At 64.3% G+C, this 57,671-nt stretch carries 41 protein-coding genes and 1 pseudogene (1 of these 42 running past the window's edge); 23 read left to right on the top strand and 19 right to left on the bottom strand.

Translation table 11 applies throughout. The annotated features are described in order from the left end of the window. From GA615_RS24395 to GA615_RS24365, 7 genes are all read right to left on the bottom strand, one after another. Nucleotides 1-1,601 carry the 5' portion of a trypsin-like serine protease gene (locus GA615_RS24395; RefSeq protein WP_161602531.1) on the bottom strand. 2,722 nt of this gene lie to the left of the window's left edge, so 1,601 of the gene's 4,323 nt are visible here — the first part of the coding sequence; it begins with the start codon at nt 1,599-1,601; the stop codon falls past the left edge of the window. Between the two features lie 1,223 nt (nt 1,602-2,824). After that, nucleotides 2,825-4,321 (bottom strand): sulfatase, encoded by a 1,497-nt coding sequence (locus GA615_RS24390; protein WP_152053953.1) that lies wholly within the window; start codon nt 4,319-4,321, stop codon nt 2,825-2,827. 67 nt (nt 4,322-4,388) lie between these two features. Continuing rightward, the gene (locus GA615_RS24385; protein WP_152053952.1) at nt 4,389-6,977 is read right to left on the bottom strand and encodes an alkaline phosphatase D family protein; all 2,589 of its coding nucleotides are present in this window, start codon (nt 6,975-6,977) and stop codon (nt 4,389-4,391) included. A 162-nt stretch (nt 6,978-7,139) separates the two neighbouring features. Further along, the gene (locus GA615_RS24380; RefSeq protein ID WP_152053951.1) at nt 7,140-7,988 is read right to left on the bottom strand and encodes a hypothetical protein; all 849 of its coding nucleotides are present in this window, start codon (nt 7,986-7,988) and stop codon (nt 7,140-7,142) included. A 9-nt stretch (nt 7,989-7,997) separates the two neighbouring features. Continuing rightward, complete coding sequence (locus GA615_RS24375) at nt 7,998-8,981, bottom strand: NAD(P)/FAD-dependent oxidoreductase (RefSeq protein WP_152053950.1); 984 nt, start codon at nt 8,979-8,981, stop codon at nt 7,998-8,000. 17 nt (nt 8,982-8,998) lie between these two features. Continuing rightward, on the bottom strand, nt 8,999-10,243 hold the full coding sequence (locus GA615_RS24370) for an FAD-binding domain-containing protein (RefSeq protein ID WP_152053949.1): 1,245 nt from the start codon (nt 10,241-10,243) through the stop codon (nt 8,999-9,001). A 110-nt stretch (nt 10,244-10,353) separates the two neighbouring features. Next, entirely contained in the window at nt 10,354-10,701 is a 348-nt protein-coding gene (locus GA615_RS24365) for a helix-turn-helix transcriptional regulator (protein WP_152053948.1), read from the bottom strand. Between the two features lie 190 nt (nt 10,702-10,891). Here GA615_RS24365 and GA615_RS24360 point away from each other — a divergent pair, with 190 nt between their 5' ends. The 11 genes from GA615_RS24360 (at nt 10,892) to GA615_RS24310 (ending at nt 26,341) form a co-directional block, all read left to right on the top strand. Then, a complete protein-coding gene (locus tag GA615_RS24360; RefSeq protein ID WP_161602530.1) occupies nt 10,892-12,385 on the top strand; it encodes a proton-conducting transporter transmembrane domain-containing protein in 1,494 nt (497 codons plus the stop codon). Continuing rightward, complete coding sequence (locus GA615_RS24355) at nt 12,378-14,810, top strand: YbcC family protein (RefSeq protein WP_161602529.1); 2,433 nt, start codon at nt 12,378-12,380, stop codon at nt 14,808-14,810. Before GA615_RS24360 ends, GA615_RS24355 begins: the two co-directional genes overlap by 8 nt. 319 nt (nt 14,811-15,129) lie before the next feature. Continuing rightward, the gene (gene nifJ / locus GA615_RS24350) at nt 15,130-18,705 is read left to right on the top strand and encodes a pyruvate:ferredoxin (flavodoxin) oxidoreductase (protein WP_152053945.1); all 3,576 of its coding nucleotides are present in this window, start codon (nt 15,130-15,132) and stop codon (nt 18,703-18,705) included. Continuing rightward, a complete protein-coding gene (locus tag GA615_RS24345; RefSeq protein ID WP_152053944.1) occupies nt 18,702-19,715 on the top strand; it encodes a dihydroorotate dehydrogenase-like protein in 1,014 nt (337 codons plus the stop codon). The genes nifJ and GA615_RS24345 overlap by 4 nt, the downstream gene beginning before the upstream one ends. An 84-nt stretch (nt 19,716-19,799) precedes the next feature. Next, nucleotides 19,800-20,330 carry a bidirectional hydrogenase complex protein HoxE gene (gene hoxE / locus GA615_RS24340; protein WP_152053943.1) on the top strand — a complete coding sequence of 177 codons (531 nt, stop codon included), beginning with the start codon at nt 19,800-19,802 and terminating at the stop codon, nt 20,328-20,330. After that, complete coding sequence (nuoF, locus tag GA615_RS24335) at nt 20,320-21,981, top strand: NADH-quinone oxidoreductase subunit NuoF (RefSeq protein WP_152053942.1); 1,662 nt, start codon at nt 20,320-20,322, stop codon at nt 21,979-21,981. The genes hoxE and nuoF overlap by 11 nt, the downstream gene beginning before the upstream one ends. 4 nt (nt 21,982-21,985) lie before the next feature. Beyond that, nucleotides 21,986-22,696 (top strand): bidirectional hydrogenase complex protein HoxU, encoded by a 711-nt coding sequence (gene hoxU / locus GA615_RS24330; RefSeq protein WP_152053941.1) that lies wholly within the window; start codon nt 21,986-21,988, stop codon nt 22,694-22,696. Then, entirely contained in the window at nt 22,684-23,292 is a 609-nt protein-coding gene (locus GA615_RS24325; protein WP_152053940.1) for an NADH-quinone oxidoreductase subunit B family protein, read from the top strand. Before hoxU ends, GA615_RS24325 begins: the two co-directional genes overlap by 13 nt. Before the next feature lie 18 nt (nt 23,293-23,310). Next, on the top strand, nt 23,311-24,735 hold the full coding sequence (locus GA615_RS24320) for a Ni/Fe hydrogenase subunit alpha (RefSeq protein ID WP_152053939.1): 1,425 nt from the start codon (nt 23,311-23,313) through the stop codon (nt 24,733-24,735). After that, nucleotides 24,735-25,313 carry a hydrogenase maturation protease gene (locus tag GA615_RS24315; protein ID WP_152053938.1) on the top strand — a complete coding sequence of 193 codons (579 nt, stop codon included), beginning with the start codon at nt 24,735-24,737 and terminating at the stop codon, nt 25,311-25,313. Before GA615_RS24320 ends, GA615_RS24315 begins: the two co-directional genes overlap by 1 nt. Further along, complete coding sequence (locus GA615_RS24310) at nt 25,310-26,341, top strand: LIC_10091 family protein (protein ID WP_152053937.1); 1,032 nt, start codon at nt 25,310-25,312, stop codon at nt 26,339-26,341. Before GA615_RS24315 ends, GA615_RS24310 begins: the two co-directional genes overlap by 4 nt. Here GA615_RS24310 and GA615_RS24305 read toward each other — a convergent pair. The 3 genes from GA615_RS24305 to GA615_RS24295 form a co-directional block, all read right to left on the bottom strand. After that, nucleotides 26,325-26,903 (bottom strand): D-glycero-alpha-D-manno-heptose-1,7-bisphosphate 7-phosphatase, encoded by a 579-nt coding sequence (locus GA615_RS24305; RefSeq protein ID WP_152053936.1) that lies wholly within the window; start codon nt 26,901-26,903, stop codon nt 26,325-26,327. The two genes, GA615_RS24310 and GA615_RS24305, sit on opposite strands and share 17 nt — an antisense overlap. A gap of 63 nt (nt 26,904-26,966) precedes the next feature. Further along, nucleotides 26,967-28,058, bottom strand: coding sequence for a dihydrodipicolinate synthase family protein (locus tag GA615_RS24300; RefSeq protein ID WP_152053935.1), 1,092 nt, complete (start codon nt 28,056-28,058; stop codon nt 26,967-26,969). Nucleotides 28,059-28,166: 108 nt separating this feature from the next. Continuing rightward, nucleotides 28,167-29,216 (bottom strand): NAD-dependent epimerase/dehydratase family protein, encoded by a 1,050-nt coding sequence (locus tag GA615_RS24295; RefSeq protein ID WP_235905663.1) that lies wholly within the window; start codon nt 29,214-29,216, stop codon nt 28,167-28,169. A 457-nt stretch (nt 29,217-29,673) separates the two neighbouring features. On the opposite strand from GA615_RS24295, the gene GA615_RS24290 reads away from it, so the two are divergent. Both GA615_RS24290 and GA615_RS24285 read left to right on the top strand, forming a co-directional pair. Then, nucleotides 29,674-30,510 carry a thymidylate synthase gene (locus tag GA615_RS24290; RefSeq protein ID WP_152053934.1) on the top strand — a complete coding sequence of 279 codons (837 nt, stop codon included), beginning with the start codon at nt 29,674-29,676 and terminating at the stop codon, nt 30,508-30,510. Continuing rightward, a complete protein-coding gene (locus tag GA615_RS24285) occupies nt 30,507-31,019 on the top strand; it encodes a dihydrofolate reductase (RefSeq protein WP_152053933.1) in 513 nt (170 codons plus the stop codon). The genes GA615_RS24290 and GA615_RS24285 overlap by 4 nt, the downstream gene beginning before the upstream one ends. Before the next feature lie 31 nt (nt 31,020-31,050). On the opposite strand, the gene GA615_RS24280 is transcribed toward GA615_RS24285, so the two are convergent. Together GA615_RS24280 and GA615_RS24275 are read right to left on the bottom strand one after the other, a co-directional pair. Beyond that, entirely contained in the window at nt 31,051-32,682 is a 1,632-nt protein-coding gene (locus GA615_RS24280) for a hypothetical protein (RefSeq protein ID WP_152053932.1), read from the bottom strand. 137 nt (nt 32,683-32,819) lie between these two features. Continuing rightward, nucleotides 32,820-34,847 carry an ATP-dependent helicase gene (locus tag GA615_RS24275; RefSeq protein WP_152053931.1) on the bottom strand — a complete coding sequence of 676 codons (2,028 nt, stop codon included), beginning with the start codon at nt 34,845-34,847 and terminating at the stop codon, nt 32,820-32,822. Between the two features lie 306 nt (nt 34,848-35,153). On the opposite strand from GA615_RS24275, the gene GA615_RS24270 reads away from it, so the two are divergent. From GA615_RS24270 to GA615_RS24255, 4 genes are all read left to right on the top strand, one after another. Next, nucleotides 35,154-35,921 (top strand): creatininase family protein, encoded by a 768-nt coding sequence (locus GA615_RS24270; protein ID WP_152053930.1) that lies wholly within the window; start codon nt 35,154-35,156, stop codon nt 35,919-35,921. A gap of 264 nt (nt 35,922-36,185) precedes the next feature. Then, complete coding sequence (locus tag GA615_RS24265) at nt 36,186-37,127, top strand: copper-binding protein (RefSeq protein WP_152053929.1); 942 nt, start codon at nt 36,186-36,188, stop codon at nt 37,125-37,127. 651 nt (nt 37,128-37,778) lie between these two features. Further along, the gene (locus tag GA615_RS24260; RefSeq protein WP_152053928.1) at nt 37,779-38,129 is read left to right on the top strand and encodes an ArsR/SmtB family transcription factor; all 351 of its coding nucleotides are present in this window, start codon (nt 37,779-37,781) and stop codon (nt 38,127-38,129) included. Nucleotides 38,130-38,349: 220 nt separating this feature from the next. Beyond that, the gene (locus GA615_RS24255) at nt 38,350-39,693 is read left to right on the top strand and encodes an FHA domain-containing protein (RefSeq protein WP_161602528.1); all 1,344 of its coding nucleotides are present in this window, start codon (nt 38,350-38,352) and stop codon (nt 39,691-39,693) included. Nucleotides 39,694-39,837: 144 nt separating this feature from the next. Here GA615_RS24255 and GA615_RS24250 read toward each other — a convergent pair whose 3' ends face one another. Together GA615_RS24250 and GA615_RS24245 are read right to left on the bottom strand one after the other, a co-directional pair. Beyond that, nucleotides 39,838-41,283 carry a c-type cytochrome domain-containing protein gene (locus GA615_RS24250; protein ID WP_152053926.1) on the bottom strand — a complete coding sequence of 482 codons (1,446 nt, stop codon included), beginning with the start codon at nt 41,281-41,283 and terminating at the stop codon, nt 39,838-39,840. Nucleotides 41,284-41,357: 74 nt separating this feature from the next. Then, the gene (locus tag GA615_RS24245; protein ID WP_152053925.1) at nt 41,358-43,715 is read right to left on the bottom strand and encodes a hypothetical protein; all 2,358 of its coding nucleotides are present in this window, start codon (nt 43,713-43,715) and stop codon (nt 41,358-41,360) included. 446 nt (nt 43,716-44,161) lie between these two features. On the opposite strand from GA615_RS24245, the gene GA615_RS24240 reads away from it, so the two are divergent. The 6 genes from GA615_RS24240 (at nt 44,162) to GA615_RS24215 (ending at nt 51,129) form a co-directional block, all read left to right on the top strand. Further along, nucleotides 44,162-45,346: a hypothetical protein gene (locus GA615_RS24240; protein WP_152053924.1), complete on the top strand. Its 1,185-nt coding sequence runs from the start codon at nt 44,162-44,164 to the stop codon at nt 45,344-45,346. A 133-nt stretch (nt 45,347-45,479) separates the two neighbouring features. Then, nucleotides 45,480-46,556: an ABC transporter ATP-binding protein gene (locus GA615_RS24235; RefSeq protein WP_152053923.1), complete on the top strand. Its 1,077-nt coding sequence runs from the start codon at nt 45,480-45,482 to the stop codon at nt 46,554-46,556. Continuing rightward, nucleotides 46,553-47,965, top strand: coding sequence for an ABC transporter permease (locus tag GA615_RS24230; protein ID WP_152053922.1), 1,413 nt, complete (start codon nt 46,553-46,555; stop codon nt 47,963-47,965). The genes GA615_RS24235 and GA615_RS24230 overlap by 4 nt, the downstream gene beginning before the upstream one ends. A 340-nt stretch (nt 47,966-48,305) precedes the next feature. Then, nucleotides 48,306-49,043 carry a hypothetical protein gene (locus tag GA615_RS24225; RefSeq protein ID WP_152053921.1) on the top strand — a complete coding sequence of 246 codons (738 nt, stop codon included), beginning with the start codon at nt 48,306-48,308 and terminating at the stop codon, nt 49,041-49,043. 142 nt (nt 49,044-49,185) lie between these two features. Further along, on the top strand, nt 49,186-49,533 hold the full coding sequence (locus GA615_RS24220) for a hypothetical protein (protein WP_152053920.1): 348 nt from the start codon (nt 49,186-49,188) through the stop codon (nt 49,531-49,533). Between the two features lie 261 nt (nt 49,534-49,794). Continuing rightward, nucleotides 49,795-51,129 (top strand): acyltransferase family protein, encoded by a 1,335-nt coding sequence (locus GA615_RS24215; RefSeq protein ID WP_235905661.1) that lies wholly within the window; start codon nt 49,795-49,797, stop codon nt 51,127-51,129. A gap of 23 nt (nt 51,130-51,152) precedes the next feature. Here GA615_RS24215 and GA615_RS24210 read toward each other — a convergent pair whose 3' ends face one another. The 5 genes and pseudogenes from GA615_RS24210 to GA615_RS27645 all read right to left on the bottom strand — a co-directional run. Continuing rightward, on the bottom strand, nt 51,153-53,540 hold the full coding sequence (locus GA615_RS24210) for an FdhF/YdeP family oxidoreductase (protein WP_152053919.1): 2,388 nt from the start codon (nt 53,538-53,540) through the stop codon (nt 51,153-51,155). 45 nt (nt 53,541-53,585) lie between these two features. Beyond that, the gene (locus GA615_RS24205) at nt 53,586-54,494 is read right to left on the bottom strand and encodes a formate dehydrogenase accessory sulfurtransferase FdhD (RefSeq protein WP_152053918.1); all 909 of its coding nucleotides are present in this window, start codon (nt 54,492-54,494) and stop codon (nt 53,586-53,588) included. A 148-nt stretch (nt 54,495-54,642) separates the two neighbouring features. Further along, nucleotides 54,643-55,812, bottom strand: a complete 1,170-nt coding sequence (locus GA615_RS24200; protein WP_152053917.1) for a zinc-dependent alcohol dehydrogenase — start codon at nt 55,810-55,812, stop codon at nt 54,643-54,645. A gap of 214 nt (nt 55,813-56,026) precedes the next feature. Beyond that, nucleotides 56,027-56,809: an SRPBCC family protein gene (locus GA615_RS24195; protein ID WP_152053916.1), complete on the bottom strand. Its 783-nt coding sequence runs from the start codon at nt 56,807-56,809 to the stop codon at nt 56,027-56,029. A 229-nt stretch (nt 56,810-57,038) separates the two neighbouring features. Next, nucleotides 57,039-57,671 (bottom strand): annotated as a pseudogene (locus GA615_RS27645) (hypothetical protein); the annotation flags it as partial.

The raw sequence follows: 57,671 nt of genomic DNA, 5'->3' as shown, positions 1-57,671 counted from the left end.
GTCACCGATTCAAACGCCACGCCCCCGTCATGCGTGCCCGTGACGATGTTCCGGTCGGGACCCGCTTGTGCGACGGTCAACACAGTTCGATCGGTCGTCTTCAGCGTGTAAGAGGCCACGTTGCTGATCAGCAGCGGCTCAAGGTCCTCAAACGTGATCGTGCTGACAATCGATCCAGTGTCGACATCGATCTCACCATCGCCCGTGTTGGAGCCAGGGCGATAAACCAGGTCATCGTCGCGACCGCTCCGCCGGATTCGAAGCTCGTCATTGCCGCGGCGGCCATCAACGAATACCGGCAAATCGAAGTCGCCCTCGATGATGAAGGTGTCATCGTCATTGGAACCGATCAGCCGAAGCTCAGTCACCTCGGCAAGGTCGACCGAACCCAGAGATCGACCGTTCACAAAAATCGTGATGTCATCATCCGTATTATCGACAACCACGCTAATGAGGTCGGGCACACCGTCCTGGCCGTCGTCCTGGTCGTCCATGTCCAGGGTCAACGGGCCGGCCTGCGTCAGGATCGGGTCAATGAAGCTTGTCGTGAATTGCGGCGCATACGCCCAAAAATCAGAGGAGTCGAAGTCAGCTCCGCCTCGCCCGTACGACGCGATGCCGATGATCGACCGGCCCACCAGCAACGGGCCTCCCGAGTCACCCTGCCCCAGCGCCGCCTCGGACGTATCAAAGCCAGCAGGCGGCATCTGGAACAACGCGCCGATGATGCCGTTCTGGAACATCGATCCGCCGTCACCGCCATTGAGATCATCCGTTGATTCAAGCTGATTATAACCGACGCGTTTAATGCCCGAGGTGCCGGTCTGCTGCCCCTCGGTGCCCGTGCCCGTATTGCCATAACCGATGATCTGCGAGCCACGGAAGATGTACTCGAAGGTGTCACCCACGTTCGGCACGTTGGGGAAGGCCGAATTGACGGTGATCACCTGGGTCGTGTCGTCAAGGTTGCTGACCGTCCGGGCAAGACCCGCGTTGGGCCCGTCAAGGAAGCGAATGAGGATGTCGTTTGTGTTCCGGACATCGTTGGCGGTGATCATTCCACTGCTGTCGACGAACGAGCTTGCCGTGGGATCGGCCCCCACGGTGCCATCTTTGGGATCGGCAATCGAGAATCGCTCGGCACCCACGGGCGCATAATTCGGCAGAATCATCACGGCGACGTCGAAGCCATCGGAAATGTTGTCGCCGCCTCCCCACATGGGATGAACAATCACGTTCGCTTGCGGAACGTTCATCCGAATGACGCGATCACCCGGCATGTTGAAGGTAACGGAGTAGTTCGTGCTATCAGCCACCCCGTCGCCGTCGTCATCGACACAATGCGCAGCCGTTAAGATGTGGCGGCCCGTCGGCAGCAGCGATCCCGTGCAACCCCCCAGATTGGCAATCCCGTCGAACCCCGACCCGGGCAGGACCTGCGGTGGCACACCGATCGCGCCGATGACCGGCGTCACTCTGTCTTCAAGCCGCTCCAAGCTTGTGAAGAACCGCCTTTTCCGCCCCTCCTCTGCCAGATGTCGGCGAGCCGACCCGCGCAGACCTGCTCGTCGCACTTGTTCTCCGCCTCGATGACCGCTCATTGGTGAGTTCTCCACTGGAGAGTTGGAATGAATCCCGCAGGTCTCCACTACCGCACCACGGGCTCGATCGTCACCCATGGCGAGATGATGTACGGGCTCAGAAAGATCGAAAACTCATGAAAGTTTCGAATGTAAATTTGTCTGCTCTTCTAGCATTCAAGATTACGCATACGCTAACACCGAAAGAGCTCTGAGCATCAGTAGAGGTCAGAGCCAAGTCCAAACTATCTCAATTTGACAAGAAAGGCAAAATGGTAACTCTAAGAAATTTAAATTGCTTGGGCCGTGTGAAGACTTTTTGCCGATTAAGCAAACTTCGTTGCTGAGCCCGGCCTCAGCCCCCTCCGATCGCAACCCCGACGGGTTCGAGCACGGAATCAGAGTCACACACGGAATCAGGGTCATCCTGAATATTGACATTTGTCATAGGACGAGGCCGGCCTGGCCTCTTATTCGCCTGGCTTGCATTCAAGACATTGCGTTTTCTCGGTCCTCGAACACAATCAGCCGGCCGTGCGATCGGATTCTTTGACCCTTCTGGAGTTTTTGTGACTACCCCTCGCAATTTCCTCGATCCTATGAGCGTGGGGCATTCATCACGCTCGCCCGATTGCCGGGCGAGCATTCCCCGAATCGTTTTCTCGTTCCGTCGCGCCAGCGAGGCTCTTTGACAATCCGCACCGCATCCGCCACCGTCAGGCGACGACGTTTTTTTTCGAAGACCTCAACGCCTCGGGCCGCAGAAAACCTCGCGGGACATCTGACCCACGATGCTACTCCGTCCCGCGCGAAACGAACCCAGTTGGGTTCACTCCGCCCGCGCGAAACGAACCCATCGCCGCTCCCGTTGGTCTCGAAACGAGCCTCTTGCCCGCTCGCCATCGGCGGCGAAACGAACCCGATTGGTTCGGGCTCCCCTCCGTACGAAACGAACCCATCGCACCTGGAGACCCGGCACGAAACAAATCCCCTGAATCAGCCCAACCTTGATCCACCAAATGACTTCCAGCCCACTCCCAAAGCGCACCAAACCGCGCACCGAGGCGCACCGGAAGGCGCACCGAGCCCGCAACCAAGGCGCACCGGCCCGTCTCGAACGCCTCGCCGGAAGGCGCACCGAGAGGCGCACCAACAGGCGCACCGAGAGGCGCACCCGGCAGCGCACCCGAGCTATCGGCATCGGGTGCGAGCCACCGGGACGAGCCGAGCAGAGTGGACCAGAATCAGGGGTTGGTCAGGTTCGGCATCCAGAGGGTCCCCTGGACTTCGGGGATCTCGCCCGAGGGGGGATAGGTCGAGCGGACCGACTCGCGGAGCAAGCGGGAAAGCTCGGTGATCGTTTCGACGTGATTCGGGCAGTCGGCCAGGTTGGTCTGTTCGAGGGGGTCGGCCTCGTGGTCGTAGAGTTCGAGCCCGCGGTTCCCGTCGTCCCATTCGGTGTAGCGCCAGCGGGGGGTTCGAATCGAGTAGCCGAAGAACCTCCCCTGCCCGCCTCCTCCCCGGGTCACCTGGCTAAGCGACCAGCCGCGGCCGGGGGCTTCCGGATCACGGAGCAAGGGAACGAGGCTCTGCCCCTGAAGGTTCTCCGGCGCCTCGACTCCGCACAGCTCGGCCAGGGTCGGGTACAGATCGATCAGACCCACCGGAGCAGGAGCGACCGTCCCCCCTTTCGAAACGCCCGGCGCCGCGATGATCATCGGCACCCGGGCACTCTCCTCGAACAGGCTCATCTTCTGCCAGAGGCCATGCTCGCCCAGGTGATAGCCGTGGTCACTGGTCATGACGACGATCGTGTTCTCGGCCAGGCCGAGCCGATCGAGCGCATCAAGCACCCGGCCGACCTGAGCATCCATGAAGCTGATGCTGGCGTAGTACGCCTGAATCGCCTCGCGGCGCAGCTCGTCGGTCAGCTTGTCCTGCTCGCGCTTGGCGCTCATCAGGCCGGCGGGAGGGATGTCCTGCTGGTCCTCCTCAACCCCTTCCACCAGGGAGATTTGCTCACGCGGATACTGTTTGAAATAATCTTCCGGCGCGACGTACGGCGTATGAGGCCGATAGAAGCCGACGGCCAGGAAGAACGGCCGATCGGCCTGCCGGGCGCAGCGTTCGAGGACCCACTCGGCATCGCTGGCCATGATGCCGTCGGTGTGGTACTCGTCGCTCTTGGGAGAGGCATACCAGCTCAACGTGCCGCCGAACTGGCCAGGGGTGAGGGTAAAGATCTTCGGCTCTTCCTCCAGCCGATCGACCCCGGCCGGGTTCAGTTCCAACTCCCATGAGCCGGGGTCGTCGTGCCCGTTCGTGCCGATCGACCGAGGCACCCCGTAGTGATACAGCTTGCCGATCCGGGCGGCGAAGTAACCATCGAGCCGGAACGCCTGCGGCAAGCTGACGTGAGACGGGATCGACTGACGGAAGATCTGAGCATTACTCAAGATCCCCGTACTGTTCGGATATAGACCCGTGAGCATCGAGTTGCGGCTCGGCCCGCAAAGGGGGAACTGGCAATAGGCCCGGTCGAACCGAACCCCTCGCGCCGCGAGGCGATCGATATTGGGGGTTTTCATCTGGGGATGACCATACGTGTTCAACGCATTGTTCAGGTCATCGGAGATGAGAAACAGGACGTTCGGCCGGTCGGCCGCATCGGCCGAGGAGAACGGAGCCAGGGCGACCACCCCGACCAGCACGACGAACCGCGACGCGATCCCAGAAGTCATGACTCATCCTTTCCGCAATGGGTGTCCGATGCGACCGTCTCGAATCCGATCCCGGAGCCGGAACCGATCAGAGCGTGATCTCGATCGTGGCGTCGTTCCCCTTTCGGGCGGCCAGGCCGCGTCGTTCGACCGATCGGCCCGACTCGGGATCAAGAACGCGAATCGTGTACAACCCTTCGGTAAAGGTGAAGGGCCGCCAGCGGGAACCTGCAAGCCGAAGGCCATAGATCGGCTCATTCGTCGATTCGTCGATCACCTGGACGACCGGCCGATCGACGCCCCGAACGACGACCTCGGGCAACTCGGCCCGAGCCGCTCGGGCGCCGCCGTTGTCAAGCTGAGACACCGTGACCGGCCAGCCGGGGAACTGGGTGCCCGGCTCGGTCGGGTCGGCCAAGAGGGGCCAGCATTCGACCGTGATCGTCCGGTCGGCTTTGTGGAACCGGACGACACCGAAGCCGGCCGACTTGTCCGTCTCGGCCTCAAGCACACCGACGCCGGGCCTTCGCTCTGGCTTCGGATTGGCGCAGGCCAGGACGGTCAAGGGATGGTCGAAGCTGTCCCGGAAGTCGCCCAGCTCCTCGGGAGCCCCGCTGGGCCGGTTCTCCCCCGGAGACTCGGGCCAGAACCACCGAGGGTACAGGTTGTTCACCGCCGGGCTGGCGAAGGCGACCCCGGCGTCTCGGTGCGCGTCGATCCCGTAATGGACAACGGCCGGCAGGTGCTGGTCGCCGGCCAGGTGGAAGGCGAAGGCGCGTCGCAAGGCCCGGACGGCCTCGTCGCGGGGGGTCTGCGGCCAGCCATTAGTGTCGTAGTCGGCGATGAGCCGGTTGTCGGGCTGACCGTGGTGGGTGGCCATCGCCGTGAAGATGGTCTGCGAGAAGACGGCCTTCATGTCGACCCCTCGCCAGTCGTCGGCCCACTCCTGGAGGAAGCGAAGCTGCGGATCGCCCAGCAATTCCAGGCCGGGCCGGTCGGCGGTTTCCGGGTCGAAGTCGGGATCGACCACGTGGTCGGCGCGGCCGCTGGTGGTGGGGGGCACCTTGCCGTCGGGGCCGCTCTTGTACTGGCGATCGGCGAGGATGGCGAAGCCAATGCCGCCGTAGATCAGGGGGCCGTAATAGCCGGTGATCCCCTGAAGGCCCGGCTCGGCGGGAGAGTCGGGGTGGTGAGCCGTCTCGATCGCGTGGACGACGTTGACGAACTCGGCCATCTGCTTGTAGCCCCCCTTCGACTCGGCCTCGGAGGTGTTGCCGGGGGCCTTCTTGCCGCCTTCTCCCCAGAGGTTGCCGTGGTAGACGTCGTGATCGTCGGGAATGGCGATACTTGGGCGATCTCGGGTCAGGTCGCGCCAGGTCCAGCCATGCTGATACCACTTGCGCAGGAGGTCGAGCAAGGCAATGTCCACGTCGTTCCGCTCGACGCCGAAGCCGCCGGTCGACTCGTAGAACTGGTCGCCGGTGAAGGCGATCAGGTCGGGGTCAAGCTTCGCGACGCTCGCCACGCAGGCCTCGTTCGGGAAGGCGTAGTGGGCGTTGCAGGAGATGTCGGCCACGGTCAAACGCTCGGCCTCGACCGGATCGCGACGGATGAGGCCGTCGAAGGAGTCCTCTCGGGTCGATCCGTCGGTGAAGCGTTCGACATACGACAGGCGATAAGGGGTGTCGACCTGATCATCCCACCCTTCAACCCGAAAGGTGGCGAGGAACGATCGGGGGTCAATCCTCCCCTCGGCAACGGGTTGCCACGAGCCGTCCCGATCGATGAGCAGGCGGACCGATGGCTCATCGTCCGGGCCGAGGGGGGGCATCTGCACCGACATCTTCATCGTGCCGCCGTGCAGAGTGTACTGGTTAAAGAGGATCGGGCCGAAGCGGTGGTCGTCGTGGGCCTCGACCTTCGAGCCGGAGACGCTCCAGTCGGCGAACCACCAGGTCCCGGCCGGGGGAGCGTTCGGGTTACTCGCCTGCTGCGCCGCGGGACGAGGAGGGCCGAAATTGCTCACGAGGGCGAGGTTGCCGACCAGCGATGCCCCCGGCACTCCCGAGCGCTCGACCGTGCCCAGCACGCGGTCGTCCTTCGGGTCGATGGCCGAGAGCGTCAGGCGGAATCCGTCCTGGTCGGGGTCGATCGTGAGGCGAAGCTCAACCTCCTCGACGTTCAAGTCGACCGGGTCCGAGGCGGCCTCGGAACCGTCGCCAAGCACCAGGCGACCGTTGGTGCGCAGGCCGGCCGGGAATCCCGAACCATGCACCAGGTTGTTGCGGTAGTCCCCCAGCGGCCCCCGAACGCCAATCGAGAAGCCGGCCGATCCGGTCGCCTCAGCCAGCGGGCCGCCGTCGAGCGATCCCAGCCGGACACTCATGCGAAGCGTCCCCGGGCGATCGGCCAGGTCATGCGTCAGCAGATGCAACGATCGGCCGGTGGCGGGGCGAAGGCACTCCAGCCGCCCGCCTCGAATCCGCCAGTCCTGCAGCGGGTTCGACCAGAAGGCGGCGCCGGGCCAGACGCGATCGGGAACACGTTCCCATCGGCTGCGGAACTCGGCCTCCGGTCGGTCCTCGGCGCGTCCTGCTCGCGGCAGGGCGGAGAGGGCCGCGGTCGCCGCGGCGGAATCAACGAGGAACGACCGGCGAGAGACGGAAGACTTGCTCATGATGGGAGAGGCTCGGTACGGATCGAATCGAAGTGGCCGGCCCACGGTGATCGGGGACGTTCCCCCGAAGCCTCGCTCATCCTAATCCGTCCGAGCAGCCAGCGAAACAGACCAGACCAAGCGCGAGGAGTCCGGCGATGTCCGAGGACGTGGACCCACCCGTCAGCCCCACCGCGATGCCGAGAACCGCATCGTCACCGCCCAGACCAGGAAGACACGCGAATGAAGCCGCCAGCGCCAGGGGGCACAGGTCTGGAATCCGGCCAGGAGGGGAGCAATGGCGGGGTCGTGCCGCAAGGCAGCGAGGATCTGATTCGGGTGCAATCCGTGGTAGTGAGCGCCGGAGCGCAAGAGCCAGGGCAGCAGCTCGGCGAGACGCTCATCGGGGGTCTCCGGCAGTGCGGGGAAACACTTCGAGGAGGCGATATCGGTGATGAGGGTCGCCCGGCCGATCGGCCCCGCCAGGCGGGCGAGCAGGCGGAGATGGCCGCGGCGGATCGCCTCCATCACGGCCGTTCCTCTCGGGTGATGATCGCCGAGGGCGTGGGCTGTGGTGTCGGTCAACTGGCTGAGGATACAGGTCGAGGCGACATGGTCGAATGGTCCCGGCAAGACCAGTGGAACCCGGTTGCCGGGCCAGGTGGCCAGGGCGTCGAGATCGGCCGGGCGCACCTCAGCGCGGGGGGACCACGAGGCGATCGTCTCGACCATCGCCGTCAGGTCCAGACCGCCGTGCAGGTGAATCCCCGGGTGATCGGCCACCCCTTGCCGTGCAACCCCTTCGGCGAGGGCCGTCGGGTCGAGGTCGACAAGATGAACCTCGCGGTAGCGTTCCAGAAGGGCTGGCAGGTCAAGGTCGTTGGTGTTCCCGGCCCCCAGGATGCAGAGCCGACCGCCCGGAGCCGTCGTGAGCACGGCCGACACCTGGTGGCGGTGATCAGCGAACACCTCCCACTGACCTCGGGTCGAGGTGTTGAATCCGGCCTGCCGCTGGCGAGGATCATGAATCATGGACCATCGTCACGCAAGAGCTTCCATCAATGTCTGAGCACAGGCGAATCCGCTCTGAATCGCCCCCTCGATCGACCCTCGCAAGGCCCAATCGCCGCAGGCGGCCAGGCAGGCATCGGGGTCGATCAGGCAAGGGGTTCCCAAAGGCTCAACCGGTTGGGCAAAGAGCCATCGGTGGAGCGACTCCAGGCGAGGCGGGCCAAGGCGGATCGCAAACGACTCCTCGACGGCCAACCGCAAGAGTCGGACAACCTCCGAGGGATCGGAATCGCGGTGGGCCTCGGACCAGGTGTGATTCGCCTGGACAACCAGGGCGGGCGAATCCGGTCGGCCCGGTTTGCTCTGTTCGTTCGACGCCCAACGCAGGACGGGATGATCGCATCGGATGCCGTCGAACGGCAAGGCCGTTCTGCTCTCCGGAGCGATCATCCAGGAGAAACAGACCGCCATCGGAATCGGTTCGAGTGTCGCGGCCAGTTCCGAATGCTCGCGAAGCAAGGCGGCAGCCTGCGCGGGGGGAGCCGTCACGATCAGCGCGTCGAACGGGCCGTACGAGGAGCCGTCTCGATCGATGATCGTCCAGCCCCCGGCCGATCGTTCGAGCCGATTGACATGAACGCTCACACGCACGTCAATCTCTTGAGCGAGCCTCTGGCCGATCGTCCCCATGCCGGGAACCCCCACCAACCGAGGGGGATCGGGAAGCTCCGGCACCAATCGGCCGGCTTCGAGGCGAGCGAAGCGCCCTTGCCACGCTTCGAGACAGGAGAAGACGCCCGAGGTTTCCCCAAAGGCTCGAACCATCGGATCCGTGATCGTAAAAAACGGAGGGCCGTGGTCAAACGAGAGGCCATCCATCGACCGGGTCGAGGTGCGGCCTCCGGGGCGTCTTCCTTTATCGAGGACCAGAACGGAGTGTCCCTGATTACGCAACCGGCGCGCGGCGGTCAACCCGGCAATGCCGGCTCCGATGACCCCAAAATGTTTCGACATGAACACTCTCTCTTAGATCAACGGAGCGCCATCAGGCCGAGACGGTCGAGGACCTCAGGGATCTCGGCTTTGAAGCGAAAGAAGCCGGCGGTGGCGAAGGGCCAGAAGGTTTCGTCCCAGTCTTTTCGCAGGACGGCAAGCGTGACTCCGGCCGTTTGAAGCGGTTCGCGGAGGGCATCGACACGATCGCGGGCCGGTCCCTGGGGAGACTCGGCAGTGACGATCCGGTCGATGTTATGCCGCTTCGCCCAGTCGAGGATCGGGTCGAGCCAGTCATTGACCGGGTCGAGGTGATCGGCCGGGGCGTTGAAAGCCCGGCCGGCGCGGTCGAGCGCATCGGCCATCGCTCCGGTCGTGAAGGCTCGCGGCAAGGGGCCGACGGGCATCGGCGAGCGGTCGTCGAGGTTCACGATCCCGGCAATGGCCGCCACCTGATCGGGGTCGAGGCCAAGGGAGGTCGGGTCGAGGTCGTCCTCGGTCAGCAAGAGGCCGACCGGCCCCTGACCGGGGCGATCGGCCGGAGGCAAGGCACGCGGGCGAGGAGGAGGAGGGCCGGGAACCGGCTCGGCGGTCGATGCCAAGCGCTCGGTCGGCCGGAACCGTCCGGAGGTGAACCGGGAGATATTGCCCGCGCTGGCCAGGTAGGTTTTCCCCTGCGTCTGGAGCCCAGCGACCCATCGCCACGACAGGGTATTCGAGGCCGGATCGCCGTCGAGCAGGTGGCGGTAGAAGAAATCGGCCCCGAGCGCCCAGGGGAGCCGCAGCGTGAAGATCCAGAGGCTGGCGAACCACATCCGGGCATGGTTATGGAGATAGCCGGTCGAGATCAACTCGTCGGCCCACTGGTCGAAGCAGTCGATGCCCGACCGCCCGGAGATGGCCGATTCCCAGCGGTCGCGGAGGCGGCGGTCACGATCCAGCTCGGCGAGACGGTCGGCGACCTCGGCCCGGTACGATCGCCAGACCCCCGGCCGGAGTTCGAGCCAGCCTTTCCAGTAGGTCCGCCAGCAGACCTCCTGCACGAACTTCTCGGCCTGAGCGAGGGAGAACCGCTCCAGAACCTCCCCCACCACCTCTTCCTCTCGGACGAGGCGATGACGGAGGTAGGGAGACAGGGTGGAGACATTGGTATGCCTCCCCGGCCCGTGGTCGAAGTTGCGGGTCTCGGCATACTCCCGACCGGCTCGGGGAAGAAAGGCATCGAGGCGGCGGAGCCCTTCGGCGCGGGTCGGGGGCCACTCGGGGTCAAGCGCGTCGGCCATCGACGGTTCTCAACAAGGGAGTCCAGGTTCCGGGCGGGAGCATGTTCCTCGATACCGTAGGCAACCCGGCGAACTCGTCCAGCCGACGGATGACCCGCGCCCCTTCGGCGTTAGCCGTCCGATGCGTGAGGCTCGGGACTCTTGGCGACTCCGGGACCCAGGATCAGATCGAGCAGCACCCGGACCTCGCGATGGGCCTCGACCGGATGCCGAAGGGGAAGCTCGGCATGGACCTCGTACCGATTGCGCCGACCTTCCCGGACCCGAGAGAGATACCCCCCCTGCTCCAGATCGGCCACGATCCGCTGCACCGCCCGCTCGGTAATGCCCACCCGCTCGGCCACCTCCCGCAAGAGAATTTCCGGCTCCCGAGCGACGCAAAGCAAGACGTGGCCGTGGTTACTGAGGAACGTCCATTCGTTTCCCCCCGTGGTTTTTGAATTTGACTCATCTCCCATCGCTTGACTCCCGATGGAATATGCGATAGATAATACGCGAAATCAATGTCGCGTATCCGAAGTCGCATATCGAATCCTGCCCGAAGGGTTGCACCAGTGTAACCCCTGGGTTGGGGTTTGCCGACGAGGCGATCCCGCGGGGTTCAGATTCGTGACGGTTCCTGGTGGTTCGTCGAGAAGGGGGTCCAATGTGATCGACCGAAGGTCCGAGCGATGGGAATTCGTGCTGCTGGGGGTGATTGGGGGCCTGGCGGTCCTCTCGGCAGCCCTGGTGGTCGCTCAGGGGGTCTCGCCGATTCCGATGCGGGGGGCGGGCCTGGTGATCGACCGCCTGAGTGCCTCGTTGAGCTTGCTCGTGGCGTCGGTCGGCGCGATCACCTTCCGCTTCTCGCAGCGGTATCTCGACGGCGATCCGGAGCGGCGGGCGTTCTTGATGCGGCTGGCGGCGACGGTCGGCGCGGCGTATGCCCTGATGCTGGCCAATCATCTGGGCGTGCTGGTGGCCGCCTGGACCTTGACGAGTCTTGGCCTGCACGCCTTGTTGACGCACGAGCGAGGACGAGCCGAGGCGCTTCGACCGGCCCGGAAGAAGTTTCTGATTAGCCGACTCGGAGACGTGGCCCTGATTGGGGCGATGGCGGTGATCGGCCTGGTCTGGGGCACTCTGGAGCTTTCGACCTTCCTGGAACGAGCCTCGGCGGGCGGAAACGAGGTGGCAATCGGGGTGGTGGCGACGTTGGTGGCGATCGCGGCACTGACCAAATCGGCGCAGTTTCCGTTTCATAGCTGGCTGCCCGAGACGATGGAAGCCCCCACGCCCGTCTCGGCCCTGATGCACGCCGGCATCATCAACGCGGGGGGAGCGTTGCTCTTGCGGTTCGCGCCGGTGATCGTCCAGGCGCCGACGGCCCTGGTGATGCTGACGGCAGTGGGAACGCTGACCGTCGTGCTGGGCCTGCTGGCGATGTGGGCACAGGTGAAGGTCAAGCGAACCCTGGCCTGGTCGACCGTCGCTCAGATGGGATTCATGATGATTCAGTGCGGTTTGGCCGCGTTCCCGGCGGCCTGGCTGCACATTATCGGCCACGGGTTGTACAAGGCGTGGAGCTTCCTGCGATCGGGCGAGCTGCCGCCGCCGACTCGACCGACACCGCCCTCAGCTCCCGGACGAGTCTTGGGCCTGGCCACCCTGGGAACGCTCGTGGCGATTCCCGCCCTGATGCTGGCGAACACGGTCACGACCTTCGACCCGCTGCACTCGCCGGGAGAACTGGCGCTGGCGGGAATCGTTGCCCTGGCGATTGGGCAACTGTGGGTTGGCCTGCTGAGGCATCCCGGAGCCTCGTCTCGCCGGTGGGTCGGAGCGATCGGCGGGACGGTCGCGGTGGCGATCCTTTCGTTCGAGCTGTATCACCTGGCCGGGTTGTTCCTGGCTCCGGTGCTGGGGCCGATGGTCCTGCCGAACGGGCCGATTGCCTGGGTGTCGGCGGTGCTTCCGGTGGCGGCGATGATCGCCCTGATTATTTCGCAAAGTCTCTTGCCCGTGCTCGGCAACCGACCGATCGGCCGAGCGTTTTACGTCCATGCCTTGAACGGTTTCTATTTCGGGGCGATTGCCGACGGTCTGGTGGACCGGGTCTGGAGTCGCCTCGCTCGATCGCGGAGGGGGGTTGAAGGTGCCTGAGACCTTGATCACGACGGAAGACCTTGACGGCCAACCCATTGCGTCGGTTCGAACCCTGGTGGATCGGGTCTGCCGACGCATCCCTCCCCTCTGGGATCTCGAAAACTACGTCGCCGTGAACCCCTTCCTCGGGTTCACCGATCAGCCGATCGACGACGCGGCCCGAACCGTTCGAGACGCGCTCGGTGCCCAAGTCCTGCCCGAGCTTTCCTCCTACCGCGATCGATTCGAGGCCGGAGCCTTCTCCCTGGCCGACCTGGAGCGAGCCGCTCGACGATCGGGCGAGTCGGCCGAGTCCCTCGCGGCCATTTTGCAAGGGGATGCCCCTGTTCCCTCCCGAGCGGTCAGCCCGGTCCGAACCGTTGCCGAACGGATCGACCACGACCGAGGGACCACCTGGAACGACGCGATCATTCGACAGATTACCCGATGGTGCGCCGTCCATGCCTCGGGAGGGGGAACCTACTGGCGATTGCCGGAGAATTCGCTCGGGCTGTTTGCCTCGTGGCGCGAGGCGGCCCAGGCCGATCGGAGCCTGGAAGTGCTCGGCCTGACCGGGTGGAGGGAACGCATTGCCTCGCTTCCGGAAGACGCGACCGAAGCCATCGCCGAAGCGCTGGACCGGCTCGGGATCTCGGCGGAATTGCGAGAACCGTACCTCGCTCGCGTGATCGGCGGGGTCTTCGGCTGGGCCTGCTTCTTCCGTCGGGAAAGCTGGGAACACGGCGACGCCTTTCCGACGACCGTGGCCGAGCTGCTGGCGATCCGATGCGGCGCCGACTGGGCTCTGGCGTCGGTGCTGGGGGTGTCCGAGTCGGTCGATTCGCCGCGATCGTTCGAGAAGGCCCCGGAGGACGAATCAACCCGAGCCGTCTTCCAGGACGCGGTCGAGAACGGCTACGCCCGCCGCTTGTTCTCTCGATTCCACGCACCGACCGAGGAAAGTCGGGCCGATCGGCCGGCCGTGCAGGGGGTTTTTTGCATCGACGTGCGCTCGGAAGTCTTGCGGAGGCACCTGGAGGCGCAATCCGAGGCGATCGAGACGAAGGGGTTCGCCGGATTCTTCGGCGTCCCCCTGGCGTGGAAGGGGAACGGATCGGACGCCAGTGCCCGATGCCCGGTCTTGCTCAAGCCGGCGGTGACGGTTGCCAGCGACCTTGGGCCGAAGTCGACGGCGGTCAATGGGGCCGCCAAGCATCTGCTCGGCGCCCCGGCCTCGGCCTTTGAGTTCGTCGAGATCATGGGACCGGCCTACAGCCTGGGCCTGGCGGCCGACGCGATGGCCTTGCGATCGCCGAAGCACTCGGCCGAGGGGAAGGTCCCGTTCGGCCTCGATGCCGAGACTCAGGGCCAAGGGATCGCCCCTCCGGCCCGGGTCGAGCTGGCGGCGGGAATTCTCAAGAACATGGGCCTGCGCGATCGGTTCGCCCGGCTCATTCTTCTGTGCGGCCACGAGAGCCACAGCAGCAACAATCCCCACGCCGCCGGGCTCGACTGCGGCGCGTGCGGCGGGCACGGCGGGGCGATCAATGCCCGGGTGGCCGCGGCATTGCTCAACGATCCGGCCGTTCGGGACTCGCTTCGGGGGCTCGGCTGGAACCTCCCGACCGACACGCACTTCCTGCCAGGTGTGCACGATACATCAGTCGATGACGTGACCTTGCTCGATCTGGACCGCGTGCCGTCAACGCACCAGAAGGACGTGGACCAGCTTCGGGGCTGGCTCGACCAGGCCGGCGTGCTCACCCGGGCCGAGCGATCCGAGGCACTCGGCATGCCGGAACGCCCGGCCGGCTTGCTGGCTCGATGGCTTCGGCGGCGGGCTCGCGACTGGTCGGAGGTTCGCCCCGAGTGGGGCCTGGCCCGCAACGCGGCCTTCATCGCCGCCCGACGCAGTCGAACCCGGGGGGCGAACCTCGAAGGCCGGACCTTCCTGCACGATTACGACCCGGACCTGGACGAGGATGGCTCGGTCCTCACCTTGATCCTGTCGGCGCCGATGGTTGTGGCCTCGTGGATCAACTTGCAATACTTCGCCTCGACGGTCGATAACGACGTGTTCGGCTGCGGGACGAAGACCCTGCACAACCGGGTCGGCTCGCTGGGCGTGGTCCTGGGCAACGGTGGCGACCTGCGAACCGGGCTGGCGATTCAGTCGGTTCATGACCGGAACGGCCACTGGTTCCATGAGCCATTGCGGCTTCAGGTCGTGGTCGAGGCTCCGATCGATCGGATCGACGCGGTCCTCGCGCAACAACCGACCGTGCGAGCCCTGGTCGAAAACGGATGGGTCCGCCTGTTCGCCCTCGATCCGGCCGGCTCCGAGATCGCCCAACGGCTTCCCGACAGCACCTGGGAGACCGTGCACGATCCGGAACACCCGATCACCAATCCCTCGAAGGAGGCGATGCTCATTTCTGCCTGAACAACCATGGCCGAGCCCGGAGGAGAGCACAAGACGCCTTTGAAATCGGTCGACTTCCCCTGCAAACCGAAGGCTTCGCTTGCCTCGCTGCGGGGGAGCAGTTAGACTACGAATTGTATCGAAGCCGCTTGCGAGAGGCGGCTCGAAATCGGCTAAGATAGCCCCGACGAGCGCTCTTTTGCGCCCGATCGGGGCTTTTTTGTTGCCATGTGAACCCGTTCCCCTCACCATCGACGGTGGGGCCGTCGGAGGCACCGTCGCCCCCGCAAGGATTGAGGCAACACCGGTTTCTTGCCGCTCGCACGGAGGAGGTTCGGACGTGGACAGAAGATCGGTGACGGTCGACGGGAACGAGGCGGCCGCCTATGTCGCTCATCTCACGAATGAGGTGGTGGCGATCTATCCCATCACGCCCGCCTCTCCGATGGGAGAACTGGCCGACGCCTGGTCGGCCGCGGGCCAGGAAAATATCTTCGGCGTGGTGCCCGACGTCATCGAGATGCAAAGCGAGGCCGGCGCGGCCGGCGCCGTCCACGGTGCGTTGCAAGCCGGAGCCCTGACGACAACCTTCACCGCGTCGCAGGGCTTGCTCTTAATGATCCCCAATATGTTCAAGATTGCCGGCGAACTGACGCCGACGGTCTTCCACATTGCCGCCCGATCGGTCGCCACGCACGCCCTGTCGATCTTCGGCGATCACAGCGACGTGATGGCCTGCCGAACGACCGGCTGGGCCATGCTCGCCTCCAGCTCGGTCCAGCAGGCGCAAGACATGGCCATGATCGGCCAGATGGCCACGCTGGAAGGACGCATCCCCGTTTTGCACTTTTTTGATGGGTTCCGGACCTCTCACGAGGTCAACAAGATCGAACAACTTTCGCATGTCGACATCCGATCGCTGATCGACCCGACGCTGATTCAGGCCCACCGCGACCGCGCGCTCTCGCCCGATCGGCCCGTCCTTCGCGGATCGGCCCAGAACCCCGACGTGTTCTTCCAGGCCCGAGAGGCGTGCAATCCGTTCTACGAGGCCATGCCGGAGATCGTCCAGCGTGCCATGGATCGATTCGCCAGCGTCGTGGGTCGCTCCTATCAGTTATTCCAGTACACGGGCGCCCCAGATGCCGACCGCGTGATCATCGTGATGGGATCGGGAGCGGCCACGGTCGGCGAGACGGTCGCGGCGCTGAACGCTCAGGGGGAGAAGGTCGGGATGCTCGAAGTGCATCTCTTCCGCCCCTTCTCGGTGGCCGCCTTGATTCAGACGCTTCCCGAAAGCGTTCGATCGCTCGCCGTGCTTGATCGGACGAAGGAACCGGGCGCGATCGGGGAACCCCTGTATCAAGACGTTCTGACCGCCCTGATCGAATCGAACGGTATCAAAGGGCAAATGCCGCGCGTGATCGGCGGCCGCTACGGGCTGTCGTCGAAAGAATTCACGCCGAGCATGGTGAAGGCGATCTTCGACGAGTTGAACGCCGAGCAACCGAAACGGCGGTTCACCGTCGGCATCGTCGACGATGTCACACACCTCAGCCTGAAAGACGACCCCAACTTTTCGACCGAACCGGACGACGTGACCCGAGCCGTCTTCTACGGCCTTGGCAGTGACGGAACCGTCGGCGCGAACAAAAACTCGGTCAAGATTATCGGCGAAAACACGCCGCTGCATGCCCAGGGGTATTTTGTTTACGACTCGAAGAAGTCGGGGGCGATCACCGTCTCTCACCTGCGGTTTGGTCCTCGACCGATCAACTCACCGTATTTGATCACCCGGGCGAACTTTATTGCGTGCCACCAGTACAACTTCCTCGATCGGATGGACGTGCTCGAACTGGCCGAACCCGGTGCCACCTTCCTGCTGAACTGCCCGCATGGCCCGGACGAGGTCTGGGAGAAACTTCCGGTCGAGATCCAGCAAACGATTCTCGACAAGAACATTCAATTTTATGTGGTTGATGCCTTCCGAGTTGCCGCCGACGCCGGATTAGGTCAGCGGATCAACACCGTGATGCAGACCTGCTTCTTTGCCCTGGCCGAAATTTTGCCCCGAGACGAGGCAATCGCCCACATTAAAGATGCGATCAAGAAAACCTACGGCAAACGTGGCCAGGTCGTCCTCGATCGCAACAACGAGGCGGTGGATCGCTCTTTGGTGGCCTTGCACAAGGTTGATGTCCCCTCTGCGACCTCGGGTGATCAGCGACGATTGCCGGTCGTTTCCGGAGTGGTCCCCGACTTCGTCGAACGGGTCACGGCCCTGATGATGGCCGGCAAGGGAGACCTCCTGCCGGTCAGCGCCCTGCCGGTTGACGGCACGTTCCCGACCGACACCGCTCGCTTCGAGAAGCGAAGCATCGCCCAGGAAATCCCCATCTGGGACCCGGATCTCTGCATCCAGTGCGGCCTCTGTTCCTATGTCTGCCCGCACGCGACCATCCGGATGAAGGTTTTTGATCCGGCAGCCCTGAACGGCGGCGCCGAAGTCCTGCCGACTCGTCCCTGGAAGGGGAAGGAGTTTGCAGGGCAGCACATGGCGATTCAAGTTTATCCCGACGACTGCACGGGATGCGGTGTCTGTGTCGATGTTTGCCCGGCGGTCAGCAAGGAGGTTTCCAAGCACAAGGCAATCAACATGGAGGTGAAGACCGACGAGGTTCTCTTGCAGGAGCGTGCCCGTCTCGACGTCTTCGAGCACCTTCCCGAGCTCGACCGGGCGACTGTCAAATCCGAGACGGTCAAGGGGTCGCAGGTGTTGCTGCCGCTCTTTGAATTCTCAGGGGCCTGCGCCGGTTGCGGTGAAACGCCCTATCTTCGGCTCATGAGTCAGTTGTTCGGCGATCGCGCCCTGATCGCCAACGCCACCGGTTGCTCTTCGATCTATGGGGGGAACCTGCCGACGACCCCCTGGTCAACGAACGCCGACGGCCGAGGCCCAGCCTGGGCCAACTCCCTCTTTGAAGACAATGCCGAGTTCGGTCTGGGCTTCCGACTTGCCGTGGATCAGCTCGAAGCCTATGCCCGAACCCTCCTGAAAGGAATGGCAGGCTCCATTGGAGATGAACTGGTTCACGCCATCCTCGATGCCGACCAACGAACCGAGGAGACGATCCGAGAACAGCGTTCGCGCGTCTCGATCCTAATGCAACGGCTCGAACCGCTTGAGACACCGGAGGCGGCCTCGCTTCGGAAAGTTGCCGAGGCGCTTGTGCGCCGGAGTGTCTGGATCGTGGGAGGTGACGGTTGGGCCTATGACATCGGCTTCGGCGGGCTCGATCATGTGTTCGCCTCCGGACGTGATGTGAACATTCTGGTTCTCGATACGGAGGTGTATTCCAACACGGGTGGCCAGGCGTCCAAATCGACCCCACGAGCCGCCGTCGCCAAGTTCGCGGCGCAGGGCAAAGGGATTGCGAAGAAAGATCTCGGCATGATTGCCGTCGACTACGGCAATGTTTACGTCGCCCAGGTGGCCATTGGCGCCAATCCCTTGCAAACGCTCAAGGCATTCCACGAAGCTGAGTCGTACCCCGGCGTTTCTTTAATTCTGGCCTATAGCCACTGCATCGCGCATGGCATCCAGATGTCGACCTCGATGTCGCATCAGAAGGAAGCGACCGCCAGCGGCTACTGGCCCCTGTTCCGACACGACCCGAGACTGGCCGGAGAAGGAGCAACCCCCTTCCACCTCGACAGCCGCAAGCCGACGCTCCCGTTCCGGGAGTTCGCCATGAAAGAAGCGCGCTACGCGATGCTCGCGCGGACGAATCCCACTCGGGCCGCGGAGTTGATGCAACTGGCCCAGCGAGACATCGACGAACGCTGGCATTTCTACGAACAAATGGCTGGGGTCGAACGCTCCGTGCCGGATCGCGTGAAAGGGGTGGTGTCATGAGCGTCGACCTTCGGACCTCGTATCTCGGAATGGATCTGGCGCATCCGGTCGTTGTCTCAGCCTGCTCGCTGGGTTTCGATCCGGCGAACCTCAAGCGAATGGAAGACGCCGGCGCTTCGGCCATTGTCCTCCCCTCGTTGTTCGAAGAACAGATTGTGCACGATCAAATGGCCGTGCATGAGTTCTACGAATTCACCTCGGAGAAGTTTCCCGAGGCCCTGAGCTTCTTCCCCGAGATGGACGACTACAACACCGGACCCGAAGCCTACCTCCGCCTTGTCGAGCAGGCCAAGCGGTCCCTCTCCGTTCCCATCATCGGAAGTCTCAACGGCACGTCCGCCGGGGGGTGGACTCGCTACGCGCACCTGATCCAGGACGCCGGAGCCGATGCGCTGGAGTTGAATATTTATCATCTCGTCACCGACCCTGGCATCGATGCTCAGGCGGCCGAGGCTCGCTACCTCGAACTGGTCGCGGAAGTGCGCAAGGCGGTCTCGATACCGCTGGCGATCAAGCTCGGCCCCTTCTTCAGCGCCTTGCCTCACATGGCAACGCGGTTGGTCGAGGCCGGAGCCGATGGGCTCGTCCTGTTCAATCGCTTTTATCAGCCGGACATCGATCTGGAGACCCTGCGCGTCGTCCCGAGGCTGGTACTCAGTACGAGTGACGAGGTCCGCCTACCCATGCGATGGATTGCCATCCTCTCTGGCCGGATCCAGGCATCGCTGGCCGCGACCACCGGAGTGCATACGTCTGAAGACATTCTCAAGCTTCTGCTTGCCGGTGCCGACGTAACCATGGTTGCGTCGGCCCTCTATACTCGTGGGATCGACCATCTTCGCCTCCTCGTCGACGGCGTCCGATCGTGGCTTGAGGAGCACGAGTACACTTCGGTCGCTCAGATGAAAGGCAGCGTGAGTCAGGCCAACGCACAGGACCCGGAGGCCTTTGAACGAGCGAACTACATTCGAACGCTTGTTGACTTTACCAGCTCCGAATCGACGCGTTGAGCCGTTCGTGGCTCAACGTTTCGGCTCTCGGACAAGAGATCATCTGCTCGAGAGTTGAAGATCAACGCCTAGGAGCGCATCATCATGGGCACTCGCGCCACGCCTGAACGCTCTCAAACCGCAGATGGAAGCGCCCATCCGAGCGGTGATGATCGCTTCCGGTATCTCGATGCCGCCATGAAGCGGCATCGATACCGTCCTGACGCCTTGATCGAAGTCTTGCATACGGCTCAGGAACTGTTTGGCTACCTTGAGCCGGATTTGCTTCGGTACGTGGCACGAGGCTTGCGCCTACCTCCCAGTCGCGTCTTTGGTGTCGCGACGTTCTATCATCTTTTTACCTTCACACCCAGAGGAGAACATACCTGCACTGTCTGCACGGGAACCGCATGCTATGTCAAGGGAGCGGATGCCTTGCTCGGTGTGGTGGAACAGATCACGGGAACCCACCCAGGGATGACCACTGCCGACAGCCGCATCTCACTGGAAACAGCTCGATGCGTCGGTGCCTGCGGACTGGCCCCCATCGTGGTGTTCGATGGGAAGGTTGTTGGTCAGATGACCCCTGAGCAACTCGCGGAACGCGTGAAGGGATGGCTCGATCATGGAACTTGAGGATCTCATCGCCCTGACCGAAGCCGAGTCATCCCAGCACGCTGAGATTGAGATCCGCGTCTGTACGGCGGCTGGATGTCTCTCCTCAGGCTCTCGCTCGCTCATCTCGGCGCTTGAACACGCGGTTGAAGATCGCGGCCTAGGTGATCGGGTCGGCCTCCGAGAGGTCGGGTGCATGCGGCTTTGCTGCGAGGGCCCCCTGGTTTCAGTCAACACATCCACGTCGGATGGAACGAGAGTTCCAACACTGTACGGAAAGGTCGATGCCGCTCAGGCCCCCGACATCGTCACGTCCGTTGAACAGGGCCGGAAATCGGCCGAGGCGCTGCACTCGATTGACCCCAACGGTCCATTCTTCGCTCATCAGAAGTCGGTCGTACTGGAGCACTGCGGCATCGTCGAACCCGAGCGGATCGAATCTTCCATCGCGCTGGGAGCCTATCGCTCTCTTCATCGTGCTCTCCATGATCTGAGCCCCGCCGAGGTCGTCGAGCAGGTCACGCGCAGCGGTCTTCGAGGCCGCGGAGGGGCCGGATACCCGACCGGATTGAAGTGGGCCACCGTGGCCAAAATGCCTCCGGGTCAGAAATACGTGGTCTGCAATGCCGATGAAGGTGACCCGGGCGCGTTCATGGATCGAAGTATCCTGGAAAGTGACCCCCATCGCGTGCTGGAAGGCATGGCGATCGCAGCCCATGCAATCGGAGCCAACCAGGGATATATCTATGTTCGGGGGGAATATCCCATCGCGATTTCCCGCCTCGACACGGCCATTCGCCAGGCCAAGCGGTTCGGTTTGCTCGGAAGCGGAATCTTCGACTCCACGTTTAACTTCCGGGTCGATCTACGCATCGGAGCCGGCGCATTCGTTTGTGGCGAAGAAACAGCCTTGATCCACTCGATTGAGGGATTACGCGGCACCCCACACCCTCGGCCTCCCTATCCTGCAGAATCCGGCCTCTGGGGACATCCGACGCTTATCAACAACGTCGAAACGTACGCAAATATTCCTGTAATTCTTCGCGAAGGGGCCGATTGGTTCGCTCAGATCGGAACCGAACAGAGCAAGGGGACCAAGGTGTTTGCTTTGGCCGGAAAGATCCGCCGCTCTGGTCTTGTTGAGGTTCCCATGGGGGTTCCCTTGCGCGAAATCGTCGAACGGATCGGTGGGGGATCTCCTGAGGGGTCCTCAGTCAAAGCCGTCCAGACGGGAGGTCCTTCCGGCGGCTGCATACCCGCCGAATTGCTCGATACTCCCGTCGAATATGAGTCACTCAAAGCACTCGGCTCGATCATGGGTTCCGGCGGCATGGTCGTTATGGACCAAGACGACGACATGGTCGGAGTCGCTCGCTATTTCATGAATTTTTGCATGGACGAGTCGTGCGGGAAATGTGTCCCGTGTCGCGCCGGCACTGTCCAGATGCATCGACTCCTGGATCGGATCGAGCGGGGAGAAGCCTCTCACGACGATCTCGTCACATTGGAAGACCTTTGCGATTTGGTGCAGCACGCGAGCCTCTGCGGATTGGGTCAGTCGGCTCCGAATCCGGTCCTGAGTACGCTGAGGTTCTTCCGTCACGAATACGAGTCTCGATTGATTGAATTCTCCGGTCCACCTTCGTCCGCAGTGTCCTCCGACCCCAGGTGAACTCATGGCCGTCAAAACCCTTTCAGTCGACGGTCAGCTCATCAGCGCCCGAGAAGGCCAAACCCTGCTGGAAGCAGCGCGGGAAGCTGGGATCTCCATCCCAACCCTATGCCATCTCGACGGTCTCAACGCGGTTGGAGCGTGCCGACTCTGCCTGGTTGAGGCCAACGGCCGTCTCTTGCCCTCCTGTCTGACCCCGGTGGCTGAGGAGATGGACGTTCAAACGCAAACCGATCGCCTCCAACGCTACCGAAAACAGATCGTCGAACTCTTATTTGCCGAGCGAAACCACGTCTGCTCGGTCTGTGTCGCCAACGGCAATTGCGAGTTGCAATCGCTAGCAATGAGACTTGGGGTCGACCATCTGCGTTACGAACCTCAGGAGCCCGAGTGCGAGGTTGACCTCTCTCACGAGCGCTATGGACTTGATCACAATCGTTGCGTCCTCTGCACCCGATGCGTTCGTGTTTGCGACGAAATTGAAGGAGCACACACCTGGGATGTGGCGGGACGCGGAACCCATTGCCGCGTGATTACCGATCTGCACCAACCCTGGGGAGATGCAAGCACCTGCACCTCCTGCGGAAAATGTGTCATGGCTTGCCCGACTGGAGCACTCTTTCACCGTGGCTCGTCGGTCTCAGAAAACGTCCACGATCGTGAGACCTTGCATGCCTTGATCCTGGCCCGGGAGGAAAAGCAATGGCTCGTCTGAGACTGGCGACCGTATGGTTGGGCGGCTGCTCGGGCTGTCACATGTCCTTTCTTGACATGGATGAATACCTGATTGATCTGGCTGAGATTGCCGAGGTGGTCTTCTCGCCGCTGGTCGATTCGAAGCAGTATCCTGAAGGGGTCGATGTCGTTCTCGTTGAAGGGGCTGTCTGCAATGTTGAGCACCTGGAGATGATCCGTCGTGTTCGAGCGAATTCACGCATTCTCATCTCATTTGGAGATTGCGCCGTCACAGGCAATGTTTCTGCCATCCGCAATGTGCAGGGTGGTGCCTTACCAGTGCTCGAACGGGCGTATGTCGAACTTTCGGATCCTTCTGGTGGAATCCCCTCTCCAAGCGACATCGTTCCGAAACTGCTCGATCGAGTCCTCCCAGTTCACGCAGTGGTCAAGGTCGATACATTTCTGCCGGGCTGCCCTCCCTCCGGTCCCATGATTCGCACGGCCCTGGAGAAGGTCCTAACTGGCGAGCCGATCGACCTGATGGAGCACCACCTCTCGTTCGGCGGCTATGGCCGTCCGAAAGGATCGGAGCATTTGCCGGCCTCTCCATCATCATCACAATCGCACTCGTGAATACAGGAAGCGAGACGCATGGGCCAGCGCATCGTGATCGATCCGGTGACCCGGATTGAAGGCCACGCAAAGATTACCCTTCACTTAAACGACGACCACACCGTCGCCGATGCCCGCTTCCACGTCACCGAGTTTCGAGGCTTCGAGCGCTTCTGCGAAGGTCGTCCGCTCTGGGAAATGCCCGGCCTGACGGCCCGAATCTGCGGGATCTGTCCCGTCAGCCATCTCATGGCGTCGGCCAAAGCTGGTGACGCCATTCTCAGTGTTCGCATTCCTCCGGCCGCGGAAAAACTGCGGCGACTTATGAACCTCGGCCAGATTGTCCAGTCCCACGCCCTGAGTTTTTTCCACCTGAGCGGTCCCGACTTACTGCTCGGATTCGACAGTGATCCTGCCGCGCGGAACGTGTTTGGCCTGGCCCAGGCCGACCGTGAGACGGCCCGAGGCGGAATTCGCCTGCGACAATTTGGTCAGGAAATCATCGAGTTTCTCGGCGGGAAAAAGATTCATCCGGATTGGTGCGTGCCCGGGGGTGTCCGCGAAGCACTCTCCGATTCGGCACGCGAACACATCAAACAGCGCATTTCCGAAGCGATCGAAACTGTTCGATCTGCTCTTGACCTCATCAAAGGGTTGCTCGAACGGTATCCAGAGGAGGTCACCTCATTCGGACATTTTCCGACACTCTACCTGGGTCTGGTTGCTCAGGATGGGTCGTGGGAACACTACGACGGTCAGCTCCGAATCATCAACGCAGACGGAACGGTTCTTGCCGAGACTTCAGACGCAGGCGACTCTCTCGAACTCCTCGGCGAATCCGTTCAACCTGATTCCTACCTGAAGTCTCCGTATTATCGCCCCTTGGGGCTTACCGACGGCATGTATCGGGTTGGTCCTCTCGCACGTTTGAATCTCTGTGAGCGCATGGGTAGCCCGCTCGCCGATGCGGAATTGATCGAATATCGGCAGCGAGGCGGCCGAATTGTCTCGTCGTCCTTCTTCTACCATTACGCGAGACTTGTGGAAATTCTCGCGTGCATCGAGCAGATCGATGCCCTTCTTGACGACCCGGATCTGAACGCAACACACCTTCGAGCCCAGGCCGGAATCAACGCTCAGGAAGGCGTTGGCGTAAGCGAAGCCCCCCGAGGAACCCTCTTTCACCATTACACGGTGGACGAGCATGGTTTGATTCGATCGGTTAATCTGATCATTGCCACCGGCCAGAACAATCTGGCCATGAACGCCGCCATGCTTCAGATCGCTCGCCATTGGATCAAAGGTCCGCAGATTCCTGAAGGGGTGCTGAACCGCCTGGAGGCCGGTATTCGAGCCTTCGACCCCTGTCTGAGCTGCTCGACGCACGCGATCGGCCAGATGCCGATCCTCCTCCAGTTGATCGCTCCCGACGGCTCGGTTCTCGACGAGGTGCAACGAGCCTGATGACGGACGCTCCCCCTGCCCTCCCCCTGGAGCGGCCGGTTCTTGTGATTGGCTTCGGGAACGTGCTTCGAGGAGATGACGGTGTCGGACCCGTTGTCGCCGATATGGTCACCCGATGGAACCTGGCCGGAGTGCTCGCGCAATCGTTGCACCAGTTAGTCCCTGAATTGGCCGAACAAATCTCCAATTCACGCAATGTCATCTTTGTGGACGCCGATCTTTCTAGCACAACCGACTCTGTCACCACAAGCCCGATTGATCCAGGCTCGACCACGACACCAATCGGGCACGTAAGCGATCCGGGGCAACTGCTCGCACTGGCTCGTGATCTGTTTGGCCTCTGCCCCCGGGCGTATCTGATTCGGATTCCGGTCTCCACGATCAATCTGGGTGAATCCCTCTCTCCCCTTGCCGAAGCTGGTGTCAAGGACGCCCTGTCTCGCATCGCCATTCTGCTGGACGAACATGGGGGGCCTCTCCTCCCTGTTTCCTCGCGTAAATCACCCCAATCATCAGCAAGTCCTCCCCATCCTGGTCCGCTCATCCTCGGTGATGCGAACAAAGGAATCGTCCCATGATCTCAGCTCGAGGCCGAGAGTCTGGTTTGGCTGCTCAACCAACCACGTCCTTTCCCGAATTGATCCGATCCCTCTCGGAGCCCGAGACCGGACCTCACGCGGACAATCTGTTGACAAATGAGGACTCTTTTCCTCGTGTCATTGGCGACCTGGAACGGAGAGTGACTTCTGGAGGCCTCTATCTTGGGGTCGGTCCGGATCAGAACTTTTCGTACATCGCTCGATGTGCCCCGGCACGATCATTCGTCCTCGATTTCCGTAGGCGAAACCTGCGCTTGCACCTGTTGCACAAAGCCCTGTTTATGCTCTCGGAAACCCGGGTCGACTACCTGACCCGGCTCACCGCTCGACAGCCCAGGGATTTACCGGATCAACCAACCCCGTCGCAACTCGTCGAGGCATTCGCAACGGCCCCGTTCGAGGAGCGGTTACTGGAGCGTACGCGTCTCGAAGTCTTCGGACTGATCCGGGCCCTGGGGGTTCTGGACGAGTCCGAATGGGACGACCTTGCCCGCATTCAAGCCCGACTCGCCGGTCCAGGGATGAACGCAAAGTTCCTGGCGATGCCGATCTATCCCACCTTGGGCGAATTGATTCAAACCCCAGACTCCGACGGTTGTCCTGCGCACCTCTTGGCTCAGGAATCCTCCTACCGCACGGTTCGAGACGCCCAGCGCAACGATCAAGTCCTCCCCCTTGTGGCCAATCTCGCGGGTTCGGTGGCTCTGCCCCGACTTGCCGATTGGTTCCAATCGCAAAGGCTGAAGGTCTCCGTCGTCTACGTTTCCGATGTTGAGTTTTTCCTGCTTCGAGCCGGAACACTGGATGCCTATGTCGCCAATCTCGAACGACTTCCCAGGCATGAGAATGCTCTGATCATTCGAACCAGCACCCGCGAACTCGACCATCCCGATCGTATCCCCGGCGATAGCTCGACGACCGTTCTCCGATCGCTCCCTGCGTTTCTCGATGCCGCCCGAGCCGGGCGAATCACACGTCCCGATGACCTCTTCACACCCGATGCGTAAGGTCAGTCGCGGTATCCGCACGCAGAATCCGGCGAGCAGCTTCCGCCAGATTCCCAGCAATCACATCGGGCGGAGGTGATGGCAATTCATCCTCGGTTCGGACAATGAGAACCGTCCGGCAACCGGCTCGCCGACCGGCCTCAACATCGTCGGCAATATCGCCGACCATCCAGGACCGCGAGAGCTCAATGTCCAGGGTCCGGGCTGCCTCACTCAGCATGCCCGGCGCCGGTTTCCGGCACTCACATGCAATGGCATACGCCGTTACGCTGCCGTCGGGGTGGTGCGGACAGTAGCGGAAGCCATCGAGCGCCACCCCTTGCTCCGCCAGCAATTCTCGGAGTCGAGCTTCGACCGGACCAATCGCCGACTCGGGAAAGTAGCCCCGCGCCACCCCCGACTGATTCGACACCACGACCAGCAGATAGCCCGCCTCGGCCAGCAACCGGAGCCCCTCGGCCGCGCCTTCACACAGCTGGATCAACGACGGATCGACATTATAGGGGACGTTTTCAATCACAGTACCGTCCTTATCGAGAAAGACGGCGCGTCGGGTGCTCATGCGCTATTGGCTCTCAGCATCATCAAGAGGTTCGTTCTAATCACCGGATCGAAAGTTCGTGATTTATCCACTGAGCCACTCATCTCGGTGTTCGGCAACGAAGGCGTCGTCGTTCAAGTCGGGATAGCTCTCAAGCACACGGTCGATTTCCTCGCGCTGACCGGGACTGAGCCCTTCATTGGGGTCGAGGCACCAGATTCCTTCTAGCAAGCCCTGGCGGCGGAGGATTTCATGCAGGCCGGCGATACACCCGGCAAACCCATTGGCCGCGTCGAAGAACACGGCATTGGTGTCGGTCACCTGGGCGGCCTTGCGAAGGAGCGAAACGACCAACGCATTCGACCGCTCCTCCGCTGCCCCCTCGTCCGAGACAGCGGCATGGCAGGTTTCGAGCAGTTCAACCGCCTTCTTCGTCCAGACGGCCCAGTGACCGAGCAATCCCCCCACGAACCGAAGCTCAACCCATCGGGAACCAACCTGAAACCGATACGGGGAGATGAGATCATGCACAATCGCGTCGTCGTTTCCTGTATAAAGTGCGATGTCGTCGCGGCCCGACTCGGCCACGGCCCGCATCACGTCGAGCGTGCGGTAGCGGTCGAACGGGGCAACCTTGATCGCCACCACGTCGTCGATCTCGGCAAACGACCGCCAGAAGCGATACGACAGATCCGGTCCTCCCACCGCTCGCTGCAGATAAAACCCAACGAGCGGAATGACCTCGGCCACGGCTCGGCAGTGGGCCAGCTTCGCCGCATCGTGCTCCTCGGCCACGGCCGAAAGGCTGAGTAATCCCGCATGATATCCCAGATCGCGGAGGAGCCGAGCCTCGGACACCGCCTGATCCGTCCGGCCGCAGATCCCCCCGACCCGGATCAAGGGCCGACCGCTCCGATCATCGGCGCGATCCATCTCCTCGGCCGCCAGGGCAAGAACCGGCTGGAACAACCCGTGGTTCGGGTCCCGGATCGCAAACTGGGTCGTATGCACGCCGACCGCCAGGCCGCCGGCTCCGGCCGCGGCATAATATCGGCAGAGCGCCCGTTGCCGTCGCTCGTCGAGCCGGCGATCGGCCGTCAGGGCAAGCGGCATGGCTGGAATCACCGCCCCCGATCGCAGGCGATCGCGAACCACTGGCGGAAGCGCGCGGGGCATGACGAAACTCCGAGAACCAGGAATCGAACCGAGACATTCACGGGCTCACCCCGAAAGCGAATGCGAGCCGAACACGTCTCCCAGAGATCCAGCCGCTCGATGCTCCACTCAGAACTGCCCGTCGCGGACCTCGAACCGTGTCGGCTTGTCATAGAGAGGCTTCTCTTGCATTAACCAATCCGCGATCAGCGTGATCAAGTGATCGGTCGAGATGCGAGGCGGTCCAAAGAGCGATGCAGACAGTTGAGCATTACTGAGCAATGCATCCGGGGCTTCGGTTCCGGTGATCACCGCGGAGCGGCCGAACCGGGCGGCAAACTGCTCGGCCACATCGCGTACGCGGAGCGTTTCCTGGCCGGTCACATTCAGAATGAAGGGAGGGCTGGCCACGCGATCGAACGCCGCGAGGGTCATGGCATTGGCGTCGCCTTGCCAGATCGTGTTGAAATGCCCCATCGACACATCAATCGATTCTCCGGCAAGAACCTTGCGGCCAATGTCCACCAGCACGCCGTAACGCGGCTCAACCGCGTAGTTGAGGCGGATCAGGGCCATCGGAATGTCATTCGCGCGGCTGAAATACTCCATCACCCGCTCGCGACCGACACAACTCATGCCGTAGTCACCCACCGGCCGAAGGGGGTCCGATTCGAGCGATCCGCCACTCTCGACCGGCACCAGCGGGTAGACGTTTCCGGTTGAGAAGGCCACGATCCGGCTATCCCGAAAGTTTCGGCAAACCAGCCCCGGCAGGAAGCAATTGACGGCCCAGGCCGTCGCCTGATCGCCGCTCGCTCCGAATTTAAATGCGGGCATATGCACCACATTTGGAACATCGGGTAGACGTTCGAGCTGATCGGGATCAAGCAAATCGCAGCGAACCGTCTCGATCCCTCGGTCTTTCAGCCAGGCCTCGCGAGAGGGGTCGGAAAATCGGGCCACGCCGATCACTCGGCGGTTGACCCCCGCCTCGTCCGAGGCCCGACGCGCCATCCAGGTCAGGGTCGGCCCCATCTTCCCCGAGGCCCCAAGCACGATCAGGTCTCCCTCCAGCCGACCCATCGCCTCAATCACGGCCGGGGTCGGCTCCGAGAGCAGCTCATCAAGATGATCGACGTCCCGGATCGCGTCGAGCTGGTGAAGGTCGGAGTGCGCCACGATGGATCGTCCCGCGTCTGAGGGGTGATGGAACGGAGGCCAGCGTCTTCAGGAACCATCTTCCCGAAACGCGCTCCAGAGCGGAGAATTGTTCGAGGCTGCCGGGGTCGTGCCGACCCGAGTTGCCGGGGCGACCGACTCCCGTCGCTCCCGCACAATTCAGGAACCGCCCTGCCAACCCAACTCGCGCAATGCTCCGTGGTCGAACACTAGGCTGATTTCCTCGCGTTGATCCGTCAAGAGAGGGCCGCCGGCCACCGCGACGAAGTTCGGCAAAGTCCTCGAAATCTGCAAGGCCGGGGCGGATCTCCTCCGGTCCTATCGATCACAAGGATCGGGCGACTGATCCAACGAATCTCGCCATCACCCCTTCGACCGATCGAACCGATGAAGGATCACGGGCAATTGCCCGATCATCGCGATCGGCGAAGTCCCTGGAGGCCCCTCGGAGTCGGTCATGGAAGAGGCGTATCTGGATCTGCTCCGCGATGTCCGGCGCCACGGGGTCCGGAAACCGACCCGAGCCATTTTGCCCTCGACCGGTCAAAAGATTGACGCGCTCAGCGTCTTCGGCCGGCAGGCCCGGTACGACCTCCGCGAAGGCTTCCCTGCCGTCACCACCAAACGCCTCGCCTTCGGGCCGGTCGTCCATGAGCTGATCTGGTTCCTCAAAGGTTCGTCGAATATCGTGTACTTAAAAGAACATGGCGTTACCATCTGGGACGAATGGGCCGACGCGGACGGAGAGCTTGGGCCCGTCTACGGTCGCCAGTGGCGCTCGTGGCAGGCTCCCGACGGCCGGACGATCGACCAGATCGCCGGACTCGTCCACGGCCTCGAACGCCTCAAAGTCGACCCGACCGATTCGATCGGCCGCCGCCTGATCGTCTCCGCCTGGAACCCGAGCGACATCGACGCAATGGCCCTGCCCCCCTGTCACACCCTTTTTCAATTCTGGCTGACCGAGGGTCGGCTCTCGTGCCAGCTCTACCAACGGTCGGCCGATCTGTTTCTCGGCGTCCCCTTCAACATCGCCAGTTACGCCCTGTTGACCGTTCTGGTCGCGCACGTCACACAGGTCGAACCGGGGGAGTTCGTTCACACGATTGGCGATGCCCACATTTACACCAACCATCTGGATCAGGTCGACGAGCAACTCTCGCGAATGCCCTTCCCACCCCCTCAGGTCCGGATCGATCCGTCGGTGACAAGCCTCGACAACCTCCGACGCGATCAGATCGAGCTCGTCAATTACCGCCACCACCCGACGCTCCGAGGAGAGGTGGCCGTATGAGATGCGCCCTCGTCGTCGCCACCAGCCCCGAGGGAGTCATCGGCCGCAACGGGACGATCCCCTGGCATCTGCCAAGGGACCTGAAGCGGTTCCGGGCGATCACCTGGGGGCATCCAATTCTGATGGGCCGACGCACGCATGAGTCGATTGGGCGCCCGTTGCCCGGTCGCCTGAACATCATCATCTCGGGAAGTCTCAAGCCTCTCGCCAACGGTTGCGTGGTGGCCCGGTCACCGAGCGAAGCCCTGGCGATTGCCCGGGCCACCGGAACCGACGAGGTCATGATCGTTGGCGGTGAGGCCCTCTACCGTGAGTTTCTCCCTGTCTGTGACGTCCTGCATCTGACCACCGTCGAGGGGACCTTTGACGGCGACGCCCACTTCCCGATCGAATCCATTCGACCCGAGGAATGGGTCGTTGAACACCGCGAATCCTGGCCGACCGACGAGCGTCACGCCTTCCCTCATCGCTACGAACGCCTCCGCCGCATCCGGGATTCTCACGAGTGAACCAGAGGAGAACTCCCGCCAATGCTCCCGTTCACGATCCATCCAGCTGGGCTTTGGCCACCGAGGCTCGGGGATCGAATCCGCGCCGAAGCGCCTCCTGAGCGGCCGCCAGGCTCCGCGAGGTCAGGGCTGTTGTGAACGGATGCGCGGGGACGACGTGCTGCGGGTCGGAAAGCTGATCGGCCAGGGCCAGGGCGGATCGGGCCTGTTCGATCGCCCCGGCGGCACACCAGAACCATCCCATCCAGAACAACATGCGCCGGTACAGTTCGAGCTGTCCCCGCAAGCGATGCTCGAACAGGAACCGGTAGGCCCCGGCGTCTCGATCGGGGTCGGGCGGGGCTCCTTCCCAGCGCAGCAACAGTTCCTCGGCCAGCTCGAAGGTCAGCGGAGAAGCGTCGATCCAGGTCGGGCAGGAATCGAACACCTCGGCCACGCGTCCGGGCATTTCTTCAAACGGCGGCGGATTGCCAATCATCGGATCGTCCCCCGCGGTCGGCAGTCCGGCAAAGGGCCTCGGGCGTACCTCGGAACCGATCGTCCGTTCCAACCAGTAGCGGAGCGCGGGGGTTGTCTCGGGGCCGCACAGCAGCAATGCCCCGGCAAGCAGGCCGATCGCCAGCTCGTGATGCCCCTCCACCACGTCGCAATCGGGCCGGGCCCGCAACTCGGCCAGCAACGACTCGGCCGGTTCCTGATCGCCAATTGCCGCGATCCGGCCCACCGCCTCGCGAACTCCTCCGATCACGTCGCAGGCAAAGGCCACGGCCACGCAACGCTCTCGGTCCGGGTCCTCGGCCACCAGGGCAATCTGCCCCTGCCCCCGACCGTCGAGCCCCGAAACCAGGCTGGCCACAATCGTCGGGCTCGACCGCACCGCAGGCAGACCTCGCGATGGTCCACAACGTCCGCCGAGCCATCGCCGGGCCCTTGCAGCGACTTCCGGATCGGGATGATGCGCGGCCAGGTCGATCCAAACACGCTGATGAGAAACCTCCTCCCCGTCCGTGTCCTCGTCGTCGAACTGGCCCGCGCTTTCCAGCGCCTCGATCGCCGATTGACGAAGGCTCGGCTCGTGAGCGTACGACAGCAGTCGGAGGACCTCCGCCGTGCCCGGCCCGATCACGCCTCCCCGCCCCAACTCGGCGACGATCTCGGCCCGGACCTCCGGCTCGATCTCGGCCAGCCCCTGCAGCGCGAACCAGACGTCCTCGGGCTCCTCCTCAATCTGATCGATCAAGCCTTCCAGGCTCGCATCGTCATCATCGAGGGCTTCAATCAGTTCTTCCCGCAAGGCGAACAGCTCGGGCCGGGCCTCGATCCGGCCGGTCCCTTCCAGCACTTCAATCGCTCGATACAGGTGATCGACCGCGAGGTCCGGCTGGTCGAGCATGGCATCGGCCAGGGCATCGTACAGATCGGGGTCGCCCAGCGCTTCGACAAGCCGAAGGGCGGCCGTTCCTCGACGGCTGGCCAGGTTGGTCAGCGCCACTCTCACAGCGCGGTCCAGATCTTCGTCAGAAACCGCGTCGAGGGCCGGGTGATCGAGCAGATCCGCTCCACTGACCTCGTCGGACAGATCGGCCAGGGTGTCGAGCAACCGATCGGCGTCTGACGACGATTCAGGGCCGACAGATTCGGGGCCGATCGGCGGCGGGGGCATCGGATTGGTCCTCATCCGTCAACGAAGGGGAATGCGAGGGGAATCGAGTCCTTCGATCATGACATCGGGGCTCATTTTACGCTCCGAGTCCGCATCTTTCCATCACATCCGATCCTGGACCGGCAGTTCCTCGGCGGTCACAGCCGGGGACCTTCGGTCCAGGCCAGGTCGTTCTCGCTCTCGATGTCGGCCACCTCGTAGAGATCGGGATCGACCTCGGTGATGAACCGGCTCGGCGTGGTGAGGATGCTCCCCTGCCCCGGCCTCGAAACCATTAACGGATAGACCAGCCACAGCTCGTCCATCGCCCGGGTCACGGCCACATAGAAAACCCGGCGCTCCTCGTCCTCGCCCCCCGGCTCGGCCAGGCTCCGATCGCCGGGGAATCCGTGCTCGACCAGCCGAGGGACGATCACCCGAGACCATTCCAGCCCCTTCGCCTGGTGAATTGTGCTGAGGACCAGTTGCTCTCCCGAGTCGTCCTGATCCTCGCCCAGCGAATCCATCCCGTAAACGTCTCCCGCGAGCAACATGTCTGCGATAAACTTGTCCAGGTGATCATAACGGGCCGCCAGCACCGACAGCTGCTCGACATCGGCCAGGCGCTGCTCGTGATTCTCGTACCGGGCCTTCGCCACCGCCGGATACCCCCCCTGGAGCACCGCGAGAATCGCCGCCGAGGGGTTCGCCTCCGGCTCGGCCTTGCGAATCGCCCGCAAATCAGCCACAAAGGCGGCGAACTCTCCGCGGGTCTTGGTCGGCACCAGGGCCATCGTCTCGGATGTCTCCAGCACCGCCAGCGGATTTTCCGATGCCATCAACCGAGCCCGGATCGCCGCCGATTTCGCCGGGCCGATCCCCGGCAAGAGCGGCAGCAACCGCGCCCAGGCCGGCTCATCCTTCGGGTTCGCCTGCACACGAAGGTACGCCAGCACGTCCTTGATGTGCGCCTGCTCGAAGAACCGGACCCCGCTACGCACGGTGTACGGAATGCCTCGCTGAGACAGTTCTCCCTGCACCAGAATCGAGTCGTGATGGTTGCGGTACAGGATTGCGATCCGAGACAGCTCGATCCCCTGCTCTCGCCATTCGAGGACCTGCTGACAGATCAGCTCCGCCTCCTCGTAAGCGTCGGCCGTGCCCACGACCAGCGGCTTCGGCCCCCCCGGCCGATGCGCGACGAGCGTCTTGGGAAACCCTGAGGCGTTCTGCGCGATCGAGGCGTTCGTGAAGGCCACGATCTCGGGCGTCGATCGGTAGTTCGTCTCCAGACGGTAGACGCGGGCCTCGGGGTTGCGCTCGGGAAATTTCAGAATATTGTCGTAATGAGCACCTCGAAACCGGTAAATCGATTGCGCATCGTCTCCCACGGCCGTCAGGTTGCCGGCCCCGGCTCGAGCGATCGCCTCGACCAGCTCAACCTGTACGAGATTCGTGTCCTGCATCTCATCGACCAGCAGATGTCGGAAGGACCGGCCCAGCGCGTCCCGCTGCTCCTCGTGTTCCTTCAGCAAGCTCCACCAGAGCCCGAGCAAATCATCGTAATCCATACAATTGGTCGCCCGCTTGCGACGACCATACGCCTGCGCGGCAGCCTCCACCTGCTCGGTCAGTTGAAACCAGTCAGGGAACCGCTCGGCCACCAGATCGGCCAGCGGGCGGCGGGTATTGAAGGCGAAACTGATCAGGTGCTGCACCGATGCCGGTTTCGGCGCGTATCGACCCGAGCCGACCAGCTTGGCATCCTCCATCGCCAGCTTGATCAGATCACGCTGATCCTCACCGTCAAGGATCGTGAAGTTCGGATCGTAACCGACCACCCGCGCCGCTTTCCTTAAAATGCGGTTGCCGATGTGATGAAACGTCCCTGCCCAGACCTTCACCGCCTTCGGCCCGATCAAGCCTTCCAGTCGAGCCACCATCTCCCGGGCCGCCCTTCGAGTGAAGGTGACCAGTAAGATCGACTCCGCAGGCACCCCTCGGGCAATCAAATACGCCACCCGATAGGTAATCACCCGTGTCTTTCCCGATCCCGGCCCGGCCAGAATCAGGTTGTAGCCGTCTGGAGCCGTGGCCGCGGCCCGCTGCTGCTCGTTCAACTCCCGTTCGAGGCTCGCCCGAAGACGATCGCTCCCCGGCTTTTGTAAGCGGATTTTTCGGGTCATGACGATACCTCGATCGGTGGCGCAACCGACGGCGTGTCCGTGGCTCGCGGCCTGGGATCACCTCGTGCCCTCCCCAACGGCCGTCCGGTCGTCTCTTGCCTTCCGATTGTAGAAACTCGGTGTGGAAAATGGGACAGGCGCGCCTGCGGATCGTCCGCGTTTCCGTTTCGGGCTCCGCCATCCTGCATCAAGAGACAAAGCCTCTTACAATGGATCGTGGGCCGCACCAGACCCAACGACCAATCACTTGCCCTCGATCGGTCACGCCCTCCCCTTCCCCTGCTTCTCAAGGAGAACGACGCTCCCATGACGCGCTGGAACCTGGCCGAGTTGAATTACCAAGACATCAAGGCCGAGCCTCCGTTCGAGGTCGCCGTCTTGCCGCTCGGCGCGACCGAACCGCACAACCTCCACCTGCCCTACGGGACCGATACCTTCCAGGTCGAGGTCATCGGCCGCCTCGCCTGCCACCGAGCCGCCGAGCAAGGGGCTCGGGTTGCCCTGCTCCCCGCCCTGCCGTACGGCACCGAAACCAACCAGATGAAGTTCCCGATGGCCATGAACCTCAACCCGTCGACCCTGGCGCGGGTTGTCGGAGACTTGGTCGATTCGCTCGCCACGCACGGCGTGCACAAGTGCGTCTTGCTCAACGGCCACGGCGGGAACGATTTGAAGTGGTATTTGCGCGAATCGTTCGGAAAATCGCCGGTTCACCTGTTTCTTTGCAACTGGTATCAGGTCGCGGCCGATCGTTACGGCGAGATCTTCGAAGACGCCGGCGATCACGCCGGAGAACTCGAAACCAGCATGGGCCTGGCCCACTTCCCCGACCTCGTCCATCTGGACCAGGCCGACGATGGCGCGATGGCCGCGACCCGATTCGAGGCCGTCAACCGAGGCTGGGTCGGCATCACCCGCCCCTGGCACCTGCTGACCACCAACACCGGCGCCGGCAATCCTCACCCGGCCACCGCCGAGAAAGGCAAGGCCGTCACCGAAATCGTCGTCGATCGTCTCGCCGGATTCCTCACCGAACTCTCGGCGGCACCGATCTCTGAGCAATTTCCCTACTAATTCCGTCGATCTCGAACCCCGACTCCCCCCGAAAACGCCCTCGCGGTCAGGGGGAGTGATGCGCGTCCTCGGTTCCCCACACAACGTTCACGACACGGCATACGCATGGATGTTTGCGCGGCAATCGCTTCAGGACAAGCGTTCTCGAATCCTGACAAATCAACACGGGTCCGGTTCCTCTCGAAGCTGGATTCTCGGTCCGTGAATCGATTAGACTGGATTCGTGTCTGTGTGGAATCCACGCCTTGACGAGCCTCCCCCGACATGCCCCGCCTCCTCCTGCCCTCGCCCGCGTCGCGTCTTCTGATCCTCGCCTTCCTGTCTCTCGCTGGTGGCTGTGGGAAACCGGCCCCTGAAGTGGCTCCTCGCACGGAAACGGCGGCCCCTCACACCAGAACTTTTGAATTTGATGGCGTTGTTCGAGCCATCAATGCCGAAGAAGGCGTTGTGAGCATTGCTCATGAAGACATCCCCGACCTCATGCCACCAATGCTCATGGACTTCCGTCTCGAAGACCAGACCCTCCTGGACGACGTGATCGTTGACGACGAGGTGAGCGGCCTGCTCGAAGTCGATTACGACGATCAGAACGAGATCACCCGACTCGAACTCGTTGATTTGGTCGTGACCCGCCCGGCCCCTCCCCGACCGCCAGGGGCCGAACCCCTCACTCCGATCACCCCCCCTCCCACCCTCGAACCCGGCCAGGTCGTGCCCGACCTTGTGATGACAACGCAAGCTGGAGAAGCCTTGCGGCTCTCCGACCTCCGGGGACAAGTGGTCGTATTGACGTTTATTTTTACACGATGCCCTCAACCCGAATACTGTCCGCTGATGGATCGGAAGTTCGGCGAGCTGGCGAAACGAATCGCTCGGTCTCCCGAGCGGGCCGAACAGGTTCGCTTGCTCTCCGTCAGTTTCGACCCGGAATACGACACCCCCGAAATTCTGGCCGAACACGCCCAGCGGGTCGGAGCGCAACCGCCCCTCTGGACCTTCGCCGTGGCCGATCACGAAGCCCTGCGCCAGGTCGCCGCCCCCCTCGGGCTGACCTACGCCCCCATGACCGACCAGATCATGCATAGCCTAAGTACCTCCGTCATCGCTCCCGACGGCACCCTCGCCCACCTCGAACTCGGCAACACCTGGACCCCCGAGGAGCTTTACGGACAGGTCCGCCAGTTGCTCGATGCCAGGGCCCCGTAAGCATCGCCGCCCACGATTCACCCACCGATTGTCCGAATTTTCTCAGCACCCGTGCACCCGCAAGGGGATTGCCGACACCCATGCGTCAATGCGTCACACACGCCTCGCTCCAGCCCGAATTCCTCACACCACGCGTTCCGGTTCCCCAGTTTTTTGAAACAATCCACCCCTCGACAGAGAATCCCTGACGCGCAAACGAACAGCATGCGCCTGGGATCACTGATCACACCACGCGACACATATGAAACGCTCGACGATCGCCAAAGTCGTAGACACCGACCTGTGAGCATGGTCGAAAATTATCGCAAAACCGCAATTCTCAAATCGTTTCAGGTAACGTCTTGCAAAACAAGCACGAGTCGATATACTCCTGCCAGCAGCGCATGGCGATGGCCGCCAGACACGCTCTGCCCTCACACCTTCGACTCAATGCGACTCACCGGCTCCTGAGAAAATCATTCCTCAGCGCTTGTGCCATCACCGACACGTTGTTCGAAGTGTGATCTGATGTTGTTTCTTGACGAACCGGTGATATAATCGTCAATGTACGTACCTCGTTCGTAAGAAACGCTCCGTCCGTTCCACTATCACACGGCTCTGCATGCGTTTTCCGGCAATGGCAGAGCCCATCTCCCCTGGAGGATCCTCACCATGGCCGCGACCAAGACGGCGACCCGGCCCGCAACCCGGTCCGCAACGGCTTCGAAGAAGAGCCAGAAGGAAGCCGATCTGCGGGCGCAGCAGGCCCGCCGCGCATCGGTGCTGCTCAAGCACGTCAGCGATCCGACCCGGCTCCAGGTCATTCTGATTCTTTCCGAAGGTGAACGCCACGTCGGTGCCCTCTGCGAGCAGCTCAGCCAGAGTCAGCCGGCCGTCAGCCACCACCTGGCGCTGCTTCGCCACGGTGGCATCATCGCTCCTCGCCGTCAGGGAAAGAACAACTTCTACAGCCTGACCGAGACGGGCGAATCCCTCGCCACCGTCGTCAAAGGCCTGATCTGATCTGGCCCCGGCCCCCGATCTCGTCCGGCCGGAGGTCTCCATGCCCTCCGAGCCGGACCCCTTTGCTCGGCCTTGACCTTGCCTTGCCCCGTCTCACCTGCGCCTTTGTCATTCAGAAAATTCGTCATTTCTCCGGTCATTGCTCAAGACGCAAACCAGACCGATATGAGAGAATGGTGTGGGTTTCCTCCGGTCGTCTGTTGATCCGAGGCGCTGCACCGTGACGCATCGAGGTCTTGATCGCTTCTGGCACGCAATCGGCTCGTCTCCTCCCCTCCGACTCCTGGTCTGGCATCGGAACCGGCACGGACCGATCGAGCATTGCCTGCCCCGCCCGTTTGCCCTCATCGGCCGAACTGCTCCGGCCGATCTGATTCTTGATCATCCCCAGATCAGTCGCAGACATGCCTTCGTGCAGGTCATTGGCAATCGTGCGTACTGCCTCGACCTCGGAAGCCGTGCCGCGCTTGCCTGGAATGGACGGTCGCGCCGGTCGGGATGGATCGAGCCGGGCCAGTTCGTCGAGATCGGCCCCTACCGCATCGGACTTACCGGCTCCTCGCCTCGCAGCGCGGCTGACAACGCCCCGCCAGGCAAGACGAATCCCTCCTTCGCAACCGACCTCGGCGTCGTTCTTGAACCGAGCGGTCAAGGCAGTCCTGCCCAACGCCCCCTGGTCATCGACCGACTCTTTACCCTCGTCGGTCGGGCTCCCGAGTGCGACCTCAGGCTCAGCGACCTGAGCATCTCACGGTATCATTGTCTCTTGATCCGAATCGGACGCGAGCTGTGGGTCGTCGATCTCCTGGGCCGCGGTGGGGTGACCGTCGACTCCCGTCCCGTCCCCTGGGCGCTTCTCGACGATGGGGCGTTGCTCCACATCGGCCGCGATCGCTTGACCGTTCGCCTGCTCCCGTCTGCGCCTCGTCCTGCTTCCGAAACGCGTGCCCTGCCCTTCACTCCCGATCCCGCCAATCAATCCCTCCCTGCGGCGCCGCCTCCCCCCGAACGCCTCACCGAGCTTCCTGCCCTCATCGAACGGCCTTCCTTGCCGTTGCCGATGAACCTCTCACTTCCGATGGTCGTCGAAGGCCCTCAGCAGACCGAGCTGACCCGACTGGCCGAGTCGATGATCGCCCCCCTGATCGACCAGTTCACCATGATGCAACAGCATCTGTTCGATCAGTATCATCAGTCCATGATGGAAATGATGGCCGTCTTCGCGCGGCTTCATCACGAACAGCAAGGGATGGTCGATCGCGAGCTGCGGAAGATTCGCCGCCTGACCCGCGAGGTCCGCGCCTTGCGTCGAGAACTTGACCAGCAGCGCGAGGCCGCCGCGGCCGCTCCTCCTCACAACGGGAAGCAGCCCCCCACCAATTCCGAACCGATCGTCTCCGCGCTGCGATCCGATCGCGCCGAAGCTCCGGGCAGCCCCGAAGACTACCGGGCGGCCCAGGCCCGCATCATCGCCCGGATGACCGAGTTGCAGCAGGAGCGGCAGGGACGCTGGCAACGCTTGCTCGGTCGGCTCGGTGCGGGCAGCGTGGAGCAAGACCGCTGATCCCCCTTGGTCGCAAGCGGTTCCGTCGCAGCATCCTTGCCTTTCCCCCACTCCAGAACGACCAACGCCCCGAACCGGATCGCCCGGCCATATTGCCAGGGTCCGGTTCGGGGCGTCTTGATCGCGCCAGGCGAATCGTTTCCGTTAGTCGGCGTCGGCCTGTGCGGCCACGGCCTCGCCCTGGTGACCCGGAACGGCGATGAGGGTCGTCCGAAGACTCCCATCGGCCGTGTTCCAGACCTTCACTTCTCCATCCCAGCTTCCCGAGGCCAGCCAGGCGCCATCGGGCGAAACGGCCAGGCGATACACCCAGTCATCGTGCCCTTGCAGCGTCTGCACAACCTTTCCGTCGGCCGGGTTGAAGACGCGAACAACCGCATCGGAGCCCGACGCGGCGAGTTTCTGCCCCTCGGCAAAGAGCACCAGATCGAAGACCGGCCCGCCGAATCCGCCAAAGGCACGGACCTGCTTGGCGTCTTCGTCGGGGTTCCACAGACGAACCTGCTTATCGCCACCGCCACTCATCACCATCTTCCCGTCAGCCGCGAAGGCAACGGTATAGACCGGCTCTCCGTGACCGGGGAAGGTGACGAGCGACTCGTACGCCTCGGCGTCGAACAGCTTGCTCGTCTTGTCCCGGCTGGCGGTGGCCAGGCGCTTGCCGTCGGGGCTGAAGGCAATGTCGAGGACCCAGTCGGCGTGATCCTCAACCTCGGCCAGGCGCTCGCCCGACTCCACGTTGAAGACCCGGATCGCCCGGTCGGCCCCGCCAAAGGCCACCCGCGTGCCGTCGGGGCTGAAATCGACGCAGAAGACCGCGTCCTCCGACTCGACCAATCGCTTCGGATCGCTCAGCGTGCCATCTTCGCCCACGGTCCAGAGCGTCGCCTCGCCCGCCTGCCCAGGGCTTCCCGAGGCGGCGGCCAGATACTTCCCGTCGGGGCTGAAGGCCACGTCGTACACGCGCTCGGCCACCCCTCGACTGCGCTCGGTCAACGAGCCATCGGCAAGGGTGTAGGTGTTCAGTTCGTGATACCCGGAGGTCATCACCGCATCACCTGTCGGAGTGAACGTCAGCGCCGTGATCGGCATCGGATAGGGGTAGGCGTCGGGGATGACGATCTCTCGGGCCTTGCTGACCAGGGAGACCCAGTCGGCGGCCGGGTCTTCGCCGTCGTATTCGGCCCCTTCGGCGACCCATCGTTCAATGATCATCCGCTTTTCTTCGGCGATCGGCTCTCCGTCCCAGGGCATCAAGGGAACGCCGTCGGGCCGGATCAGCTCGACGAAATAGCTCAGGTCCGGGTCGCCGGGTTCGAGCATGATCCCTTCCCCCATCGCCCCGCCTTTGGCGAGCGAGGCGAAGGTCGTCAGGTCGTACCGGCTCTCGGCCTTCTTCGGGTTGTGGCAACCGACGCAGCTCTCGACCAGAATCGGAGCCACGTCCTTCAAAAAGCTGACGCGAGGCATTTCGGCGGCCTCGGCGGCCGGGGCCTCCGGTTCAGCGGGCTCGTCCTGGGCTCGGGCCGAGGGAAGCGCGACCATCGCCGAGGCGAGGGCCAGCGCGCCGATCAGGTGCAGACGGATCATCAAGGCGACGTCCTCCGGGCGATTGGTCCAACGATGCGCACGATGCGCAAAGGCAGGGCTCAGGATGCTCACAATCACTCTCCCGCCGCCGCCGCCACCACGGTCACGGCCAGCGGGCTCGTCAGCGGGGGAGCGTCCGCGTCTCCTACTTTGAAGGCAGCCGAGGCCCGAGCGTTCCCCATACCGGCCGCCGCGTCGGCCGCGGCCGACAGTTTCAGGGTAAACGTGGTCGCGTCGCCGGCCACGGTCACCGGCTCGGCGGTCACGCCGGCGGGCAGGTCGGCCAGCGAGACGGTCACTTCCTGGGTGAAGGGGGCCTTGCGGGTCAGCGTGCCCGCCACCTCGACCGACTCTCCCGCCTTGATCTCGACGGCCGGCGCGGCCAGGCTCAGTTCTCCCGGCGGCACCACCGTCACGGTCACGGCCGGAACGGCGAAGGTCCGGTCCACGTCGGCCACCTTCCCCTTGGCGGTGAAGGCGATCATGGCCGCGCCGATCGGAGCGTCGGGCGCGGCGTTCACGGCCACAACCCCCGAGGTCGCCCCCTCGGCCAGCGTTGCTTTCGGCGCCGCAATGCCGGTCGGGCCGGGCAGCGCCTCGACCTCCAGGGCCGCGTTGGCTCCTTCGTTGCGAGCGACGGTCAAGGGGACCTCGGCCCCGAAGCCTCGGGCCACCTCAATCGGATCGGTCGGTGTGTCAATTGTGATCGGTGTCGGCAAGGCGTGGGCGACGGCCAGCCCTTGCTGAGGTTGGACATTCGTGGGGAAGGCGCCGAGCGACGCGAAGGTCACCATCGTATCGGCGAGCACCTCGACCGGGCCGTTCGGCCCTTCGGCCGTGCCGACCACGCGGAGCGAAACGGCCGGGATATCGGCCTCGGCACTGGCCAGCAGCGAGATCACCCCGTTCGACTGCCCAGCCGGCACGGTTCCCGATCGCACCGTCACGCCTTCGGGAGCGTTCGTGATCGCCAGCGTCACCGGGCCGTCGAACCCTCGACGCACGACATTGACCGGCACGTTGGCCGCTCCTCCTCGGGGAACGCTTACCTGAGCGGCCCGCAACTCGACCTCGAACTTCGGCTCGACGGGCTCGACCACCAGCCGATAGGCATGGCCAATCCCCCCTCGGCTGCTCAGATCGCGAACAACCAGCGTCACCTCCGTCACTCCTTCCGGCACATCGAACTCGGCCGACGGGTCGGGCGAGTTCATCGAAGGAGCGTTCGGCTGGCCCTTGCCGGTCAGTTCGATGCTCGTGTCGTCCCCTTGAGCAATCTGATTGCCGTCCGGTCCCAGCACCCGAAGCACGCCATCAATGGCCGATCCGAGCAAGGCGGCCTCGACCCGAGCCCGGTACTTGGTCCCCGGGCGAACAACGGCCACATAGCGGTCTTCATCCCCCTCCAGCTCCAGCCGACCATTCACCACCACGGGAGGAGCCACGCGCATGGGGGCGGCCTCCGGGTTGCTCGGCTCTCGCAGTTCGGGCAGATGCCCAACGACCAAGGGGGCCGGAATTTCCACGTCAAACGAGCCGTCCAGGCCGACCGCCTCCCCCGGGATCCGGGGCCGAAGGCTCTCGTCTCCTTCCGCGACATCAATCGACACCGCGGCAATGGCCGGCTCGGGCAAGGTCCCCCCGCGAAGCTCCAGGCCGACCGTCTCGCCCAGGCGACCGCCGAGCGGGAACAGCTCATCGGCCACCGGCGCGGAGCCGATCACCAGACGATACGACGGCCGGTTCGCCCCTCGAAACTGCGAGTCGGACAGCTCGACCAGGTAATCCCCATCCTCAGGAAGCTCGACCACCAGCCTCGTATCGGTCAGCAGGCCGGGGGAGTCGTCGTCCGAGGCCACATAACGGCCCGAAGCCGTCGTCAGGCGAACCGTCGGATCAAGGCCCGAGCCGATTCGGGCGGCCCGGGCGTCGATGACAATGCGATCCCCTTTGCGACCGGGGAACCGGACGATGTCCACATCGTTCCCGTTCGCCTTGCCGTCCACCACCGTCGGCACGGCCACGGCCTGCGCCTCGTCGGTCGTGTTGTTCGGCTCTTGCTCGATCACCTGCGGAAGCTGACCCACGGCAACCAGGAATGGGTTCGAGATGCCGTCGTCCGTCCGGACCCGAACCGGATAGGCCCCGACCGGCATGTCGGCCGGTACGGTCAGGCGAAGCCGCCAGTTGGCCGCGTCAGACGCCTGACCCTCCGGAGCGGCGACGACCTCCGCCTCGAACGGAGCGACCAGTTGGGGATTCCCTTGCAGGTTCCCTCCCGTGATCGTCACCAGGGTGGCGACCCCGCGTTGCACCCCTGCAGGAGTGATGTCGGTGATCGACGGCGCATCGGCCGCGGCCGGGGTCGTCACCATCCCGATTGCAAGCGCCGCCAGAATCGGCGAGACGAGGGCCATCGAGGGGCGGATCATGGCGGGCCTCCTTGGGGGGGTCGCGTCGCGGGGAGTCGTTCAGGAGAGGCAGGACAACATCGGCGGGAGCGTTCCGATCGCCGCCTCCTTCGGCCATTGGCGATCGATCCGCTGGAACTGACCAACGTCGCACGGTGTTCAATCCTTGTCAAGCGCCCAGACGACCCTCATCCCCGCGAAAAACGCCTCGACCCGCCAACACTCTCCACGCGAACCCTCCTTACCAGACGACCAGCGCCACCGCCCCACACCCCCGGCCGAGAACTCGTGTTGTGGCTTTTTCCCAACAAGGCTAGAGTGCCCTGCCTTCCGCCCCGGGACGCCCGGCCTCGGTTCCGAAGCCGTGGGCGGCCCGACCGGTTCGAGGTTGAGGAACCGGGCCACCGTCGCCCCCCCATTTTTTTCATGTGGCGGCATGCGTCGTTCGAAGGTCCTGGAGCGAACTCATGCGTGTTTGGCCCTTGATCGCCGTGCTGACTCTGGCCGCAACGGGTTGCGCGGGGCTCGATTTGTCCGGGTTCGATGACGAACACCTGGCCCGCCTCGCCGAGAACTCGTCTTCCTCCCCCACTGCCATCGAACCCACCGCCCCCGACCCGACAGACAATTCTCCTGCGCTCTTCGTCCCGCTCGCGCCCCCCGAGCCGGTCGAGCCGATCGCCCCCCCCTCGCCTGCTTCCCCCATCAACGTCCCCGAGCCTGCCACTCCCATCAAGGCCCCCGAGCCGATCGACGCTCCCCGGCCGATCACGCCACCCAGGCCGATCGCCCTCCCCGAGCCAGTCGAGTCGGCCAAGCCCCCTGAGCCGATCGCGCCGATCGCGTCCCCCGAGCCGGTCGAGCCGACACCTGCTTCCCAGCCGGTCGAGACAGACCAGGCCGCGTCCCTCGCTCCGGTCGAGCCCCTCGATCCGGTTCCCACCGATACGCCGACGACGACGGCCAGTCCAATCGAACCCGCTCCCCAACCCCAGCCCCCGGCCACGATCCTCGCCTCGCGCGCCACCCCGGTCGAACCGTCCGAACCGCGCGAGCTGGCCATGTTCGATCAGCTTGCTGGAGAGGTCCAGGAGATGGCGAAGGCCGAAGCTCCCGAACGCCTTGCCCCGCCCGAGCCGACCCGACCCCAGGGCACGGTGATCGCCACCGTCGGCCCGCAGGCGATTACCCTTCCCGAGCTGACCCAGGCCATCAAGGATCGGATCGCCCGGCTCCCCGGCCGCCAGCGTCCGACCCGTCGCCTCGTCATCCGCATGGTGCAGGCGGAAATGGAAGCGCGGATCCTCGAATCGCTCGTTCTGCAACAGGCCCGCGTCATCCTCGATGGCCCGAGCGAACTGGACGACCTCCGCGCCTCGATCACCCGCCAATGGGCCGATGCCGAACTGCCCCGCATCCTCGAACGCGAGGGCTTCGCCAGTGCCAACGCCTTCGACGCCCGCTTGAGGGCCGAGGGCCAGTGCCTCGATGACCTCCGATCCGCCTACACCACCCGCACCCTCGCCCGCGAATTGATGCGCCGAGAGGGCCGAACGGACCAGAATGTCGACACCTATCTCGACAGCCTGCGTTCGCGATTCCCGATCCAGTCCGACCTGGCCCAGGCCCGCCGCGCGCTGGCCCGCCAGTGATCGACCCGTCGGGGTGATCGAGCTGGCTGAGGTCAGGCAGACCCCAGCCCGAGGAAAAGGAGTTCCTCGCCGTCGCCCCCAAGGTTCGACACGAACCCCGCCCAACTCCAAGGAAGGAACGGAAACCCCACCGATGGCTGGATCGACGGCCGACCCCGCACTCGACCTGAGCGACCTCCTCCGTCGCCGGCCCGACGGCCGATCGCGCCGCTCGTCGTCTTCCCCGACCGACGCCGGCCGCGGCACCGCTGCCACCGCTCGCCAGGCGGCCCGGCCGGTCCTCGAAGCCTGCGACCTGATCAAACGCTTCGGATCGATCACGGCCGTCAACGGCGTCTCCTTCCAGGTCGGGCGGGGCGAGGCCGTGGCCCTGCTCGGCCCCAACGGCGCGGGCAAGACCACCACCATCTCCATGATTTCCGGCCTGCTCCGGCCCGACGAGGGCTGCGTCCGCTTCAACGGCCAGCCGATCCGAGGCGAAACCGACCCGATCAAGCGCACCCTCGGCCTCGTTCCCCAGGAACTCGCCCTGGTCGAGGAACTCTCGGCTCGGGAGAACCTTCGCTTCTTCGGGGCGTTACAGGGGCTTGGCGGTTCCCGGCTCCATCAGGCCATGACCGACGGCCTCGACCTGGTCGGCCTGACCGATCGGGCCGATTCGATCGTGCGGACCTACAGCGGCGGCATGAAGCGCCGGCTCAATCTCGCCGTGGCCTTGTTGCACGATCCCCAGGTCATCCTCCTCGACGAGCCGACCGTCGGCGTCGACCCTCAGAGCCGCAACGCCATCTTCGAGGGGCTCGAACGGCTCAAGGACCGTGGCAAGGCACTCATCTATACCACGCACTACATGGAGGAGGCCGAACGGCTCTGCGACCGGATCGTCATCATCGATCGCGGCCAGGTGATCGCCGACGGCCGCGTGAAGGACCTCTCCGCCCTGCTCGACCGCCACGCCCGGCTCCGCATCGAGCTGGGCAACCCCGGGTCGGGCGACTGGCTCGATCAGTTCGCCGACGTACCCGGCGTCGTTCAGGCTCGTCTGGAAGATCACGAGTTAATTCTTGATGTGAACGACTTGAAGGTCTCCAGCGCGATCCTCCAATCGCTCGATGCCCTCGGCCTGGTCGTCACCCACCTCGAAAGCGACCGGGCCGACCTCTCGACCATCTTCCTGAACCTGACCGGGAGGGCGCTGCGCGACTCATGAACGCTCGACCGCTCGTGGCCCTGGTGGTGAAGGATCTCCGTGTCTTCGTGGCCGATCGCTACGCGCTGACCCTCTCATTCATCGCTCCGATCGCCCTGGCCAGCTTCATGGCCCTCATCTTCGGCGGTGCCGGATCATCAACGCCGAGCAAGATCTCCATTCGCTTGACCGATGAGGACGACTCCCCCATCTCTCGCCGCATCGTCCTCGGCGCTCAGGATGAGCCGACCCTCGACGCCATCGAGCAACCCCTCGACGCCTCCCGAGACGCCGTCCGCAAAGGAGACGCCGTCCTCTCGGTCGTCATTCCCGAAGGATTCGGCGCGTCCTCGGCCGATGCCCTCTACGGAGACGCCGAGCCCCCTGCATTGATCTTCCTGCACGACCCGATGAGCCAGTCCGAGATCAGCCTCGCCCGCGGCCTCCTCACGCGCGTCATCCTCGAAGCCGTCACGGCCGAGGCCATGCCCGATGGCGGCAACGATGAGCTGCTCGATCTCCTGACCGATGAAGCGATCGAATCAAGCATACCTGAATCCGACGAAGCCATTCAGCGCGCCGAGTTCCTCGCCCTCTTCCCCGGCCAGGACGAGTGGTGGCAATCTCCCGACCCCGAGGCCGAGGCCGCCCGCCTCGAAGTCCTCGACGCCTTCCCCGCCCTCGCCGAGTGGTTCGAGGCCGATCCGATCGCCGAGCCCGTTTCCGAGCCGATCGCCTTCGAGCCGGTCGTTGAGGATCGCCAGGGCCTCACGCTCCCCTTCAAGACCGAGGAAACCTCGATCGCCCCTCGCGGCGCCGCCGGCGAACAGGCCGCCCTGGCCGCGCATGCGTTTGCGGGCATGGTCGTGCAGTTCGTCCTCTTCTCGGCCGTCGAGTGGGGCGTCGTCTTACTTCAGGAACGCCGGCGAGGCATGTGGAAACGCCTTCGCGCCGCCCCGATCTCCCGATCCACCTTGATGCTCAGCAAGGTGCTCAGTTGTGCAATCGTTTCGCTCATTATCACTCTGGTCGTCTTCACCGCTGGGGCCTTGCTGTTCGGCTACCGCCTGGAGGGGGACTGGCACGGTTTCCTCGGCCTGGCGGTGGCCTTCGCCCTGATGGCCTCGGCCTTCGGCCTGACGGTCGCCACGCTGGGGCGATCGCCCCAGGGGGCGCGCTCGGTGGCCCTCCTCGGCGTCCTGGTAATGGTCATGCTCGGCGGCTGCTGGATTCCCAGCTTCCTGTTCCCCGAATGGATCCAGACGTTCACCCCCGCTATCCCCACCCGATGGGCGATCGACGGCTTCGACGGCGTCTTCACCCGCGGCTTCTCGTTCGCCGAAACCGTGCCGATGATCTCGGCGCTCAGCTTCTTCGGCCTCGGCTTCACCGGCTGGGCCCTGCTCGCCTTCCGATGGAACGAGCCGTGATCGTACCTGAGACGGTTCTGTCTCCCGCTCCCCCGATCGCGGGGGAGCGGACCGGGGTGAGGGAGGCTCCGGGGCTCCTCTTCGAGAGAAACTGCTCTCGCCGAGTCAGCAGGACTGTGGTAGAGATACTGCTTCATCTCCCGACGGACGCTCGTCGGCTGCCCATCGGCCGACCCTTGAAGTGACGGACAATCCTCGATTCGTCCCAGACCTTCCGCCGTTCCTCGTATCGAGAACGCGGCGATACGGGGCGCAATCGTTTCCCGACTCGCCCGGCCCGAGCCGATCGCGCCCGATCGCCCCGTGCCGACGACTCGCCCCCCCAAAGGAGGCCCGAGCGATGGACCGCCGCCGACGCCGCTTCGTCCCCGGTTCCGAGGGCCTGGAACGCCGCCAGTTGCTCAGTACGGTCGAGGTGGTCAACGCCGCCGCGCCGATCGTCTCGACCGCCGAGGCTAGCCAGACGGCCGCGAATCGCCCGCAAGGCTTCCGAGCCCGAGCGGCCGCGCAGGCCCTGGCCCAGGAACAGGCCTTGCAAGAATCGCGTGACGAGGTGATTCAGATGCGTCTGCAACGCATCGAACGCCTGCCCGCCTTCCTCCAAATGCTCGACCCGAACCGGGAGCTGCCCACCGAGGCCGTTACCGCGATCCAGGTCGAGCTGGTCGGCCTCGTCGGTCAGCTTAGCCCGCCTGCGGAACCGATCGCCGAGGGGTTCATCGACCAGCTCCGCAACGCGATTGCACAAAGCTCGGTCAACCCGCAGACGGTCACGTCGATGAACTTCGCCACCAACCGCCTGCTTACCTCGGCCGGGGCCTCGGAGGAGACGATCACCGTCATCACCGACGGCCTGACCGCCCTGGCCCGCACCGCCTCCGGATCAAACCGCCCCGTTCCGGTCATGACCAACGATTACGCCCTGGTCGTCCAGACGGCGATGGGGGTCGGCCGCCCGATCTCTCGGGCTGAATTGCTCGGCCTGCAATCCCCACTCGCCCCGGTCGCTCCCCAGCCCGCCGCCCTTCGGCCGACGGGTCCTCCGCTCGGGGGAGCCCCCGGCAACGGGGTGTTCTGACTCGCTCGCCATCGAGCCCAGCCCATCTTCGGCACAGCAATTGCTCATCTGCTCTCTCCCGTGAGGGAATCCCACCTGATCCTGGCGATCGGGCCGCCGCGCAACGAATGCGGCCCGATCCCAATTTCAAAAGGAGAGCAGCATGTTCACTCGATCGAAATGGATGCCCCTAGCCGCATTCTCCGCCATCATCCCTCTGATCCTCGCCGGTTGCGAGGGTTCCGACGCCGAGCGAGCCGTCGAGGGTGTCACCGGTGTCGAGGAAGGAACTGCCACCCGCACGGCCGACGTTGACGAAACCACCTACACGGTTGAGGAAGTCAAACGCATCCGGAATAACGAGACCGGCGAGGTCGTAGGCGAGGAAGTCAGCACCACCGATGTCACCGTTGAGGAAGAGGTGAAGGTCAAGCGAGAGGTCGAGGTTAACGAAGGGGCCACCAGCACCGAGACCGAAGGTTATGTGCCCGACGCCCTGAGCGACCAGTAACGTCCTCCCCGGGGCCCTCTCAGCAATCACTCCCCACGCCCGAAGGACGCAGGCGTGCCCGGTCCGCTCGGCCGGGACCGCTGAGCCGCCTTCGGGCGGTTGCGTTGAGACGAATGATCCGCTCCAAGATCGCGCCGGGGTCGCTCGCGTCCTCTCCCCGGCGTTGATCGACGCTCCCGCCACACGGTTCCCCCGACGGCCGAAATCCGCTAGGCTCGCAATCGGTCCCGCACCGCCCAAGACCGGCCGGAAGGAAACACGATGGCGATGCCGACGAGCCCCGACCGTCCGGGGCCTCGATCTCGGGAGTCCACCCCTCCCGGATCCGAGGCCGGCTGGGCCGCCCGTCGGGTCTACTTCCCCGAGCTGGATGGCCTGCGCGCCGTGGCGATCGCCCTGGTCTACGTCTTCCACGATCGCAAGCTCGACCTGCTCGGATTCATCACGCAGACCCTCGGTCTGATCGTCTCGATCACGCTCGACCCGCTGCTGGAACTCATGGGCCTGGGCTCAATCGGCTTCCGGGTTCCCGTGCTTGTCTCCACCTTGCGCGAGAATGGGTGGATCGGTGTCCAGATCTTCTTCGTGCTCAGCGGCTACCTGATCGCCACCCTCCTGCTCCGTGAGCGATCGCGTTACGGCCGCGTCGATCTCCGCGCCTTCTGGGTCCGACGACTGCTGCGCATCTGGCCCTTGTATTACCTGGTGATCCTGATTTGCTGGAGCCTGATGCCCTTGATTCGGAGCGGGGTTGGGCTCGGCCCCCGAATGTGGAGCCCCGAGGCCCTGGCGCAACTCCCCTACTTCCTCCTCTTTCTGGGCAACTGGTCGATGGGGTTCCAGGGGCCGTTGCCGGCCGACTCGGCCGGGGTCCTCTGGAGCATCTGTGTCGAGGAGCAGTTCTACCTGGTCGTCCCCCTGCTGATTGCCTGGGTTGGGCCGAGAAGCCGGGGCGTGCTGATCGCCCTGATGATGGCCGCGGCGATCGTCGCCCGATACGCCCTGGCCCTGTCGGAGGCCAACCCCTTGTTACTCCGGTTCAACACCATCGTTCATCTCGATACGCTGCTGGCCGGGGTCGCGCTCGCCCTCGTCACCCACCGGCTGCCCGACCTGGGACGGTCGGGCCTTTGGATCGGGCGGGCCGTGGTCGTGCTCGGGCTGGTCGCCCTGTTCACGGTCCCCCTGGCTCGCGGCGGCCCGTGGAGCCAGGCGATTGATTACATCCTGATCTGGGGATGGGCCGTTGCTTTGGTCGCCTGGGCCGCCTCGGCCCGAGATCCCTGGACGGCCCTCCTCCGTCGGCCGACCCTCGTCTGGCTCGGCAAGATCAGCTTCGGCCTCTATCTGTTCCACGAGATCGCGCTGGGAATCGCCGAGTGGATCGGGTTCGCCCTGCGGTCGATTCCCGACATCGGCCCAATCGTGACCCTGATGGCTCCGGCGCTGACCGTCGGGCTGGCCGCCCTGTCGTACTCCCGCTTCGAACGCCCCTTCCTCCGTTTGAAAGACCGCTGGACCCGCGTTCCCTCTCGACCCGTTGACCCTCCGGAACAGGAGAAACCAACGGCAACTCGTGAAAAAACGAACATTTAATTTTTGGAAAACATTCAAAACCATCAATCACTCGATGGCGCGACGGTAATCACCACGGATTTCGAGGTCGGCGTATTGCTGATCTCGGCCGTGCTGTCGATGGGGACCAGCACATTGGCTTCGGGGAAGTAGGCAGCCGCGCAGCCTCGGGGGATGTCGTAGGGAATGGCCCGGAAATGTCGGGCAATCCGGGTGCGGCCCTGCGGATCGATCCCGGTCAGATCGACGCTCTGCTGAGGCTCCAGGCCACGATCGTGCATGTCGTCTTGATTCATGAAGACGACCCGGCGCTCGTTGCGGATGCCTCGGTAGCGGTCGTCTCGGCTGTAGACGGTTGTGTTGAACTGATCATGACTGCGAATGGTCATCAGGAGCAACTGGCCGGGCTCGGGCTCGATCCCGGTCAAGGGGGCGGGGGTGAAGTGGGCCTTGCCGTCCCACGTCGGAAATCGTCGCTCGCGGACCGGGTGTTCCAGGGCGAAACCGCCGGGGTGGCGGACCCGATCGTTGTAGTCGTCGAAGCCGGGGACGACGCGTTCGATGGCGTCCCGGATGCGGTCGTAATCCTCAACAAGCCACTCCCAGGGGACCGTCGATCGCTCCTTGAGCGTCTCCACCGCCAATCGGGCGATCATGACCGGTTCGCTCAGCAGGTGGGACGAGGCGGGCGAGAAGCCGCCGTGCGACTGGTGGACGATCCCCATCGAGTTCTCGACGGTCACGAACTGTTCGACCCCACCTTGCACGTCGCGCTCGCTCCGGCCGAGGCACGGCAGGATCAAGGCCGTGTGGCCGGTGACGAGGTGCGAGCGGTTGAGCTTCGTCGAAACCTGCGCCGTCAGGCGGCAGCGGCGCAGGGCCTCGGCCGTGAAGTGGGTATCGGGGCTGGCCGAAAGGAAGTTGCCGCCGAGCCCGAAGAAGACGTGGGCTTTCCCCTCGTGCATCGCCTGGATCGACTGCACCACGTCGAAGCCATGATGCCGGGGTGGGTCGAAGTTGAAGGCCGCGCCGAGGCGATCGAGCCAGCGGTCGGGCATCCGTTCCCAGATGCCCATCGTCCGGTCCCCCTGCACGTTGCTGTGCCCCCGGACCGGACAAACCCCCGAGCCGGGCTTGCCGAGCGCCCCGCGCAGGAGTAAAAGATTGACGACCTCTTGAATCGTGGCCACCGAGTTTTTGTGCTGGGTCAGGCCCATCGCCCAGCAGCAGATAATACGGTCGGTCTCGGCCAGGCGGCGGGCGAGGGCCTCGATCTCCTCGCGCTCGATGCCGCTTAGGCGAACGATTTCGACCCAGGTCGTTTGCTCGACGACCTCGCGGTAGGCGTCGAACCCGGAGGTATGCTCATTGATGAACACGCGGTCGATCGCGTCGCCGCGCTCGTGAAGCATCTCGTCGAACAGGGCCTTGGCCAGGCCGCGGAACAGGGCCTGATCGCCATTGATCTTGACCTGCAGATACGTGTCGGCCAGCGTCGTGGCGAAGCCGAGCATCCCCCGGACCTGCTGCGGGTGGGCAAAGGCGAGCAGGCCCGCCTCCTTCAACGGGTTGATGGCCACGAGCTTCGCCCCGTGCTCGACCGCGTTTTGCAGGGTCGTGAGCATCCTCGGGTGGTTCGTGCCGGGATTCTGGCCGACGAGGAGGATGATGTCCGCCTTGGCGAAGTCGTCGAGATGGACCGACCCCTTCCCCACGCCGAGCGTCAGGCCGAGGGCCGCGCCGCTCGACTCGTGGCAGAGGTTCGAGCAGTCGGGCAGGTTGTTCGTGCCGTACTGGCGGACGAACAACTGATAGAGGAATGCGGCCTCGTTGCTGGTTCGGCCCGAGGTGTAGAAGACGGCCTCGTCGGGGGAGGCCAGCGCGTTCAGCTCGTCGGCGACGAGGCGGAAGGCGTCGTCCCAGGCGATCGGCTCGTAGTGGGTCGCGCCGGGGCGGAGGACCATCGGCTCGGCCAGGCGTCCCTGGGCGTCGAGCCAGTCGTCGCCGTGCGCGGCCAAGTCGGCGACGGAGTGACGGGCGAAGAAGGCCCGATCGACCCGCTTGGTGGTCGTCTCGGCGGCGACGGCCTTGGCGCCGTTCTCGCAGAACTCGAAGCTGGTCCGCTCGCCGGGCTCGGGGTCGGGCCAGGCGCAGCTCGGGCAGTCGAAGCCGCCGTCCTGGTTGACGTGAGTGAGGATGTTCAACCCTCGGACGAGGCCGGCCTCTCGGGTGACCTTCTTCATGGCGTGGAAGACGGCCTCGGGCCCGGCGGCCTTGTGCTCGGGCTTCTTCAGGTGCAGTTCGGAGAAGGCGGTCGGCGGTTCGTCGCTGGGGTGGCCGTGGTCGTCGTCGAACGGGTTCGGCGGAAGCGAAGGAGACTCCGAGCTCGTCGGGGGCAGCTTCGGCGAGTTGTCGCGAGAGTCGGGCGCCATGGGAAGAGCCTCCGCAGATCGCAAGCAAGGCACAAAGGGGCGGGGTCAGCGGGCAGGATCGGCGGTCGAGATCGAGGCGGCCTCGACCCGGACCCGGACCCGCCACGGGGCGCTGTAGACGTTGAACCGATCGGGACCAACGAAGCCGCAAAGAGTCAGGCCGAAGGTCTCGGCCACCTCAACCGCCAGGCTCGACGGGGCACCGACGGCGGCGACGATCGGGAGTCGAGCGGTGACGGCCTTCTGAACGATCTCGAACCCGGCCCGGCCGCTCACGAGCAGGATGGCCGGATCGGCGTCGGGGTGGGGACCGTCGAGGGTTCCCAGGGCCCGGGCGCCGATGAGCTTGTCGACGGTGTTGTGGCGGCCGATGTCCTCCCGGGCGGCGATCAGGGAACCGTGGGCGTCGAGCAGGGCGGCGGCGTGCAGGCCGCCGGTCTCGACGAAGACACGCTGGTAGTCACGGAGCAAGGCGGGCAGGCGATGGATCGTCTCGGCCTCGACGACCGGCCCGTGGCCTGGGTTCGGCCGGCATCCGTCGAGGTTCAGGGCGCGGAGGGTGGCGGTCCCGCAGACGCCGCAACTGGAGTTGGTCAAGACATTGCGGGCGAAGCGTTCCAGATCGACCTCGACCCCCGGTTTCAGGTCGACCCGGATGATCCGGTCGAGCGACCGGCCGGCGTCCTCGGGTTCCTCGCGGGCGACCTCGTCGATGGCCTCGGGCGAGGGGATGACCCGCTCATTGAGCAGGAAGCCGACGGCCAGCTCCGCGTCGTGGCCGGGGGTCCGCATGGTGATGCCGATGGTCCGAACCGCTCGGCGGTCGATCGGGCCGAAGCCGAGCCGGATCTCCATCGGCTCCTCGGGGGCGAGGCGATCCCAGAGGATCTCCGCCTCGCCGCCGTGGGCTCGGACGCGCTGCACTCGGGTTCGCACGGACTCCGGACCGGACATGGGCACCGGCCCTCCAGACGGGCAGAAGGAATCGAGGGCTGATCGAGGCGATCTCAGCATCTGTTGTCTGCTCTATCATACCCGCCGGAAGGCGAGGCTCAACGGGCCGATCTCCCAAAGCCCCCTCTCTTGATCCGACTCGAACGGGTCAGGGGGTCATGACCACCTTGACGCACTCGTCGGGCTGGTCGCGGAAGGTGGCGTAGGCGTCGGGGGCCTGGTCGAGCGGGACGCGGTGGGTGATGAGGAAGGTCGTGTCGATCTCCCCCTTCTCGACCCGATCGAGCAGGGGCTTCAGATAGCGGTGGACGTGGGTCTGGCCCATCTTCAGGGTCAACCCTTTATTGAAGGCGGCGCCGAAGGGAACCTTGTCGAGCAGGCCGCCGTAAACGCCGGGGATCGAGACGGTCCCCCCCTTGCGGCAGGCAATGATCGCCTGGCGGAGCACCCGAGCGCGGTCGGTGGCGAGGTAAAGGGAGGTCTTGGCGTAGTCGAGCAGGGCATCGACGCTGTGGCCGTGGGCTTCGAGGCCGACGGCGTCGATGCAGACGTCGGGACCTCGGCCACCGGTGGTGTCCTTGAGATACCAGAACAGATCGACCTCCTCGTAATTGACGGCCTCGGCGCCACAGTGGTCGCGGGCCATCTGGAGGCGGCGATCGTAGTGGTCGATGGCGATGACGCGCTCGGCCCCGAGCAGGAAGGCGCTCTTGATGGCAAAGAGGCCGACCGGGCCGCATCCCCAGACGGCGACGGTATCGCCGGGCGAGATACCCGCCTGCTCGGCGGCCATGTAGCCGGTCGGGAAGATGTCGGTCAGGAACAGGACCTGTTCATCGGTGAGGGACTCGGGAACCTTCATCGGCCCAACGTCGGCATAAGGGACGCGGACGTACTCGGCCTGGCCGCCGGCATAGCCGCCCATCAGGTGCGAGTAGCCGAAGATGCCGGCCGGGGCGTGGCCGTACGCCGCTTCGGTCAGGGCGGCATTGGGGTTCGAGTTGTCGCAGAGGGCGAACAGGTCGCTCTTGCAGAAGGAACAGTGGCCGCAGGCGATCGGGAAGGGGACGACGACCCGGTCGCCGACCTTCAGGGTCTTGACGCTCGGGCCGACGGCGACGACCTCTCCCATGAACTCGTGGCCGAGGATGTCGCCGGGGGCCATCGTCGGGATGAAGCCGTCGTAGAGGTGCAAGTCCGAGCCGCAGATGGCGGTCGAGGTGATCCGGAGAATCGCGTCGCCTGGGTTCAGGATGGTCGGGTCGGGCACGTTGACCACCCGAACGTCTTGCTTGCCGTACCAGCAGAGTGCCTTCATCGGGGATGAGCCTTGTTCAAAAAGGGGGTTCGTTCGGGTCGATTGGCCAACAATATGAGTGGCCCCGGTTGCTCGCCTACCGGGGTCGCGGAGCGACGAGAGAACTCGGGGCGGCCTCCCGTCGCCTCTTGCGGCTGCGCCGCCCCGGTTGGCGAGCAACCGGGGCCACCCGAGCGGGGGGACAGCCGGGGGCGGTCGCTCCCCGTTTGGCTCATCAGCCGGGGGCCGGTCGGCCCGAAGGCTGGCCGAGGACGGTGGCGATCTCGCCGACCTCCATCAGCTGCTTCAGGCGGCGGAGGTTCTCTCGGGTAACGGTCGAGGGGTCGTAACTGATGAGGCGGGCCACATGGGCCGTGAGCTTGCCGCCGGGCGGGTCGAACTTCTGGTTGACGCGGACCTCGGTCCCTCGGCCTCCGGTGGCGGGGGCAAAGTGGACGGAACCGGCGGTGGCAACCTGAGCGCCGGGCAAACTCCGCCAGGCGATCAGGCGGCCGGGTTCGTCGTGGTGGATCTCGGCGTCCCACTCCAGGCGAACGCCGAGCGGCCCCTCAACGACCCAGTGCGAGTGGATGCCGTCGGCCGAAGTGACGGAGACGACCTCGCTCATGAAGGAGGAGAGGTTGGCGTGATCGCGCCAGTAGGTGTAAATTTCCTCGGCCGGGCGGTCGATGAGGATGGCTTCCTCGACCCGAACGCCGTGCTGGGCGGGGACGCTGCCGGAGGGCCCCTGGTCGGGCTCGGAGGTATCGACCCCCATCGCCTGGTAGAGCGAGCAGTGGCCGGTGGTCCCTCGGTAGAGCAAGGCCCCGCCGATGCCGGCGGTGATCAAGCCCTTCAACCCCCCTTTGGCCAGGCCAAGGACGATCAGGGCGCCGCCGCCGACCTGCGAGGCGATGCGCTCGGTTTCGCCCACGTTGATCGGCGCCGAACCGTGCTGGTCCTGTTGGGAGACGCGGGAGGTCTCCTGAGCGTGCCGGATCGAGTGTGCCGAAGCCATGACGGAACTGCTCCCTGGCGGAGTGCCATTGGCGAAAGGTTGGGTCAAACGAAATCGGAATCACGGATCGAGACAGGAGCAACTGCGATGCCGTCATCAGGGAGCGAGGGCAGATCGGAAATGCTCGGGGAGGCAGGGCGGCTCGGTTCGTCGCGCAGGAGGGGCGGGGCTCGCCAGGCGAGGGCGAGGGGAGGACGGGGAGCGGCGGACGGGGAACGGAACGGGGCGATCAGGTCGAGGGGTCGTCGCGGCGATCGGGGGCCTGGGAGGAGCCTTGGGGAGGGGTTCGAGGGGCCTCGGTCGCGCTGCGGAGGGGGTCGGGGGAGGATCGGAGGGGCTCGGTGCGCCCGTCGGTGCGCCCCAGGGTGCGCGGATCGGGGGAGGAGGAGGCGTCGGACGAGGGATTGCGGATCTCGCTGGCCGATTGTGGGTTACGGCGATCTTCGGGCGAGGATTCGGGGGCCGGAGGCGGTTCGTTTCGGGAATCGGGCGGGGGAGGGACGAAGGCGGGACGCTCGGCGTGATGGGCGCGGGAGCGTTGCATCATCGTTTGCTCGCGGGCGTCGTTTTTCGAGCGTTCGGAACGGAGGCGGGTCAGGGCGTTGAGGGATTTGTGGAAGTCGCGGAAGGCGTCGCGGCGGTAACGGTGGCGGAGTTGACCGTCCTTGGTCGTATCGACGAGCGAGGCAACCTCGATGGCCTCGGCCTCGGGGCGGTCGAGGTCGTCCCAGACGAGCGGGCGGAGGGTTTCGAGCCGGGTGATGGTGGCGGTGACGAGGGCGAGCAGGCGGGAGCGGGCGTCGGGGCCTGAGGGAGTGCCGGCGGTGGGGAAGTAGGCGAGACGGGCATCGCGCCAAAGGTG

It is taken from the genome of Tautonia marina (assembly GCF_009177065.1).
In the GTDB taxonomy this organism is placed as follows: Bacteria; Planctomycetota; Planctomycetia; order Isosphaerales; family Isosphaeraceae; genus Tautonia; species Tautonia marina.
Note: the sequence above shows the minus strand (reverse complement) of the source record. Positions and strands in the feature narration are given on the sequence as shown.

Coding starts and splice junctions, on each gene's coding strand:
- GA615_RS24390 (WP_152053953.1), bottom strand. CDS start 4,321: ATGACTTCTGGGATCGCGTCGCGGTTCGTCGTGCTGGTCGGGGTGGTC.
- GA615_RS24385 (WP_152053952.1), bottom strand. CDS start 6,977: ATGAGCAAGTCTTCCGTCTCTCGCCGGTCGTTCCTCGTTGATTCCGCC.
- GA615_RS24380 (WP_152053951.1), bottom strand. CDS start 7,988: ATGATTCATGATCCTCGCCAGCGGCAGGCCGGATTCAACACCTCGACC.
- GA615_RS24375 (WP_152053950.1), bottom strand. CDS start 8,981: ATGTCGAAACATTTTGGGGTCATCGGAGCCGGCATTGCCGGGTTGACC.
- GA615_RS24370 (WP_152053949.1), bottom strand. CDS start 10,243: ATGGCCGACGCGCTTGACCCCGAGTGGCCCCCGACCCGCGCCGAAGGG.
- GA615_RS24365 (WP_152053948.1), bottom strand. CDS start 10,701: ATGGGAGATGAGTCAAATTCAAAAACCACGGGGGGAAACGAATGGACG.
- GA615_RS24345 (WP_152053944.1), top strand. CDS start 18,702: ATGAGCGTCGACCTTCGGACCTCGTATCTCGGAATGGATCTGGCGCAT.
- hoxE (WP_152053943.1), top strand. CDS start 19,800: ATGGGCACTCGCGCCACGCCTGAACGCTCTCAAACCGCAGATGGAAGC.
- nuoF (WP_152053942.1), top strand. CDS start 20,320: ATGGAACTTGAGGATCTCATCGCCCTGACCGAAGCCGAGTCATCCCAG.
- hoxU (WP_152053941.1), top strand. CDS start 21,986: ATGGCCGTCAAAACCCTTTCAGTCGACGGTCAGCTCATCAGCGCCCGA.
- GA615_RS24325 (WP_152053940.1), top strand. CDS start 22,684: ATGGCTCGTCTGAGACTGGCGACCGTATGGTTGGGCGGCTGCTCGGGC.
- GA615_RS24320 (WP_152053939.1), top strand. CDS start 23,311: ATGGGCCAGCGCATCGTGATCGATCCGGTGACCCGGATTGAAGGCCAC.
- GA615_RS24315 (WP_152053938.1), top strand. CDS start 24,735: ATGACGGACGCTCCCCCTGCCCTCCCCCTGGAGCGGCCGGTTCTTGTG.
- GA615_RS24310 (WP_152053937.1), top strand. CDS start 25,310: ATGATCTCAGCTCGAGGCCGAGAGTCTGGTTTGGCTGCTCAACCAACC.
- GA615_RS24305 (WP_152053936.1), bottom strand. CDS start 26,903: ATGAGCACCCGACGCGCCGTCTTTCTCGATAAGGACGGTACTGTGATT.
- GA615_RS24300 (WP_152053935.1), bottom strand. CDS start 28,058: ATGCCCCGCGCGCTTCCGCCAGTGGTTCGCGATCGCCTGCGATCGGGG.
- GA615_RS24290 (WP_152053934.1), top strand. CDS start 29,674: ATGGAAGAGGCGTATCTGGATCTGCTCCGCGATGTCCGGCGCCACGGG.
- GA615_RS24285 (WP_152053933.1), top strand. CDS start 30,507: ATGAGATGCGCCCTCGTCGTCGCCACCAGCCCCGAGGGAGTCATCGGC.
- GA615_RS24280 (WP_152053932.1), bottom strand. CDS start 32,682: ATGCCCCCGCCGCCGATCGGCCCCGAATCTGTCGGCCCTGAATCGTCG.
- GA615_RS24275 (WP_152053931.1), bottom strand. CDS start 34,847: ATGACCCGAAAAATCCGCTTACAAAAGCCGGGGAGCGATCGTCTTCGG.
- GA615_RS24270 (WP_152053930.1), top strand. CDS start 35,154: ATGACGCGCTGGAACCTGGCCGAGTTGAATTACCAAGACATCAAGGCC.
- GA615_RS24265 (WP_152053929.1), top strand. CDS start 36,186: ATGCCCCGCCTCCTCCTGCCCTCGCCCGCGTCGCGTCTTCTGATCCTC.
- GA615_RS24260 (WP_152053928.1), top strand. CDS start 37,779: ATGGCCGCGACCAAGACGGCGACCCGGCCCGCAACCCGGTCCGCAACG.
- GA615_RS24250 (WP_152053926.1), bottom strand. CDS start 41,283: ATGATCCGTCTGCACCTGATCGGCGCGCTGGCCCTCGCCTCGGCGATG.
- GA615_RS24245 (WP_152053925.1), bottom strand. CDS start 43,715: ATGATCCGCCCCTCGATGGCCCTCGTCTCGCCGATTCTGGCGGCGCTT.
- GA615_RS24240 (WP_152053924.1), top strand. CDS start 44,162: ATGCGTGTTTGGCCCTTGATCGCCGTGCTGACTCTGGCCGCAACGGGT.
- GA615_RS24235 (WP_152053923.1), top strand. CDS start 45,480: ATGGCTGGATCGACGGCCGACCCCGCACTCGACCTGAGCGACCTCCTC.
- GA615_RS24230 (WP_152053922.1), top strand. CDS start 46,553: ATGAACGCTCGACCGCTCGTGGCCCTGGTGGTGAAGGATCTCCGTGTC.
- GA615_RS24225 (WP_152053921.1), top strand. CDS start 48,306: ATGGACCGCCGCCGACGCCGCTTCGTCCCCGGTTCCGAGGGCCTGGAA.
- GA615_RS24220 (WP_152053920.1), top strand. CDS start 49,186: ATGTTCACTCGATCGAAATGGATGCCCCTAGCCGCATTCTCCGCCATC.
- GA615_RS24215 (WP_235905661.1), top strand. CDS start 49,795: ATGGCGATGCCGACGAGCCCCGACCGTCCGGGGCCTCGATCTCGGGAG.
- GA615_RS24210 (WP_152053919.1), bottom strand. CDS start 53,540: ATGGCGCCCGACTCTCGCGACAACTCGCCGAAGCTGCCCCCGACGAGC.
- GA615_RS24205 (WP_152053918.1), bottom strand. CDS start 54,494: ATGTCCGGTCCGGAGTCCGTGCGAACCCGAGTGCAGCGCGTCCGAGCC.
- GA615_RS24200 (WP_152053917.1), bottom strand. CDS start 55,812: ATGAAGGCACTCTGCTGGTACGGCAAGCAAGACGTTCGGGTGGTCAAC.
- GA615_RS24195 (WP_152053916.1), bottom strand. CDS start 56,809: ATGGCTTCGGCACACTCGATCCGGCACGCTCAGGAGACCTCCCGCGTC.